This is a genomic window from Phycisphaerae bacterium (assembly GCA_035275405.1).
GTDB lineage: Bacteria > Planctomycetota > Phycisphaerae > UBA1845 > UTPLA1 > DATEMU01.
Map to the genome: position 1 here is coordinate 403701 of DATEMU010000012.1, position 55401 is coordinate 459101.

60 protein-coding genes and 1 pseudogene (2 of these 61 running past the window's edge) are annotated in these 55401 nt (G+C 62.5%); 49 read left to right on the forward strand and 12 right to left on the reverse strand.

The genetic code is table 11. From position 1 onward, the window contains the following. Positions 1-462, reverse strand: the beginning of a protein-coding gene (locus VJZ71_14500; GenBank protein ID HKQ49278.1) for an FtsX-like permease family protein. Its footprint begins 2112 nt before the window's first position; the window shows 462 of its 2574 coding nt (coding positions 1-462); the start codon lies at positions 460-462; its stop codon lies beyond the left edge, outside the window. After that, positions 459-1196 carry an ABC transporter ATP-binding protein gene (locus VJZ71_14505; GenBank protein ID HKQ49279.1) on the reverse strand — a complete coding sequence of 246 codons (738 nt, stop codon included), beginning with the start codon at positions 1194-1196 and terminating at the stop codon, positions 459-461. Before VJZ71_14505 ends, VJZ71_14500 begins: the two co-directional genes overlap by 4 nt. 100 nt (positions 1197-1296) lie before the next feature. Between VJZ71_14505 and aroF the strand changes: the two genes are divergently transcribed. The 12 genes from aroF (at position 1297) to VJZ71_14565 (ending at position 14663) form a co-directional block, all read left to right on the forward strand. After that, on the forward strand, positions 1297-2313 hold the full coding sequence (gene aroF / locus VJZ71_14510) for a 3-deoxy-7-phosphoheptulonate synthase (protein HKQ49280.1): 1017 nt from the start codon (positions 1297-1299) through the stop codon (positions 2311-2313). A gap of 548 nt (positions 2314-2861) precedes the next feature. Then, positions 2862-3728, forward strand: a complete 867-nt coding sequence (locus VJZ71_14515; protein ID HKQ49281.1) for a prepilin-type N-terminal cleavage/methylation domain-containing protein — start codon at positions 2862-2864, stop codon at positions 3726-3728. 91 nt (positions 3729-3819) lie between these two features. Further along, positions 3820-4203 (forward strand): hypothetical protein, encoded by a 384-nt coding sequence (locus tag VJZ71_14520; protein HKQ49282.1) that lies wholly within the window; start codon positions 3820-3822, stop codon positions 4201-4203. A 180-nt stretch (positions 4204-4383) separates the two neighbouring features. Further along, positions 4384-7311 carry a carbohydrate binding domain-containing protein gene (locus VJZ71_14525; GenBank protein HKQ49283.1) on the forward strand — a complete coding sequence of 976 codons (2928 nt, stop codon included), beginning with the start codon at positions 4384-4386 and terminating at the stop codon, positions 7309-7311. Positions 7312-7476: 165 nt separating this feature from the next. Beyond that, positions 7477-8388, forward strand: a complete 912-nt coding sequence (locus tag VJZ71_14530; protein ID HKQ49284.1) for an SPFH domain-containing protein — start codon at positions 7477-7479, stop codon at positions 8386-8388. 43 nt (positions 8389-8431) lie between these two features. Then, positions 8432-8626, forward strand: coding sequence for an Arc family DNA-binding protein (locus VJZ71_14535; protein ID HKQ49285.1), 195 nt, complete (start codon positions 8432-8434; stop codon positions 8624-8626). Between the two features lie 170 nt (positions 8627-8796). Further along, a complete protein-coding gene (locus VJZ71_14540) occupies positions 8797-9984 on the forward strand; it encodes a PEP-CTERM sorting domain-containing protein (GenBank protein HKQ49286.1) in 1188 nt (395 codons plus the stop codon). Positions 9985-10050: 66 nt separating this feature from the next. Further along, complete coding sequence (locus VJZ71_14545; GenBank protein HKQ49287.1) at positions 10051-10185, forward strand: hypothetical protein; 135 nt, start codon at positions 10051-10053, stop codon at positions 10183-10185. A gap of 125 nt (positions 10186-10310) precedes the next feature. Then, positions 10311-11675, forward strand: coding sequence for an L-lysine 6-transaminase (gene lat / locus VJZ71_14550; protein HKQ49288.1), 1365 nt, complete (start codon positions 10311-10313; stop codon positions 11673-11675). 56 nt (positions 11676-11731) lie between these two features. Continuing rightward, a complete protein-coding gene (locus VJZ71_14555; GenBank protein ID HKQ49289.1) occupies positions 11732-12103 on the forward strand; it encodes a hypothetical protein in 372 nt (123 codons plus the stop codon). A gap of 54 nt (positions 12104-12157) precedes the next feature. Beyond that, positions 12158-13033, forward strand: coding sequence for a YceI family protein (locus tag VJZ71_14560; GenBank protein ID HKQ49290.1), 876 nt, complete (start codon positions 12158-12160; stop codon positions 13031-13033). 106 nt (positions 13034-13139) lie between these two features. Beyond that, on the forward strand, positions 13140-14663 hold the full coding sequence (locus VJZ71_14565) for an aldehyde dehydrogenase family protein (GenBank protein ID HKQ49291.1): 1524 nt from the start codon (positions 13140-13142) through the stop codon (positions 14661-14663). A gap of 207 nt (positions 14664-14870) precedes the next feature. Here VJZ71_14565 and VJZ71_14570 read toward each other — a convergent pair whose 3' ends face one another. Next, complete coding sequence (locus VJZ71_14570) at positions 14871-15104, reverse strand: hypothetical protein (protein HKQ49292.1); 234 nt, start codon at positions 15102-15104, stop codon at positions 14871-14873. Between the two features lie 94 nt (positions 15105-15198). Between VJZ71_14570 and VJZ71_14575 the strand changes: the two genes are divergently transcribed. Next, positions 15199-16620 carry a PQQ-binding-like beta-propeller repeat protein gene (locus VJZ71_14575; protein ID HKQ49293.1) on the forward strand — a complete coding sequence of 474 codons (1422 nt, stop codon included), beginning with the start codon at positions 15199-15201 and terminating at the stop codon, positions 16618-16620. A gap of 7 nt (positions 16621-16627) precedes the next feature. On the opposite strand, the gene VJZ71_14580 is transcribed toward VJZ71_14575, so the two are convergent. The 4 genes from VJZ71_14580 to VJZ71_14595 form a co-directional block, all read right to left on the reverse strand. Next, positions 16628-16867: a zf-HC2 domain-containing protein gene (locus tag VJZ71_14580; protein HKQ49294.1), complete on the reverse strand. Its 240-nt coding sequence runs from the start codon at positions 16865-16867 to the stop codon at positions 16628-16630. After that, on the reverse strand, positions 16864-17496 hold the full coding sequence (locus VJZ71_14585) for a sigma-70 family RNA polymerase sigma factor (protein ID HKQ49295.1): 633 nt from the start codon (positions 17494-17496) through the stop codon (positions 16864-16866). The genes VJZ71_14580 and VJZ71_14585 overlap by 4 nt, the downstream gene beginning before the upstream one ends. A gap of 88 nt (positions 17497-17584) precedes the next feature. Next, positions 17585-19006, reverse strand: a complete 1422-nt coding sequence (locus tag VJZ71_14590) for a hypothetical protein (protein HKQ49296.1) — start codon at positions 19004-19006, stop codon at positions 17585-17587. Between the two features lie 49 nt (positions 19007-19055). Next, on the reverse strand, positions 19056-19787 hold the full coding sequence (locus VJZ71_14595) for a hypothetical protein (GenBank protein ID HKQ49297.1): 732 nt from the start codon (positions 19785-19787) through the stop codon (positions 19056-19058). A gap of 457 nt (positions 19788-20244) precedes the next feature. Here VJZ71_14595 and VJZ71_14600 point away from each other — a divergent pair, with 457 nt between their 5' ends. After that, a complete protein-coding gene (locus tag VJZ71_14600; GenBank protein ID HKQ49298.1) occupies positions 20245-20820 on the forward strand; it encodes a PEP-CTERM sorting domain-containing protein in 576 nt (191 codons plus the stop codon). Positions 20821-20985: 165 nt separating this feature from the next. Continuing rightward, positions 20986-23103: an elongation factor G gene (fusA, locus tag VJZ71_14605; protein ID HKQ49299.1), complete on the forward strand. Its 2118-nt coding sequence runs from the start codon at positions 20986-20988 to the stop codon at positions 23101-23103. Positions 23104-23219: 116 nt separating this feature from the next. Here fusA and VJZ71_14610 read toward each other — a convergent pair whose 3' ends face one another. Beyond that, complete coding sequence (locus VJZ71_14610; protein ID HKQ49300.1) at positions 23220-24023, reverse strand: hypothetical protein; 804 nt, start codon at positions 24021-24023, stop codon at positions 23220-23222. Between the two features lie 471 nt (positions 24024-24494). Here VJZ71_14610 and rpsJ point away from each other — a divergent pair, with 471 nt between their 5' ends. The 31 genes and pseudogenes from rpsJ (at position 24495) to VJZ71_14765 (ending at position 44540) form a co-directional block, all read left to right on the forward strand. Continuing rightward, positions 24495-24803, forward strand: a complete 309-nt coding sequence (rpsJ, locus tag VJZ71_14615; GenBank protein HKQ49301.1) for a 30S ribosomal protein S10 — start codon at positions 24495-24497, stop codon at positions 24801-24803. Positions 24804-24939: 136 nt separating this feature from the next. Beyond that, positions 24940-25611 carry a 50S ribosomal protein L3 gene (rplC, locus tag VJZ71_14620; GenBank protein ID HKQ49302.1) on the forward strand — a complete coding sequence of 224 codons (672 nt, stop codon included), beginning with the start codon at positions 24940-24942 and terminating at the stop codon, positions 25609-25611. 54 nt (positions 25612-25665) lie between these two features. Beyond that, positions 25666-26313: a 50S ribosomal protein L4 gene (gene rplD / locus VJZ71_14625; GenBank protein ID HKQ49303.1), complete on the forward strand. Its 648-nt coding sequence runs from the start codon at positions 25666-25668 to the stop codon at positions 26311-26313. Positions 26314-26321: 8 nt separating this feature from the next. Then, positions 26322-26633 carry a 50S ribosomal protein L23 gene (rplW, locus tag VJZ71_14630; GenBank protein ID HKQ49304.1) on the forward strand — a complete coding sequence of 104 codons (312 nt, stop codon included), beginning with the start codon at positions 26322-26324 and terminating at the stop codon, positions 26631-26633. A 55-nt stretch (positions 26634-26688) separates the two neighbouring features. Further along, complete coding sequence (rplB, locus tag VJZ71_14635) at positions 26689-27558, forward strand: 50S ribosomal protein L2 (protein ID HKQ49305.1); 870 nt, start codon at positions 26689-26691, stop codon at positions 27556-27558. A 46-nt stretch (positions 27559-27604) separates the two neighbouring features. Next, positions 27605-27919, forward strand: a complete 315-nt coding sequence (gene rpsS, locus VJZ71_14640; protein ID HKQ49306.1) for a 30S ribosomal protein S19 — start codon at positions 27605-27607, stop codon at positions 27917-27919. Between the two features lie 46 nt (positions 27920-27965). Beyond that, positions 27966-28307, forward strand: coding sequence for a 50S ribosomal protein L22 (rplV, locus tag VJZ71_14645; protein ID HKQ49307.1), 342 nt, complete (start codon positions 27966-27968; stop codon positions 28305-28307). A gap of 12 nt (positions 28308-28319) precedes the next feature. After that, positions 28320-29039, forward strand: a complete 720-nt coding sequence (gene rpsC / locus VJZ71_14650; GenBank protein ID HKQ49308.1) for a 30S ribosomal protein S3 — start codon at positions 28320-28322, stop codon at positions 29037-29039. 24 nt (positions 29040-29063) lie between these two features. After that, positions 29064-29483: a 50S ribosomal protein L16 gene (gene rplP / locus VJZ71_14655; protein HKQ49309.1), complete on the forward strand. Its 420-nt coding sequence runs from the start codon at positions 29064-29066 to the stop codon at positions 29481-29483. Between the two features lie 24 nt (positions 29484-29507). Then, positions 29508-29753 (forward strand): 50S ribosomal protein L29, encoded by a 246-nt coding sequence (rpmC, locus tag VJZ71_14660; GenBank protein HKQ49310.1) that lies wholly within the window; start codon positions 29508-29510, stop codon positions 29751-29753. Positions 29754-29853: 100 nt separating this feature from the next. Further along, entirely contained in the window at positions 29854-30078 is a 225-nt protein-coding gene (gene rpsQ / locus VJZ71_14665) for a 30S ribosomal protein S17 (GenBank protein HKQ49311.1), read from the forward strand. Positions 30079-30128: 50 nt separating this feature from the next. Continuing rightward, positions 30129-30542, forward strand: a complete 414-nt coding sequence (gene rplN, locus VJZ71_14670; GenBank protein HKQ49312.1) for a 50S ribosomal protein L14 — start codon at positions 30129-30131, stop codon at positions 30540-30542. A 25-nt stretch (positions 30543-30567) separates the two neighbouring features. Then, positions 30568-30918, forward strand: coding sequence for a 50S ribosomal protein L24 (gene rplX / locus VJZ71_14675; protein ID HKQ49313.1), 351 nt, complete (start codon positions 30568-30570; stop codon positions 30916-30918). Positions 30919-30963: 45 nt separating this feature from the next. Continuing rightward, on the forward strand, positions 30964-31518 hold the full coding sequence (gene rplE, locus VJZ71_14680; protein HKQ49314.1) for a 50S ribosomal protein L5: 555 nt from the start codon (positions 30964-30966) through the stop codon (positions 31516-31518). 59 nt (positions 31519-31577) lie between these two features. Then, positions 31578-31763, forward strand: coding sequence for a type Z 30S ribosomal protein S14 (locus VJZ71_14685; protein HKQ49315.1), 186 nt, complete (start codon positions 31578-31580; stop codon positions 31761-31763). 18 nt (positions 31764-31781) lie between these two features. Next, on the forward strand, positions 31782-32180 hold the full coding sequence (gene rpsH / locus VJZ71_14690) for a 30S ribosomal protein S8 (GenBank protein HKQ49316.1): 399 nt from the start codon (positions 31782-31784) through the stop codon (positions 32178-32180). A 38-nt stretch (positions 32181-32218) separates the two neighbouring features. Continuing rightward, on the forward strand, positions 32219-32809 hold the full coding sequence (gene rplF, locus VJZ71_14695; GenBank protein ID HKQ49317.1) for a 50S ribosomal protein L6: 591 nt from the start codon (positions 32219-32221) through the stop codon (positions 32807-32809). Positions 32810-32826: 17 nt separating this feature from the next. Continuing rightward, positions 32827-33195, forward strand: coding sequence for a 50S ribosomal protein L18 (gene rplR, locus VJZ71_14700; protein HKQ49318.1), 369 nt, complete (start codon positions 32827-32829; stop codon positions 33193-33195). A 75-nt stretch (positions 33196-33270) separates the two neighbouring features. After that, entirely contained in the window at positions 33271-33783 is a 513-nt protein-coding gene (rpsE, locus tag VJZ71_14705; GenBank protein HKQ49319.1) for a 30S ribosomal protein S5, read from the forward strand. A gap of 70 nt (positions 33784-33853) precedes the next feature. Continuing rightward, positions 33854-34303: pseudogene (gene rplO, locus VJZ71_14710) on the forward strand (50S ribosomal protein L15). 254 nt (positions 34304-34557) lie between these two features. Next, positions 34558-35964, forward strand: a complete 1407-nt coding sequence (secY, locus tag VJZ71_14715) for a preprotein translocase subunit SecY (GenBank protein HKQ49320.1) — start codon at positions 34558-34560, stop codon at positions 35962-35964. Further along, the gene (locus VJZ71_14720; GenBank protein ID HKQ49321.1) at positions 35961-36608 is read left to right on the forward strand and encodes an adenylate kinase; all 648 of its coding nucleotides are present in this window, start codon (positions 35961-35963) and stop codon (positions 36606-36608) included. Before secY ends, VJZ71_14720 begins: the two co-directional genes overlap by 4 nt. 53 nt (positions 36609-36661) lie before the next feature. Continuing rightward, positions 36662-37441 (forward strand): type I methionyl aminopeptidase, encoded by a 780-nt coding sequence (gene map / locus VJZ71_14725; protein HKQ49322.1) that lies wholly within the window; start codon positions 36662-36664, stop codon positions 37439-37441. Between the two features lie 29 nt (positions 37442-37470). Then, on the forward strand, positions 37471-37587 hold the full coding sequence (gene rpmJ / locus VJZ71_14730; protein ID HKQ49323.1) for a 50S ribosomal protein L36: 117 nt from the start codon (positions 37471-37473) through the stop codon (positions 37585-37587). Between the two features lie 29 nt (positions 37588-37616). Continuing rightward, complete coding sequence (gene rpsM, locus VJZ71_14735; protein HKQ49324.1) at positions 37617-38003, forward strand: 30S ribosomal protein S13; 387 nt, start codon at positions 37617-37619, stop codon at positions 38001-38003. A 33-nt stretch (positions 38004-38036) separates the two neighbouring features. Next, positions 38037-38429 (forward strand): 30S ribosomal protein S11, encoded by a 393-nt coding sequence (gene rpsK, locus VJZ71_14740; protein HKQ49325.1) that lies wholly within the window; start codon positions 38037-38039, stop codon positions 38427-38429. A gap of 24 nt (positions 38430-38453) precedes the next feature. Continuing rightward, a complete protein-coding gene (rpsD, locus tag VJZ71_14745; protein ID HKQ49326.1) occupies positions 38454-39089 on the forward strand; it encodes a 30S ribosomal protein S4 in 636 nt (211 codons plus the stop codon). A gap of 122 nt (positions 39090-39211) precedes the next feature. Beyond that, a complete protein-coding gene (locus VJZ71_14750; GenBank protein ID HKQ49327.1) occupies positions 39212-40384 on the forward strand; it encodes a DNA-directed RNA polymerase subunit alpha in 1173 nt (390 codons plus the stop codon). Between the two features lie 30 nt (positions 40385-40414). Next, a complete protein-coding gene (gene rplQ / locus VJZ71_14755) occupies positions 40415-41116 on the forward strand; it encodes a 50S ribosomal protein L17 (GenBank protein ID HKQ49328.1) in 702 nt (233 codons plus the stop codon). A 12-nt stretch (positions 41117-41128) separates the two neighbouring features. Then, positions 41129-41557, forward strand: coding sequence for an HIT family protein (locus VJZ71_14760; protein ID HKQ49329.1), 429 nt, complete (start codon positions 41129-41131; stop codon positions 41555-41557). A 55-nt stretch (positions 41558-41612) separates the two neighbouring features. Then, positions 41613-44540, forward strand: coding sequence for a CARDB domain-containing protein (locus VJZ71_14765; protein ID HKQ49330.1), 2928 nt, complete (start codon positions 41613-41615; stop codon positions 44538-44540). Positions 44541-44684: 144 nt separating this feature from the next. Here the strand turns inward: VJZ71_14765 and VJZ71_14770 are convergent, their stop codons facing one another. The 4 genes from VJZ71_14770 to VJZ71_14785 all read right to left on the reverse strand — a co-directional run bounded on the left by VJZ71_14770 (position 44685) and on the right by VJZ71_14785 (position 50038). Further along, a complete protein-coding gene (locus VJZ71_14770) occupies positions 44685-46082 on the reverse strand; it encodes a hypothetical protein (GenBank protein HKQ49331.1) in 1398 nt (465 codons plus the stop codon). Next, positions 46079-46648: a hypothetical protein gene (locus tag VJZ71_14775; protein ID HKQ49332.1), complete on the reverse strand. Its 570-nt coding sequence runs from the start codon at positions 46646-46648 to the stop codon at positions 46079-46081. Before VJZ71_14775 ends, VJZ71_14770 begins: the two co-directional genes overlap by 4 nt. A gap of 28 nt (positions 46649-46676) precedes the next feature. After that, entirely contained in the window at positions 46677-47204 is a 528-nt protein-coding gene (locus tag VJZ71_14780) for a sigma-70 family RNA polymerase sigma factor (GenBank protein ID HKQ49333.1), read from the reverse strand. A gap of 185 nt (positions 47205-47389) precedes the next feature. Beyond that, positions 47390-50038 (reverse strand): protein kinase, encoded by a 2649-nt coding sequence (locus tag VJZ71_14785; protein HKQ49334.1) that lies wholly within the window; start codon positions 50036-50038, stop codon positions 47390-47392. 170 nt (positions 50039-50208) lie between these two features. Between VJZ71_14785 and VJZ71_14790 the strand changes: the two genes are divergently transcribed. The 3 genes in view from VJZ71_14790 to VJZ71_14800 are tightly spaced (at most 10 nt apart) and all read left to right on the forward strand, a layout consistent with a single transcriptional unit that may run on beyond the window. Then, on the forward strand, positions 50209-51438 hold the full coding sequence (locus VJZ71_14790; protein HKQ49335.1) for an efflux RND transporter periplasmic adaptor subunit: 1230 nt from the start codon (positions 50209-50211) through the stop codon (positions 51436-51438). Positions 51439-51448: 10 nt separating this feature from the next. Next, positions 51449-54982, forward strand: a complete 3534-nt coding sequence (locus tag VJZ71_14795; protein HKQ49336.1) for an efflux RND transporter permease subunit — start codon at positions 51449-51451, stop codon at positions 54980-54982. Beyond that, positions 54983-55401 carry the 5' portion of a fumarylacetoacetate hydrolase family protein gene (locus VJZ71_14800; protein HKQ49337.1) on the forward strand. The gene runs 376 nt beyond the window's last position, so the window shows 419 of its 795 coding nt (coding positions 1-419); it begins with the start codon at positions 54983-54985; its stop codon lies beyond the right edge, outside the window. It abuts the gene before it with no gap.

Consider the following 55401-nt stretch of genomic DNA (forward strand, 5'->3'; position numbering starts at 1 on the left):
GCTGAAGCGATCGGCCAGGCGGCGGGGGATGACCACGGCATCGGGGTTGAGCAGCAGCGTGGGCAAGTCCAGTTGAACGCTCTGTTCGAGTTGATAACCGCGAAGTTTGGCCTCGCGCAGCGGGCTGATGCCGAACAGCATGACTGTCTGTCGTTCCTGCGCAAGGACCGCGGCGGCTTGCACAACCGGCGCGGCAGTCACGCCGGGGAGATTTTCGATCGCGGCGAGGACGGCTTCATCGACGCCGGCGGGTGCGACGACGCGATACTGCGCTTTACCGGCGAGCGCTTCAAGATTGCCGTGAAATGCATGAACGATGCTCTCTTGCGTGATCCGCATCGAGACAAAGAGCATGACTGCCACGGAAATGGAAAACAGGCTGAGGAGATACCGCAGCGGATGCCGACGCACATGCTGCGGCATGGTCGCGAGGAGTTGCTGCAGCACGGAAGCCAGTGTCACGGAGACTCGACCTCCGCCAGCGACGCCGAAGCGCTTGCCTCGACGCGGCCGTCGCGAATGCGAATCACCCGATCCGCCAATGCAGCGACCTGGGCGTCGTGCGTGACAAGCACGGTGGTTCGTCGCGTGTCGTGGGCGGTCTGGCGGATCATGTTCATGATTTCCGAACTGGTGGCGGAGTCGAGATTACCTGTCGGCTCGTCTGCCAGCAGAAGCGCCGGATCGGTGATCAGCGCCCGGGCGATCGCAACGCGCTGCATCTCTCCGCCGGACAATTCGTCGGGATAGGCGCTGGCCCGGTCGGCGAGCCCGATGCGTTCAATCAACGCATCGACCATTGGGCGGACGGCCCCGAAGCGCCGGCCGTCGAGAAGCAGGGGGATGGCGATGTTGCGATCCAGCGGAAGGTTCGGGAGCAGATTGAAGAACTGAAAGACCAGGCCAATGCGATAGCGGCGCAATTCGGTACGCTGTTCTTCAGACAGGACCGTGGTATCACGGCCTTCGATGAAGACCCGGCCGGTCGTCGGCAGGTCGAGCGCCGCGGCCAGGTGAAGAAAGGTGCTCTTTCCCGAACCGCTGGGACCGACGACGGCGACGAATTCGCCGCGCTGAATATCCAGGGAGAGGCCATCCAGGGCCCGCGTCGGCCTCCCGCGCCGCTCATACACCTTGGCAACATTCTCAAAACGGAGCATATCGGGGAGTGAAAAGTCAAAGGGTTGAAAAGTCAAAAACAGAAGTTCCGTCGCGGGGACGCCCGGCCGGCGCGCAGGGGCGCGCCCTTAACTTCATACGGCGGCTGAGCGATAATGATCGGCGCGAGGCAATATTATGATCGTTGTCATGAAGTCCGGTTGCACACCGCAGGACGTTCAACACGTCGTCCAGCTTTTGCGCGAACGGGGGTTGAAGGACCACGTGATCGTCGGAACCGATCGCACCGTTGTAGCGGCGATCGGCGACAAACGGCAGATCGACATGAGCGCGATCGAAAACGCTCCGATGGTCGATCGGCTGGTGCCGATCCTGTCGCCGTACAAAGTGGCGAGCAAGGAGGTTAAGGGCGAGCCTTCGGTGATTTCGATCGGCCAGGGCGCGACGATCGGGGGGAAGAAGCTCTGCGTGATCGCCGGACCGTGCAGCGTGGAAGATGAAATACAGATCATGGCGTCGGCGCACGCCGTGAAGGCGGCAGGCGCGGTGGGTCTGCGCGGCGGGGCCTTTAAGCCGCGGACAAATCCATACGAGTTTCAGGGACTGGGCGAAGAGGGCCTCAAGCTGCTGCGCAAGGCCGGCGAAGAAACGGGCCTGGCTGTCGTGACCGAAGTGATGAGCATCGATCAGGTAGAGTTGGTGGCCGAGTACGCCGACGTGCTCCAGATCGGGACGCGAAACATGCACAATTTCAATCTGCTCGTCGCCGCGGGACGCACGAAAAAGCCGGTCATGCTAAAGCGCGGCTGGAGTGCGACGCTGAACGAATTCCTTCTGGCCGCCGAGTACGTCATGAATGAAGGCAACACGAGCGTCATCCTCTGCGAGCGCGGGATTCGCACCCACGAGACCTATGTTCGCAACACGCTGGCGCTGGGGATCATCCCGGCGATAAAGCGCGAGTCACACCTGCCGATCGTGATTGATCCCTCGCAAGGGACGGGCCACGCCTACATGGTTCCGGCCATGAGCCGCGCGGCAATCGCGGCCGGGGCGGATGGCCTCCTCATCGAAGTTCATCCCGATCCCGAGCACGCGCTCACCGATGGCGCGCAGTCCATCACGCCCCAGGTCTTCGCCGACCTCATGAAGCAGATCGCGGCGATCGCTCCGGCCATTGAGCGGACCGTCTAGACGCTGACGCGTGGGAGATTCGCGTGGCGCCTACGTCGCGTCAGTAGCGGTCCGACTCGGTCTGATTCTTGGTAGCCCGAGCAGGAGGTCGTCAAGCCCGACGTGGTTTGGATTGGCTGACCAGTCTGGTCTAGCGATCGACCTGACCCACGAAGTGTGTGCGGTAGGTATCGCAACTATATTGCCTTTAGATAGTTATGTGATACAGCGTGCCGCCTTGGATTCGGCTGGGGCCGAAGGAGCCGCGCCGCCAGCAGCGAAGAACTTCCGCCAAGGCTTGGATTAGGCTCTTTTCAGACATGTCAGGAGTAGCTATAATAAGGCTCAGAAGGCAAGCCTCTTGGGAATAAATTCCCGCCACCGCGCGTTTGTTCTTGCGGGTGATCGGGACGGTGGGCTTGTGTCCAGATCGATCGGCTCGGCGCGTGTTGCCGCGAAAGATCGGCAGCGGCATCGGATCTTGTCGGCTTGGATTTCAGGCAAGCGGACTCAAGTTGGAGATCACGCCCTTTTTTGCCACGGATTGGCAGGTACAAGGAGTTGTTATCATGTTATCCCGCAATCGCAAGTCGACGGGTTTCACGCTAATCGAGCTGTTGGTGGTGATATCCATCATCGCGGTGTTGATCAGCATACTTCTCCCCGCGCTCTCCAGCGCATTACTGCAAGCCCGCAAAATCCGCGACCAGGCGAACCTCAAGTCGATGGGTACGCTTGCTCAGACCTATGCCAGCGAGGACCCTAAAGGCATCATCGGTCCGGTCCACCCCGAGTACAACAACTTCTGGTACGAGGGCTACGCCGAATACGGCGGCGGGGCGGGGACCATGAACTTCGTCAATTGGGGCGAGGAATTCGATCCACGTACGCGACCGTTCAATCGACTGATTTACGGCCCGCGGGGCATTGTGGCCAACACGGCGCCGGGGGATCGCGGCGTGTTTCAGGAGTTTCAGTGCCCTGGGAATGAACTGGGCTGGCAGGAATGGCCGGGATTCGGGACCGATCCTCGCGAGACGGAATCGTCTTATTATAAGGCCAATGGCACCGCCTATCGCATGAACAACGTCACATTTGACGACGGAAATGTCTTAGGGACTTACGGCCGGTCGGTGACCCAGATCCCGGACGCATCTGTCACCATCGGATTCATGGAGTCGAGAGTCTTTCAGACGCTCTGGACGAACGAAGTCTGGGGTATCGTCGAACCCGGAGAGTTGACCGGCTATCACGGAAAGCTCGGCTTTTTCAACATCGTCTACACGGACGGGCACGCCGATTTCAAGGATTTTGGAAACGGCACCTATTACCAGCACATCATCTGGGAAAACCACTCCGAGTGGAACGAGTACGATATGCGCGGAAGCTGGGGACGATTCGATTGTCTCCCGAACCCGCCCATCGGAGAACTCTAAGCGTGACGACGGGTATCGCCCGTGCGGAGTGTTCGTTCAGAAACAAAAAAGTAGGGCGGGCGACTTTTTACGTCCGCAGGGACGCAATTAGATGAGCAAGAAGAACATTATTGCTGGCGTGGTGCTCGTCGTCGGCTTGGCCGTCAGCATCTATCTCTGGAGCACGGTCGGAATGGGCGAGGATCCAGGCGACCAAACCGTTGCACAGAAGATGATGGATTTCACCTGCCCGGCATGCAAACAGACCTTTCAATTAAGCGTGGCCGACGCCGGAGCGATGCGTCGGGCCAACAACGGGGAAATCGTCTGTCCGGGTTGCGGGGCAACCGGCGCGCAGAAGGAAGATCTTGAAGTCGTACTCGGTGGCGGTGGCTTCAAGGACGATTCGGAAGAAAAGCCTGCCGAAGAAGCCGTGGCCGCCGAGCCTGCCAAGCCCAAGCCGGCTCAGGGCGGTCGGAAGAAAATTAACGAATAAGAACCGCTACTCAATGGAATTGGCTTGACCTTGAACGGGACCCGCAGTGGTCCCGTTTTTTTTCGTATCGAAAGCCGTCCGAGACTCCCGGATTTTGGGCCCCCAAACCCCTATGAACTAATCCGCTCACTTGGTAAAATGTTTTAGCACGCTCGTAACTGGGTACTGAAAAGTGCCACAATGACCAATAGCGCATTAGCACGTCGTCGGTGGATCATCGCCCTCAGCGGCGTGATCTGCAATTCAATGTGCCGCGTTTCGGATGCCGAGCCCCTCCGCTTCGGCTTCCTATGGCACATGCACCAGCCGGTTTATTACCCCTACGAGTCCATCACGCAGACGCAGGCCAACGGGCGGTACACCTTCAACGTCATCGACATCCACAACCAGCGGTTTGGGCCGTACTCGACGTGGCCGCGCGACGCCGTCCAAGCCGGCGCCGGTTTGCCTCACCTCGGCGCATCGGTGAGCTTCAGCGGCTCGCTCATCGAGAATCTCAACGCCCTGGCCGCGGCAGGCGTCAACGGCGGGATGTGGACGAACTGGTTCAACGGCTATCGCCAGGGCATTGCGCTGGCGACCACGCTGGGCAACCCGCGGCTGGATTTGGTCGCGTTCGGCTATCACCACCCGCTCCTTTCTCTGCTCGACGTGCAGGACATGCGGATGCAGATCAAGCTGCACAAGCACGTGTATGGACAGGCGTGGGCGGGGGGACCGGCGTACAGTGCAGGCATGTTCCCTCCGGAGACGGCGTTCTCCACGCGGATCATCCCGGCGCTCGTCGCCGAGGGTGTCGAGTGGGTGCTCGTCGACAACATCCATTTCGATCGGGCGTGCGCCGGATACCCGCACACCAACGCGTCATGTATTTACGCGCCGAACGCGGCGGATCAGATCAACCCGGATCCGGCGACGACCGGTGGGGCGTGGGTGCAGCTCAACAACCTCTGGGCGCCCAGCCAGGTCAGCGCGCCGTTCGGCTATCAGCCGCATCTCGCGGAGTATGTCGATCCCTCGACGGGAGAGATCGCGCAGATCATTGCCGTGCCGGCGGCGCGCTACGAGGGCAACGAGGACGGCCGCGGCGGCTACGGGGCGTTTCTCTACGATCAGGTGATGGATGCGTATCTCGCGTACAACAACGACCCGGCCCACCCGATGTTTGTCGTGCTGCACCACGATGGTGACAACTACGGCGGCGGGACGGACGCATATTATCACAGCAATTTTCAGAACATGATCTCGTGGGTGACCAGCGATCCGGACTACGAGGCCACAACGGTGCAGGACTATCTCGATCGCTTCCCGGTCGCGGCGGGCGACGTGATCCACATTGAAAACGGCGCCTGGGCAGGGGCGGATTGCGGCGACCCGGAGTTCAAAAAGTGGCTGGGCGATCCGAACGGGAGCGGCTGGAGCCCGGATCGCAACAGTTGGGCCGTTTTGACCGCGGCGAAGAACCGCGTGTTCATGGCGGAGGCGATCGCGCCGGCGGTGAGCATGCAAAACGTCATGACCGGCGGCGGGACGAATACGGAGAAGGCCTGGCACTATCTGCTTTGCTCCGAAGCGAGCGACTATTGGTACTGGGATAGCAGCGGCGAACCGTGGGACAGCAACGTGACGCGCGGATGCAATCAGGCTGTGTCTTTTGCGGATTCGGTGATCGCCGGGCAGACGGACACGACGCCGCCGACGGTCTTCGTTCCGCAGCGCGAGCCCTACAACCCCGGCGGTATCGAATGGGGTCCGTCGGTGGAGCCTTCGGATTTCGAGGTATGGACCTACGCCGACGACGTGAGCGGTTTGACGAGTGTTACGTTGAAATGGCGAGTCGATGGCGACGGCCTCAATCCGATCGCCTCGATTCAGAACGAAACCTATGCGGGCGGGCCGGAGGTCGGGGTGTGGAATAGCGCGGCCATGAGCGTGACACCGCCGCCGACGGTGCCGGCGAATATTCTTGCCGCCACGTATCGAGCGTCGCGTTACGCGGCGATGATCACGGGGCAGCAGGACGTGCTGATCGATTATTACGTCGAGACGCTGGACGGCGCGGGGAACCTGGCGCGGACCGACATTCAGCATGTTTATGTCGGAACGACGGCGACCGGCGGCGGCGACGTGGTCGAGGTCGCCCCCGATCCGCCACTGGCGGGGCAGAATGTCACGGTGCGTTACGACCCCGCGGGACGGCCGCTCGCCGGGGCCGGGACGGTCAAGATGCATTATGGGTTCAATACCTGGAACCCCGTCATCTCACCGGATCCGACCATGACATGGAATGCGGGGATTTCGCGCTGGGAGATGACCGTTGCCGTGCTGGGCAGTGCGACGCAGCTCGATGTGGTCTTCAACAACGGCGCGGGGACCTGGGACAACAATGGCGGGCAGGATTGGCACTTTGCCGTGCAGGGCGGCGCGCCGGAACTCGGGTGGACGATGGACGGGCAGCGCGATGCCGACGCCAGTCTCGTCGCACAGAACGGCGCGATGTCGCTTTACGCCGGCGTGCGCGGCACGAAGTTGTATGTCGCCGCGCCGGATGCGGGCGAGGGCAACGATCATTTCATCCTCGTCGCGGCCGTGCCGGGCGCACTGCGGGCGGCGCCGTGGGCCAAGGCTGGTCAGGTCGCGGATTGGAGCGCGTTCCTGGCGGACGAGAACAACAACGACTACGAAGGCTGGTTCGATCAGGGCGCGGGTGTGCCGGTGCAAGCCATGACCGGGGCGAACGGAGGCTATCTCGAAGGGACGATCGATCTGGCGGCCGAGTTGGGCGCGATGCCGGATCAGGTGTACCTCGCATTCTTGCCATATACGAACAACGACGGCGGTACGCTCGTGTCGGGGAGCCAGGTACCGGCCTCGATCAACGCCAATGGAACCGTCGAGGCCGGTGAGTACGTCTTGTTTCAGACGTACTTGCGCGGCGACCTCAACGCCGACTGGAGCGTCGATCTGCTTGACGTGTCGGGCTTCGTTGAGGTCTTGCTGGGCAACGACATTGATACGGCACATTTCCGGGCGGCGGACATGGACGGCGGGGGAGAAGCTAACGGCGCGGACATCGCGGCGTTCGCGGCGACTATCATGGCCCCGTAGGGGCCCCGAAGGGCCTGCCAGCGGTCGCAACTTATTCTCTTAACTTGTTATATATTAAATATTTACTGAATATGCGTTAGGTCGTCGTTGCAGTTGCGTATATCTTTATGATATCATTGTGCTAGACAGGCTGGGGGCTGTCTCACTAGAAAGGAAGGTTGGGTCATGGCATCGGAATTTGAGCGCGTCCCACGGAATGGTTGGGCTTTACTGGTCGTGATGCTCGTCCTTTCCATCGGCGTGATCGCCGGACAGATCTGGTCGATCTACGACTGCGTCCAGCAAGTCAAGCAGCATACGCTGACGTCGGGGTTCTGGCTGGGAATGCACATCACCGGCTGGGCGCTGGCGATTCTGATCGTCTTCATCCTATGGTTCGGATTCTTCACGCTCGAGCCGAATACCGCCGCCGTACTTCTGCTCTTCGGCGAGTACAAAGGCACGGCCCACCGGCAGGGGTTTCACTGGGCCAACCCCTTCTACCACCGGATCAAGGTCTCGCTGCGGGCGCGGAACCTGAACAGCGAAAAGCTCAAGGTCAACGACCAGCGCGGCAATCCGATCGAGATCGCGGCGGTCGTCGTGTGGCGGGTGAAGGATACAGCGCGGGCCGTGTTCGACGTGGATGACTACACGCATTACGTCTCCATCCAGAGCGAGTCGGCAGTGCGGCACCTGGCCAGCAGCTATCCCTACGACAGCCACCAGGAAGAGCTGTCGCTGCGCGGGAGCATGGACGAGGTCTCGCGGGCCCTGCAGGCAGAATTGGAAGAGCGCTTGTCCAAGGCCGGCGTGATCGTCGATGAGGCGCGGCTGGCCCACCTGGCCTACGCCCCGGAGATTGCGGGAGCGATGCTGCGGCGGCAGCAGGCCGAGGCGATCGTCGCCGCGCGGACGCGAATCGTCGAAGGCGCGTGCGGCATGGTGCAGATGGCCCTGGCGCACATCGAGAAGGACAAGATCGCCGACCTCGATCCCGAGCGCAAGGCGGCGATGATCAGCAACCTGCTGGTGGTGCTCTGCAGCGAGCAGGCGGCCCAGCCGGTCGTGAACGCGGGGACGCTGTATACGGGTTGATGATCCCACGGGCAGAGACGCCCGTGCCACTGGGGCGTTTTTCATGGCGGACAAGAAGGCCATCCTGCTGCGAATCCCGCAGGACTTGTGGGATCAGTTGAACCGCTGGGCGCGGGCGGACCTGCGGAGCCTTAATGCGCAGATTGAGTTCTTGCTGCGCGATGCTGTGAGGAAGAGATCTGGCCGACCGCCGGAGAACGCAAACGCACCAAAGGAGAGCGGCTCCGAGGCGCCCTAGAACTTTGTCGGAGTGCATAAGTCAAGACTGGGACAACCTTTGCTGTTGTCGCCGTCTTGATCATCCTCGATTGGCAGGACCTTTGGCACGCGAATTGCTGAGAGGATTCGCAACCAGACATGGCGCGGGGAGTTCATCACTCGCGCTCTGCCCTCGTCGGAGGAAAAACGATGTCCACGACAATACACCAACTCAGTATTGATGCCGGGTCGCGTTTTGTCTCAAAGAAGGGGCTAACGCTTTATTTGTTCGAGCCGCAGCGAATGGAAGGGTTATCCACATTCCTGTTTGCCGCGATGACGCTCGCCATAGGCGTACCGTCGTCCATAGCGAGCGCTGATGTGTGGTCTGTGAGCAATCTCCACCCTGCCATCGCAACATTTTCCGAGGCCTACAGTGCGAGCGATGGCATGCAGGTGGGTCAAGCATCTATAGGAGGCCAGTACCACGCCAGCTTGTGGAGCGGCAGCGCCGACTCATGGGTTGACCTCGACCCCGCAGGATCAACGGAGTCGTATGCCAATGGAGTGAGCGGAAGTCAGCAGGTGGGCTATGCCTTGGTGGGCGGACATTATCGCGCTAGTTTGTGGAGCGGGTCCGCCATTTCATGGGTGGATCTTTCCCCTTCCGGGTCGACGGATTCTTCAGCCAACGGAATATTCGGCGGCCACCAAGTCGGAGAAGTCTTGGTGGGCAATCAGTATCACGCTAGCCTTTGGAACGGCACGGCCGCTTCTTGGGTTGATCTCAACCCTGTAGGGTCGGTAGATTCACGTGCCATCGGCGTGGGCGACGGCCAGCAGGTGGGCTACGCCTCCGTGGGCGGCCAGTTTCGTGCCAGTCTGTGGAGCGGTTCCGCTGATTCGTGGGTAGACCTTTCTCCAGTGGGGTCAAACGAGTCCTACGCTTATGGTGTGAGCAGCGGACAACAGGTAGGTCGAGTGGTCGTGGGTGGACAATATCGCGCAGGCCTTTGGAGCAACTCTGCCGCGTCGTGGGTGGACCTCAACCCCGCCGGCTCGCTCTGGTCGATCGCCTTTGGTGTGTGGGGCAAGCAGCAAGTAGGCGAAGCTGCAGTGGGTGGCTATGGTCGCGCCAGTCTATGGAGTGGGAGTGCCGCGTCGTGGTTTGACCTAGGCGCATTGCTTCCTGCAGACTTCACCATTTCAAGTGCTCGAGGCATCTGGAGCGATGCCAATTTCACCTACGTGGTTGGGTACGGCTTCAACACGGTGAGCGGCCGTAATGAAGCTTTGCTGTGGACGCAGGCGATCCCCGAGCCGGGCGCGGTGGCGTTGTTTGGGTTGGGGTACTTGCTCGTCGCGATGAGGCGGCGGAGGGCCCGTCGGTTTGTTTGACCGTCGCCGACGCCATTTCTATGATGAAGCATCTGTAGGCAATTTGCCGATCGAATGGATACCGCCATGGCCGAGATGCCCCATTTACTTCTGAGCTTCATCGAAAGCACCGGCTTTCGGCGCTGGTGGTCGCATGGGCCAGTGTGCCACAAGGGCTCCATCGGCGCATCCGATTTCATGTCCACCGTCTTCAACGAATGACCGATTAGATTCCTGTGAACTTCGTCCTGCACGGGTGCTTCAGGCGTCCGCGCGGGCCGCTCGTTGGAATCTCCGAAATCGTGTCAATCCTGTGCATCTTGTCCAAATGCTCCTGAGGTCTTCCCATGAAGACGGATACGCTTACTCGAAGAAATGAATCAACGCCGATGCCGACGGTCGCGCCGGGCGAGGTCGTGCCGGAACTAAAAAAACACATCCTGGTGGATGGGTTCGAACTGGTCGTCGATGTCGCAAACAGCCAAGGCAGTTACTTTCGTGACGCGGCGACCGGACGGACGCTGATCGATCTGTACAGCTTCTATGCCTCGATGCCGCTGGGTTTCAATCATCCCTATTTCGAGCACCCGGAGGTCCGCGAGGACCTCTTGGACGCCGCGCTGGTGAAGGTCGCCAACTCCGACGTGTACACGCCGCAGTTCGCGCGATTCGTGCAGACCTTCGAGCGCGTGGTCGGCGTGCCGGGGCTGGACCGGTACTTTTTCATCGAAGGCGGGGCGTTGGCGGTGGAGAACGCCCTCAAGGCCGCGATGGACTGGAAGGTCCAGAAGAACATGGCCGCCGGTCGTGGGGAGATCGGCACCGAAATCCTGCACTTCCGCAAGGCCTTCCACGGTCGCAGCGGCTACACGATGTCGCTTACCAACACGGACCCGACCAAGACGAAGTGGTATGCGAAGTTCGACTGGCCGCGGGTGACGAATCCGCACCTCGACTTTTCGATGGCCGAGCCGGCGCGGACAGCGAAAGTCGTGGCCGATGAGAAGGCCGCCGAGGCGGAGATTCTCGCGGCGATCAAGGTTCGACCGCACCGGATCTGCGCGATCATCCTCGAGCCGATTCAGTGCGAGGGCGGGGACAATCACTTCCGCCGGGAATGGTTCCAAACTCTGCGGCGGCTGTGCAACGAGAACGACATGCTGCTGATCTTCGATGAGGTGCAGACAGGGATGTGCATGAGCGGCCGGACGTGGTGCTGGCAGCATTACGACGTCATGCCCGACCTCATGGCCTTCGGCAAGAAAGCCCAGGTCTGCGGGATCATGGCCGGCAAACGGCTGGACGAAGTGCCGACCAACGTCTTCCGCGTCTCCAGCCGGATCAACTCGACATGGGGCGGAAACCTGACGGACATGGTCCGCTCGACGCATTACCTGAACATCATCGAGCGGGAGAATCTGGCGGAGAACGCCAGGGTCATCGGCGAAAAGTTCCTCGCACAGCTTCAGAACCTCGCGGCGGAGGAGCCGATCATCTCGGCGGTCCGCGGTCGCGGGCTCCTGATGGCGTTTGACCTGCCGGATACCGAGACGCGCAATCGATTTTGGAAGGGCTGCTTCGAGGCGGGGCTGCTCGTGCTGCGCTGCGGCGAGCGATCGGTGCGCCTGCGGCCGGCCCTCGATGTAAAGGCGAACATCGTTGGCGAGTCGATCGCGGTGATGCGCGACGTGCTGCGGCGGATGCGGGCCTAGCGGCCGGCCGCCGTGCCGGCCGTAGAGCGCGGCGCACGGTGGGAACGGGCTCATTCATGAAGGTGATGTGGTCGCTGTACTTCGGCTTGTTGCTCGCGATGATCGCGACGTCGTTGGTGACCGGCCGGCGGGCGACGGTCTTGACCGGGGAGCCGCATTATCTCTTGACGCGGACGAGCATCCTTGTGGAACGACACGTCGCACCCAAGAATGCCACCGATGCGGCGCTGGACGCGGTCTTTGAGGAGGCCGGGGAATCGACGGACATGACCGTCGAGGAGCCGATGTTCGTCTTGGGCCTGGCCGATGCGACAGGACCGGTGGTCCTGGGGGGCGGGCTCGTTGTCCTGGTACTTGGGTGGCGGCAGCGGCGTCGGCGGCGACGACCGGGGGGTGGCGCTGGCGGGGGCGCGGGCCCGGAACTATGATGCGCGAAACGGCGAGGACGATCGGGGGATCTAACGCCTCCGCGGGATCGGCCCATGCGGGTTCGGCCTGACGATCGAAACCTCGCGCGACCGGTCGAGCCAATGGAGGTTCATCCCATGAAATGCCAGATTCGCTTGTTTTGTCTGACGGCCGCGGTTCTATCCGGGATTGCCTTCTTGGCACCGGACGCACTCTTCGCCGGCCCGGCGGGACCTGGTCGGAGAAAGGCCCCCAAGCCAGCGTCGCCGGCGGCAACGCCATCCACAACGGGCTTCGAGGTCGGCCCGGACGAGATGGCGAATTATCAGGTCGACCCGAAGTCGTCCATCAACGAGGTGGTGTTCACCTCGACGGCGCCGAAGGAAACGATCAAGGGCAAGACGACGAAGGCGACGGGGCACCTGGACCTGAATCCACGTAAGCTCGACTCGGTCGCCGGAAGCTTCGCGGTTGCGTGGGCCGATGTCGATACCGGGAACAAGACGCGCAACGAACACATGATGGATGCCCCGTGGGTCAACGCGAAGTCGCACCCCAAGATCGAATTCACCGTCACGTCGCTGGAGCTGTCGAAAACGAAGCCGAAGCCGGGCAAGGAAGGCCAGGCCCTGAAGGGCAAGTTGATCGGCACGATGTCGATAAACGGCAAGGACAAGGAGATGAAGATCCCGGTCACGCTGGCGTATGTCCCGGCCGGCAAGGACAAGGACGGAAAGGACGTGACCGAGGGCATCGGCGTGAAGGCGCGGTTCTCGATCGCCCTGGCGGATTTCGACATCAAGGGCAAGGGCGTTGGCCAGGCCGTGGCCAAGTCGCAGAAGGTCAAGGTGTCGCTGTTTCTGGCCAAGTCGGACGGGAAATCGGAAGACAAACCGAGCGGGGACGAAAAGAAGGACGAGAAAAAGGACGGGGAAACAAAAGAGAGCTGATCCTCCCGCCTGCAGGGGCGATTAGGATTGAATGATTCACGTGGCGGGCGAGTCGGCCCGCCACTTTCATATGAACGGTGGGGTGAGTTCGCTACGGGATGAAGTTATGCATGAAGTATTGAAGAGACTGGGGCTGGAGCAGGTGAACGCCGGGGCCTTCTGCGGCAAATGGATGGGCTCGGACGTGAAACTCGATTCGATCTCGCCGATCGATGGAAAGGTCATTGCATCGGTCGCGCAGGCTACGCCGGGCGAATACGAACAGGTGGTGCAGGCCGCGGCGAAGGCGTTTGAATCGTGGCGGCTCGTGCCCGCCCCGCAGCGCGGCGAAGTGATCCGTCAGCTCGGCAATGCCCTCCGCGCGGCCAAGCGCGACCTCGGTGAACTCGTCACGCTGGAGATGGGCAAGATCCGCGCCGAGGGCGAAGGCGAAGTGCAGGAGATGATTGATATTTGCGACTTCGCCGTCGGGCTTTCGCGGCAACTTTACGGGCTGACGATGCACTCGGAGCGACCGGGGCACCGGATGTACGAGCAGTGGCATCCGCTGGGCGTCGTCGGCGTCATCAGCGCGTTCAACTTCCCCGTCGCTGTATGGTCGTGGAATTCGGCGCTCTCGGCGGTCTGCGGCAATGCGACGCTGTGGAAGCCGTCGAGCAAGACGCCGCTCACGGCGGTGGCGGTCACGATGATCGCCGAGCGCGTGTGCCGGGACAACAAGGTCGATCCGGCGATCTTCAGCCTGGTGATCGGCCGCGGGTCGACGGTCGGCGAGTTGCTGATCAATGATCGGCGCATTCCGCTCGTTTCGGCGACGGGTTCGTGCAGGATGGGCTATCGCATCGGCGAGGTGGTGGGCAAGCGGCTGGGCCGGACGATCCTGGAACTCGGAGGAAACAACGGCATCATCATCACCCCGGAGGCCGATCTCGACCTGGCGGTGCGGGCGATCGTCTTCGGCTCGGTCGGAACGGCCGGGCAGCGCTGTACGAGCACGCGGCGGATCATTGTCCACGAGTCCATCCGCAAGACGCTGACCGACCGGCTGGTGGCGGCGTACAAGCAGGTGAAGATCGGGAATCCCTTGAGCGAGGCAACGTTGATGGGCCCGCTGATCGACAAGGCCGCCGTCGAGGAGATGAAGAAGGCGCTGGCGCAGCTTCGGGCGGAGGGCGGGGAGATACTCTGCGGGGGCGAAACGCTCTCGGGTGACGGCTACGCCGGCGGTTGCTACGTCACGCCGGCCATCGCCCTGGCGAAGAACGAATACAAGATCGTCCAGGCAGAGACATTTGCGCCGATTCTCTATGTGATTGACTACAAGACGATGGACGAGGCGATCCGGCTGCATAACGGCGTGCCACAGGGGCTGTCGAGCGCGATCTTCACACGAAACCTGCTGGAGGCCGAGCGGTTCCTGTCCAGCGTCGGCAGCGATTGCGGCATCGCCAACGTGAACATCGGCACGAGCGGCGCGGAGATTGGCGGGGCCTTCGGCGGCGAGAAGGAGACCGGCGGCGGTCGCGAGAGCGGAAGCGACAGCTGGAAGGCGTACATGCGCCGGCAGACCAACACGATCAACTACACGAAGGAGTTGCCGCTGGCGCAGGGGATCAGGTTTGGGGAATGAAGCGCACTGGATAACCGTCGCGCGCGGTTTCGCTGAGCATTGCCCACAATGAAGTGTTTCGTTCACCCTGAGGCGGACGCCGTCGCCGTTTGCACGGTTTGCGGGAAGGCTTGCTGCTCGGCTTGCGCGGCCGATTTGGGGCGCGTCGTGTGCTGCAAGGGCCGGTGCGAAGTTGAGGCACGGAGGATGACGGACCTGCGCGATTTTTCATTCACTCAACCCAGTCTGGCCGAGAGCCGTATTAAATGGGCGGCCGGTGCCCAGGTCCGCGGCGCGTTGTTTAACCTTTTGATTGGCGCTGGGTTTATTGCCTTCAGCATCTTTGATCCGCGATTTCGGATGATCCTCTGGATGGGCGGACTCTTCGTTGCGTTCGGTCTCTTCAATTTGATTCGGTCGCGACTTCCAAAAGAATCGAAGCAGTTTCGCTTGTGCGCTCATTGCGGGTACAACATTACCGGGAATACGACCGGGAAGTGCCCGGAGTGCGGGAAGTTCTTCTAGTTTGCACGAATTATCAACACGGGGATGACCAATGATTCAATCGCGTACGGTGCTGATCGCGGCGTTGATGGCAATGGGACTGTTTGTGGAGGCGTTCGGGGAGGGCGCGCCGCGCGGGGCGGACAGGAATTGGCATGCCTGGCGGGGACCGCTGGCGACCGGGGAGGCCCCCAAGGCCGATCCGGCGGTCGAGTGGGGCGAGAAGAAGAACGTCCGTTGGAAAGTCGAGATTCCCGGTCGCGGACATGCCGCGCCGATCGTCTGGGGCGATCGCGTCTACATTCAGACGGCGGTGGAGACATCAAAGGAAGCGGAGGCGGCGGCGGATGTTGCCGGCGACGTGCCGGTCTTTGCGACGTTGCAGCCGGGCGGCAGTCCGCCGGAAGGTGAGCGGCGCCGCGGGGGCGGGCGAGGCGGGCGCGGGCGCAATCGGCCGCCGGCGCCGAAGAACTTGTACGACTTCAAGGTGCTGGCGCTGGATCGTAAGACCGGCAAGACTGTCTGGTCCAAGACGGTGCGTGAGGAAAAGCCGCACGAGGCGGGTCATTCGGACGCGTCGCAGGCGTCGAATTCGCCGGTCACGGACGGCGAGCATCTCTACGCGTACTTCGGATCGCGCGGGCTCTATGGCCTGACGTTGGATGGGAAGGTGGAGTGGGAGGTTGACCTGGGGGACATGCGGACGCGGAACGAGTTCGGCGAGGGCAGTTCGCCGGTACTGCATGGCGACACACTGATCATCAACTGGGATCACGAGGGAAACGATTTCATCGTCGCCTTCGACAAGAAGACCGGCAAGGAACGCTGGCGGGTGGAGCGCGACGAGCCGACGTCGTGGTCCACGCCGATCGTGGTGGAGGTGGAGGGCAAGCCGCAGGTGGTAGTGACGGCAACGAACCGCGTTGTCGCCTATGACGTGGAGACGGGAAAGGAGATCTGGTCGTGCGGCGGCATGACGGCCAACACGATCCCGTCGCCGATGGCGGCCGACGGTCTGCTCTACGCCATCAGCGGGTTCCGGGGCGCGGCGCTTCTGGCGATCGACTATGCGAAGGCCAAGGGCGACATTACGGAAACGCCGGCGATTGCGTGGACGTACGATCGCGATACGCCCTATGTTCCCTCCGCCACGCTTTACAACGGGCGGCTCTACTTCGTGGACAACAACCGGCCGCTCCTGTCATGCCTGGATGCGAAGACCGGCAAGCCGCACTACGAAAAGGAGCGGCTGGCGGGGATCGATGGCGTGTACGCCTCGCTGGTGGCGGCGAAGGGACGGATCTATGTGGTCGGTCGCGATGGGACGACGCTGGTGATCAAGGATGGACCAAAGTTCGAGGTGCTGGCGACGAACGAACTCGAGGACGGATTCGATGCGTCGCCGGCCATCGCGGGGGACGAGCTGTTCCTGCGGGGAACAAAGCACTTGTACTGTATTGCCGACACGGATTAATTGCGGCCTACGAGTCCATTTTGGACCGCGCAGCAAGGATTGCCTTGATCAACTCTTCCGGGGGATTCTCGTCGGCGTCGGAGCACGCGCATTTGCCGAGTTTGATTGTCTGCTCGTACGACTTGAGATAGGCGACGCATGGGGGGCACATCGCCAGATGGCGCTCGAATTCCGCGCGTTGGGCGGCGGGGAGTTCGCCGGAGAGGTAGTCACCAAGGAAGTCGATCAGCTCGCGGCAGGTGTTCATCTCGTGGTCCCCCGCATATACGGATCGAGAAGCGTGCGCAGCGCCTGGCGGGCGCGGTGCAGGCGCGTCTTGACCGCGTTGATGTTGATGCCTAATAGCCGGGCAGTTTCTTCGGTGTCCAGTTCCTCGATATCCCGTAGTACCAGGACCGTTCGATAGGTCTCCGGCAGCCGATCGATGGATTGGCGGACGACGTCGCGCGTTTCCCGCGAGGCGATGAGGTCCTCGGTCGATCGCTGCCAGGAGACGGCGGGTTCGGATTGGTGACCGTCGGCGAGGAACTTGGGGAGCTGGTCGTCGATGGATCGTTCAGGATTGCGGCGGCGCGCCCGCAGTTTCATGAGCGCGGCGTTGACGACGATCCGGTGCAGCCACGTGGAAAGGCGTGACTGACCGGCGAAGGAGCCGAGAGCCTTAAACGCAGAGAGGAAGGCCTCCTGTACGGCGTCGTCGGCGTCTTCGTCGTTGGCGAGGATACGGCGGGCGACGGCGCGCATGGGGCCGGTGTACTCGTGGACGAAGCGAGCGAAGGCGTCGTCGTCGTCGGCCTGAAGTCCCGCCAGAAGGGCTGACTCGTCCTGGCGCAAGGTGGAATCGTCAATCCCATCCATGAACATCAGAATACCCATGACTCGGATGCCATGGCAAGGTCCGTGCTTGCACAAGGACGGAGTACCGACGACGGCGATCAGCGGGATTCGCCCGATACGAATCGAATCAACCGCGGTCTTCGAGGAGCGTGAATAGCACATTGTCACTGAAAATCGGGTCCTTGGTCATACCGAGGTGGTTCGCTAAGAGGAAAGTAACCTGGGTCCAGCGGATCGGGGAGACGAGTCCGGCCGTCCAGGTCCGGCCGACGCGCTCGTCCATGAGGGCGCTGGTCCGCAGGACGGTTCCGTCGCCCTCCGCCCAAAGGGCGTCGCGGAGTTTTCCGGATTGCGTGTCGACAGATAGGGCGGCGAGAGTGGGTACGGCGTCTCCGGCGTATAGGAGAAGCGACAAGCCGGAAGGCGGCTTGGCGGGTGCGTCAAGCGCCGCGTGAAAGGCGGCAGCGCGGCGAAGGCACTTGGTCTGATGGTCGAGGGCGATGCTGCGGCGTGCGTCGGCGTCGGCGATTTCAGGGAGGAGATTCTCTAAGACGCGGGCTTGTTTGCGGGAGGCGAGGCCCCAACCCATTTTCTCCCAGAGGGCCGGGTCGAACATATCGTAGGTCTTGCTGGAATCGGCGGCGTCGACGAGTGCGCCATGGCGCGAGCGCGGGAGCAATTGATAAACCGAGGGCATCGTGCCGAGGACGGCGGGTTCATAGGTCGGGAGCGTCGGGCCGAAGTGCGCGCCGTCGACGAGTTCCTTGAGGGCCTCGGCGGAGCCGGCGTTGGGGGTGCCGATGATGATGGCGCGACGGACGTACTTCGCGCCAGCCCAGGTAATGAGTGGCGCCGCGCCGTCGGCAGGCAAGTCAGCGTTGCCATATTGAAGGAAGTAGCGGGCGATGAGCCCGCCCATGGAGTGGGCGACGATGTCGAATTTTACTTCGCGGGGCTTGCGACCGTAGCGGCGATTGAGGGCTTCTTCGACGTAGCCGCGGCGCTCACGGATGAAATCGTGCAGGCGGCGGGCGTTCTCGACGTTGTCGCGCCGCCAGTCGTAGTCGAACTGGAAGCAGGTGTAGTGATCCTGACCGTAGTCGATGGCGCCGGCCTTGCCGAGCAATTCATCGCGATAGCCGCCTACGCCGAGGGTGGCGAGGATGTTGACGTAGGCGTTGAGTTCCAGAGGAAGACCGAGGAGGTTGAGCCGGACTCGGTCGAGGACGCCGTTCGGGACCACGTCGTCGCGCAGGTTCGAAAGGTCGTAATCTTTTTGCATCGGGAGGGCGAAGAGGCGAGCGCCGTCGGGAGTGCGCGGGTCGGCGTAACCGCCGGCGAACGCGCCCCAGACGATTCGGTCGGTACCGCCCTGGGTGAGTTTGGAGCCGAGGATGCCGGGGATGACGATGACGGGATGGCGTTCCTCGTCGTGTTCGCGGGCGGCGCGGCGGTAGAGTTCACCGAGGTCGGGCGATTGGATGGGGGCCGCGCAGCCGCTTAAGGAACTAATCAAGACGATGATCGAAAAGACGCGGCGCAGCGGCATGATCGAGGACTCTCTGGACTCTCTTGAGATGCTGCGGCAGAAGGGGTGGTTACTTCGATTCGCTGAGATCGACGACGGGGACGCCGGGAGGGGGCTTGAAGACAAACCGTTCGGGCTTGAGTGGAGGGTCGAGCTTGATGTCGGTCAATTCGGTTAGTTGGATTCGTTTGCCCGTGGCATCGTGTCCGGTGCTACGAATGCGGATGCCGGACTCCTTGGTCAGATAGTAGATCGTTTTGGCCGGTCTACCGGGGGCACGGGTCTTGGGAACGGTTTCGAGGACCCAAACCTCGTGTGATTCGATGTTCGCATCGGGAAGAATCCGGAAGTTAAAATCGCGCTCAAGGCTCGCAAAGAAGGCCTCGTCCGCGAGCACCGTCTGACTGGGCATGGGCTGGGCACGGGTGGCGGAGGGAGGCTGGCCGGCGGTGGTGCTGATCGTGTAGGCGTACTTGCCGTCGGAAACCGTCTGAATGGTCTGGTCGACCACGGCGGTCCTGCCGGCGGCGGTCTGCGTGACAGCGTTCTTCAGATCGACCCGAAACAGGAGTCGTCCTTTGCTGCGGAGGTGTTCGTAGGTTCCGGTGGCGTGGGACCGAATTTGGGCATTGCTTGCGAACAAGTCCGTGGAAATGGTGATATTGGCGGCGAGTGACTTGTGCGCCGCAGCCTGTTGCCGGCAGGTGTTCTTGATTTGTTCGATTGTGGAAGGTGGAGTTGCTTCCTGTGGCGGTTGCGCGGTTGATAAGACGGTCATCACGAAAAAGGCAAGGGCGGACATGAGATCGGATTCTATGAGTGATCTGCCGAATGGGCATGTGCGAGACACCGCCTTTTTGGTGTTTTTATCACATGGAGGGGTGTGCAGAAGCACCCGCGGCTGATAACGGTACAACCAGTCTCGAAGGTCAGGTTTCGGGTCCGAATCGGTCGGCTTAATTCGATCCGAAGGGGTTGGCGGGGATGCCGGCGTGAGGCGCGCCGGGCAAAACGGAGCATATCGGACAGCGCGTAAGTTGTTTATATTTAGTATGTTACTTAACCTTTGAATCGTTGGCAAAGAGGTTAAATGGTCCCGGAAAAATGCTCAAAAAAAAGAGAAATCGTTATCAAGAAGGGTTGACTTGGGGGGCAGGTTCTGGTAACGTACCAGTTGAGTTCGAGGCAGTGCACAGGCACTGGAAAAGAAGCTATCTACGCCCCACGGAAAAGGCGTAACCAGTAACGGAGGAGATGAAATGCGAATCACAGCACTTATTACGGGATTGGTTTTGTTGGCGGTTAGCCCCGCTAACGCGGTTTTCATTGGTTTCGATTCGGAGCCGAATGACACCACTGGAACGGCGGATCCGTTGATCAGCGATGATGGTGATTTCAACACCCCGACCTGTACCCTCAGCGCGGACGTTGGATTCGGCACATTGGCTGCCGGCAACGTCGACTTCTACAGCGTCTTCATCCCGGCGGGATGCATCCTGACCGCGACCACGACTCCGCTGAGCCCGTTCGGCAGCGTTCCTGACACGCTTCTCGCTATGTTTAATCCCGCCCTGATCCCGGGTTCCACCAACGACGATGCCGGGAATCACGTCAATGGTACGGGTTCAAACCGCGGATCGACGATCCGGTTTTTGAGCCTGGTATCGCAGACGTACCAAGTCGGCGTTACGGGTTTTCTCGATTCTGATTTTAACGGCACCGGTCACACTCAAAACGGCGATTATCTTTTGACGGTCAGCATCACCCCTGAGCCGGCGACGATTGGTTTGCTGGTCGGCGGCCTGTTGATCGGCCTGCGACGCCGCGTTCGCTAAGTTCGGTTTACTACACTTTCGCATTTCAAACGCCGCGAGGGTTGTCCTCGCGGCGTTTTTTTTGCGCGCTTTTTTCGCAGGCCGGCGCGATATACTTTGCAGCCCTTGCCGCCGATTGACGGGACGGTAAGGCGGGTGGGTCGATGTCAGGCGGGTAGGTTGTTCATGTCGGAAACCTCGGACGGGAGCGATAGCGGCAGACCCTCGGCCCTGGCCAGGGTACGCAACATCGGGATTGCGGCACATATCGACGCGGGGAAGACGACCACGACCGAACGCATCCTGTTCTATACGGGCCGGACGCATCGGATGGGGGAGGTCGATGACGGGACGACCACCACGGATTTCGACGAGCAGGAGCAGAACCGCGGGATCACGATCTTCAGCGCGGCGGTGACCTGTCCGTGGAAGGACCATCGGATCAATCTGATTGACACGCCGGGGCACGTCGATTTTACGGCGGAGGTCGAGCGGAGCCTGCGCGTACTCGATGGGGCGGTCGTCGTGTTCGACGCGAAGGAGGGCGTGGAGGCGCAGTCGGAGACGGTGTGGCGGCAGGCGCGGAAGTACCACGTTCCCTGTCTTTTCTTCGTCAACAAGATGGACAAGATCGGGGCGGATTTTTTCATGTCCGTGGCGTCGACCGAGAAGCGCCTGGAGGCGCATCCGGTGCCGGTGCAGATTCCGATCGGGGCCGAGTCGACGTTTTCGGGGGTGATCGATCTGCTGACGATGAAGGCGCTGCGCTTCACGGGTCCGCAGGGAACCATTGTCACGGAGGAGGAGATTCCCGAGTCGCTCTCGGAAGAAGTGCGACATTGGCGACATCATCTGGAAGAGAAAGTGTCCGAGACGGACGACGGATTGATGCACAAGTACCTCGAGGAGGAGGCGCTGGGCGAGGCGGAGATCAAGGCGGCGCTGCGGCGGGCGACGATCGCGGGGAAGCTGCACCCGGTCTTCTGCGGATCGGCGCTGAAGAACACCGGCGTCCAACCGCTGCTGGACGGCGTCGTGGACTATCTCCCGTCGCCGGTCGAGCGACCGCCGGTGGATGGGGTGGTGTCGCCGGATGATCCGACGAAGGTTGCAAGGAAGCCGTCGCGGGATGAGCCGTTTGCGGCGATGGTGTTCAAAATCGTGGCGGAGAAGCCGCTGGATTTGTATTACCTGCGGATTTACAGCGGATTTCTCAAGAGTGGCTCGCGGGTGTTCAACGCGAATACGGGTAACAAGGAAAACCTCAGCCGGATGTTCCGCATGTTCGCGAAGCGGCGCGAGCAGATCGACGAGGCGTCGGCGGGCGATATCGTCGCGGGCGTCGGGCTGAAGGAGGCGCTGACGGGGCACACGCTCTGCGACGCGCGGGCGCCGATCGTCCTGGAGCGGATCGAGTTCCCCACGCCGGTCATCAGCGTGTCGGTCGAGCCAAAGAACACGAAGGACAAGGAGGCGATGGGGGAGGTGCTGGCCAAGATGGCCCGGCAGGATCCGACGTTTCGCTATGGGATCGACGCGGAGACGGGGCAGACGATTATCAGCGGGATGGGCGAGCTGCACCTGGAGGTGCTGACCTACCGGCTGGAGCACGATTATCGCGTGCCGGTGAGCGTAGGGCGACCGCTGGTGGCGTATCGGGAGGCGATCACGCACGCCGCGGAGGCGGAGGCACGGTTCATTCGGCAGACCGGCGGGCGTGGGCAGTACGCGGTGGTGACGCTGCGGGTCGAGCCGATCGCGGTGGAAAAGGGACACGACGCGTTTGAGTTTGTGGATGCGACGACCGGGGGGGCGGTGCGGCGGGAGTTCGTGAACGCCGTGGAGCGCGGGGCGCGAGAGGGGATGCAGATGGGGGTGCTGGCGGGGTACGAGGTGCTGAACGTGCGGGCGACGCTGCTGGACGGGAAGGAACACGACGTGGACAGTTCGGAGCTGGCGTTTGAGAACGCGGGGCGGCTGGCGATAGAAGAGGCGATGAAGAAAGCGGGGCCAGTGCTGCTCGAACCGATCATGAAGCTGCAGGTGACGGTGCCGGACGAGTACTTCGGGGCTGTCAGCGGGGACATCAGCGCGCGGCGGGGGCTGATTCAGGATACGGAGATGCGGGGCAGGCAACGCGTGATCCATGCGCAGGCGCCGCTTTCGGAATTGTTTCAGTACGCGACGAAACTGCGGACGCTGTCGCAGGGACGGGCGGGACATTCGATGGAGCCGCTGGCGTATGAGCCGATGCCGCCGGGATTGCAGCAGGAGCTTTTGCGCAAACATGGGTACATCGAATGAGCGATTGGCCATGAGGCGATGGGATTCATGGGAAGAATGGGAAGTATGGGGCGGCGGGGGGCGACAAGTGTTCGCCCTTCGGCGGCGAGAACCTTTTTCCGTCTTCGGCGAGATTCCTAACTTGAGTTGAGGAAGGCGCCGGGATCGAAGTCGGCCAAGATTCGCCGGCGAAGGGCTTCGCGGCGGGGGTCGGGGTCGGGGAGATCGGCGAGATCGAGGCGCGGGGCGAGGGGGTCGGGGAGGGAATGCGGAAGTGGGAATGCGGAATGCGGAATGGGCGAAGGGGAAGCGACCGAAGCGACAGGATTACGATGGACTGGATTTGGGACGGTCGGGGCCGGGGGATTTGAGATATCAGGAAGCGGCTCGGCGGGAGCCTCGCCCTCCCGGAGTTTTTCGGATTCGGCGCGGAGGTCTTTGCGCTGGAGGTGCGCGGCGATCTTGCAGAGGCGCGACAGGTCGTTGTTTTCGCTGCGCGTCTTGGCGGCATCGGCTTTTTGCGAGGCGTTCTCCATTCGGCGGCGGGCGATTTCGACGTTGCTGGCGGCCTGGTAAATTCGAGTGAGGCGGTTGAGGGCGGTGAGACCGGCGTCGTCGTCGAGGCTGGCGTCGAGGAGGCGGAAGGCGAGGACGCGGGGGACGAGTTCGACGGGGTCCTGTTCGGCATCGCAGGAGCGGGCCATTTCGATGAGGGCAGCAGAACGGCGGACGCGGCGGGCCCAGTAATAAAAGGCGGTGAAGCTGATTCCGAGGCGATCCAGTTCGAAGTGCTGGAAACAGTCGTGGTAGGTCCAGGGGTTTTTGCGGATGAGGGCTTCGACCAATTTGGCGCGGAGTTCGGCGTCGGCCTTTTTGAAGAGTGAGGATTTGCTGTCGGACTTTTCGACGGCTTCGCAGAGTTCGGCAATGGTATCGGGCATGGAAATTCAACCTCGCGAGAAATGGCGCTTGAAAACTCCTGAAGTTCCTGAAATTGGGCGCGTCGGCGCGGAATCTCCGGGGCCAGTGATCAGAGGTCAGTGAGGCGAGGGTGGCTGGTTTCTCCCGGCGCGCCGGGATCGACTTGGCGTACCTTTGCCCAGCCGGGCCGCTTCGTCACCCACAGCGGGTAACGCTACGGTGGCCTCCTCTTTTTTCCTGACTACACTCTCTATCCCTGCTCAGCGCTCCCTCTAAAACGGGAGTGGGCTGAGGTAGCCTGGGAATGTCGCAAGATATTGTGGCGACGATGGTTAGGATGGCATCGCCTTCCAGGGCTCCTCTCCCTCTCGGGGGCCAGTGCTTTAAGAGCGGGGGCACCTTGACATCGGCAGCGGGCGTGGTACGCTGTCTGGTCTTGCCTTGCCCGGCGTCGGGCAGCAGGAACTGGCGCTGGCGGACAGGTTTAAGCCGTGGCACTCGATCGAATTCGCATTCGAATGGAAGCCTACGATCATCGCGCGCTGGATGGCTCAGCGCGGGAGATTGTGGAGCACGCGAAGCGCACGAATGCGCGGGTGCGGGGACCGATCCCGCTGCCGACGCGGATCGAGCGGTACACGGTCTTGCGCAGCCCGCACGTCGATAAGAAGTCCCGCGAGCAGTTCGAGATGCGAACGCACAAGCGGGTGATTGATATTTTCGAGCCGACGGCTCGGACGGTGGAAGCCCTCAACCGGCTGGTGGTGCCGGCGGGCGTTTTTGTAAAGATCAGGGCGTAGACCGGACGCGCATCGGTCAGCGGACACTCGAACCGAGTATCGAGTTCGTCGAACCCCTCTTTTAAGACAACCCAGCGCGTGAGACGTATCGCGCGCACGACGGAACAACCGGAATGGTAAGGGATATCCTGCCATCATGAATGCAGCGATTTTAGGCAGAAAAGTCGGCATGACCCGCGTGTTCGCGGAGGACGGCGCTTCCGTGCCCGTGACGGTGGTGGAGGCAGGTCCCTGTCCGGTCCTTCAAGTGAAGACGAAGGAGACGGACGGCTACGAGGCGGTGCAACTCGGGTTCCTGGACGCCAAGGCCAGCCGAAGCACACGACCGCAGATCGGCCATACGCGGAAGGCACAGTCGAAGCCGCAGAAGTTCGTGCGGGAGATTCGGCTGCACGAACCGACGGAGCGCAAGGTCGGGGAAAAGATCAGCGTCGAGGTGTTTTCCGAACAAGAGATCAAGTACGTCGACGTGGTGGGGACGAGCATCGGCAAGGGATTTCAGGGGGTCATGAAGCGGCATCATTTCGGCGGGCAACCGGCCACGCACGGGACCGAGCGCAAGCACCGGTCGGCGGGCGGCATCGGGGCCTCCGGTAATCGCGGTTTCGGCCGATGCATCAAGAAGGGCAAGAAGATGCCGGGGCATATGGGCCATGAGCGAATTACGGTTCGAAACCAGAAGCTGATCTCGGTGGACAAGGATCGAAATCTGCTGCTCATCGAGGGGGCGATTCCTGGTCCGGACGGCGGTTACGTGGTGGTGTACCAGGCGAAGACGAAGGGCGCCCCGAGTAAGAAGGGCAAGTAGACAATGGTCGCGGGCGTGGAAACGCCGCGGCCTTTTTTGTTGGCTGCGAATGTCATGATTGAGATACCGGTGCTGAACATCAAGGGCGAGAAGGTGGGGAGCGAGAAGCTCGACCCGGCGTCGCTCGGCGGGAAGGTGCGACTGGACCTGCTCAAGCAGGCGGTAGTGACGTACCGCGCCAATCAACGGCAGGGGACAGTGACGACGAAGAGTCGGGGGATGGTCCACGGTTCTTCGAAAAAGCTGTACCGGCAGAAGGGGACGGGCCGGGCGCGAGCGGGCAATCTACGGACGCCGGTTCGCGTGGGCGGCGGTCATGCGTTTGCGAAGGTGAACCGGGATTTTTCGAAGAAGCTGTCGCGAAAGATGCGGCGTGCGGCGCGAGACTCGGCGATTCTGGCGAAGGCGATATCGGGGACGGCGATGATCGTCGATGGACTCAAGTTTGACGCGCCGAAGACGGCGACGATGTCCAAGATGCTGAAGGCGACGAAGGCGGATCGCGGGGCGCTGCTGGCGTACGCGACGGACGACGCCAATATGCTGCTCTCGGGGCGGAACATCCCGAATTTCGACATCAAGCGCGTCGGCGACATCAACGCGTATGAAGTGATGAAGGCCCGGCGGCTGATCTTTACGCCGGAGGCCTTCGCGGCGTTTCGGAAGGAACCGAGCGGGGCGGCCCGTTCGGCGAAGGTTTAGGTGCGACGATGGATATCTACCATGTGATCCGGCGGCCGCTCGTGACCGAGAAAGGCACGCACCAAAGCAAGCAGTCGTTCGGGGCGACGCGGACGCGCGCCGGCCGCGGCGGGGCGTACAGTTTCGAGGTCCACCCCGGGGCGAACAAGATCGAGATTCGGGACGCGATTGAGAAGATTTACAGCGTGAAGGTCGCCAATGTGCGGACGAGCGTCCACGCTGGGAAACGGCGGCGGTATCGTTTCAAGACGGGATTGACTCGCGGCTGGAAGAAGGCCGTGGTGGTATTGGAACCGAATTTTCATATAGACCTGTTTTAGGAAACAGCACCGTCCGCCACAGAGGGCGGATGCTATAAGAAGCGACGGATAAGCCATGGGTATCAAGATCTACAAGAAGACGACCGCGGGACGACGGCAGTCCAGCGTGAACGACTTCGCGGAGTTGACGGATCGCAAGCGGCGGCCGTTCAAGTCGCTGTGTCGGCCGATGGTTTCGACCGGGGGGCGCAACAATCAGGGATTCACGACGTCGCGGTTTCGCGGCGGCGGGCACAAGAAGCTGTATCGGGTGATCGACTTCAAGCGGAACAAGGACGGGGTGACGGCGGCGGTGGAAGCGATCGAGTATGACCCGAACCGGAACTGCTTTATCGCGCTGGTGCGCTACGCGGATGGGGAGCATCGTTACATCCTGGCGCCGAACGGCCTGAAGGCGGGCGACAAGGTGATGAGCGGCTCGGGGGTGGAGCCCAAGCTGGGTTACACGATGCCGCTGGCGGAAGTGCCGGTGGGGATGGACGTACACAATATCGAGATGATCGCCGGGCAGGGTGGAAAGCTCGTTCGATCGGCGGGGGGCGCGGCGAAGCTGGCGGCCCGCGAGGCGTTGTGGGCGACGATCATTCTGCCATCCGGGGAAATGCGGCAAGTTCGCGTGGAGTGCCGGGCGACGATCGGCCAGCTCGGCAACGTGGACTACAAGAATATCAGTTGGGGCAAGGCCGGCCGCAGTCGGTTTCGGGGTCGCCGACCACACGTGCGAGGGACGGCGCAGAACCCGGTGGCGCACCCCCTGGGCGGCGGCGAGGGTCGAAGCGGCGGCGGTCGTCATCCGTGCAGCCCGACGGGCGTGTTAGCCAAGGGCGGGCGGACGCGGAATCCGCGGTTGAATTCGAATCGACGGATTTTGCGGCGGCGGAAGAGCCGGCGGTATGGACAGGTGTCGCTGCCGCGGAAGAAGTAAACAGAATTCACCGGCGGAGCGTCGCCGGATTGATGAGAGAGCGAACATGGGACGCAGCTTAAAGAAGGGACCGTTTGTGGACCCGCGGCTTTTTGAGAAGGTCGAGCGGGCGGTGCGCGACGGGAGCCACGAGGCGATCAAGACGTGGGCGCGGCGGTGCACGATTCCGCCGGAGTTCGTGGGCAAGTCGTTCGACGTTCACAACGGCAAGATTTTCAAGCGGGTGTTCGTGACGGAAGACATGGTCGGGCACAAGCTCGGCGAGTTCAGCCTGACCCGGATTTGGAAGGGTCATGGCAGCGGCAGGAAGACCGAGGAAGCGGCGGCCGGCGGAGCGCCTGCGGGCCCGGCGAAGAAGTAGGGATTGGATTTGCACCGGCTATTAGCCGGCGCCACAAAGGTTGGTCATGGCAGCGTGGACATCGACACATCGATATGCACGAATCAGCCCGCGGAAGGCGCGGTTGGTGACACAGCTCATCGCCGGTCGGCACGTGGACGAGGCGCTGGAGCTTTTGAAGTACACGAAGAAGCGGGCGTGCACGCTGGTGGACAAGGTTCTGCGAACGGCAATGGCCGACGCGGATGAGCAGGAAGGGAACGTCAAGAAGTTGTACGTCCACGAGGCGCGGGTCGATTGCGGCCCGACGATCAAGCGCTTTCAGCCGAAGGACCGCGGCCGGGCGCATTCGATCCTGAAACGAACGAGCCACATCGTGGTGACGGTGGGCGAAGGCCCGAGAAAGTAAAGAAAACGGCGTATGGGACAAAAGGTTCATCCAATCGGTTTTCGCGTCGGAGTCACTGAGGACTGGCGGTCGCGCTGGTACGCGCCAAAGGCGGCGTACGCCGAGTTTCTCATTGAAGATGAGAAGATCCGGAAGCTGATCGACGTGCAACTCAATCGGACGTCGCCGTTCGCGGGATGCGCCGGGGTGGAGATCGAGCGGACGCGAAACGAAGTGAAGGTGGTTCTGGCGACGGCGCGACCGGGCATGGTGATCGGCCCGAAGGGGGCGGAGGTCGACAAGCTGCGGGAGAAGCTGGAGGAGCTGATCGACCGCAAGGTGGCCGTCAATATCAAGGAGATCAAGAACCCGGATCTGAACGCGCAGCTCATCTCCCTGGATATCTGCGAGCAGCTGAAGAAGCGGGCGAGCTTCCGGCGGGTGATGAAGATGCACTGCGAGTCGTCGATGCAGGCGGGTGCGCTGGGGGTCAAGATCATCTGCAAAGGGCGACTGGGCGGGGCGGAGATGTCGCGGCAGGAGACGCAGAAGCTGGGCTCGATTCCGTTGCAGACTCTGCGGGCGAACGTGGACTACGGTTTTGCCCAGGCGTTTACGACGTATGGGGCGATCGGCGTTCGGGTGTGGTTGTACAAGGGGGAATATCGGGATTTGAAGGAAGCGGAGCAGGCGGTGGAGCCGGCGGGCGGCGAAGGCGGCGACGGTCGGCGTCGGCGCGGCGGGGCGGAATAGTCAAGCGAAGCGGGAGCGCATGAGATGGCATTGATGCCGGCACGAGTGAAGTTTCGCAAGCACCATCGAGGGAAGGTGCGCGGGAATGCCACGCGCGGCAACAAGGTGTCGTACGGGGAGTACGGGTTGCAGACGCTGGAGGCGGGCTGGATATCGGGGCGGCAGATCGAGGCGGGGCGGATGTGCGCGTCGCATTATCTGCAGCGGCAGGGGCGTGTGATCATCCGGATATTTCCGCACAAGAGCGTGTCGAGCAAGCCGCTGGAGACGCGCATGGGCAAGGGCAAGGGCGAGCCGGATTACTGGGTCGCCGTGGTCAAGCCTGGGACGGTGCTTTTTGAGATCGGCGGAGTCGAGGAAGACGTGGCGCGGCAGGCGCTTTCGCGGGTGGCGCGGAAGATGCCGCAGCGTTGCCGGTTCGTCCGGCGGCGACACGGGTTGTAGGTTTTCAGGCGACGGTGATTCGAGATGAAGATCGGCGATTTGCGAGAACTGAAGACCGACGAGCTGCACAATGAGCTGGACCGGCTGCGCCGGCACCTGTTCGATCTGCGCAGCCAGCGGGTGACGGAAAAGCTGGAAGACCCGTCGCAGCTTCGCAAGACGCAGACGAATATCGCCCGGATCTTTACGGTCCTTCAGGAGCGCGGCGAAAAAGACGTGGAGCAAAAGCAGTACCACCTGGAATCGGTGGGCACGGCGAGGAAGTCGTAACGGCACCAGACAGGGAATCGAGCGGACGATGACGAGCATTCAAGACACCCAATCAACGTCGACGGCAGCAGACGCCCAGCGGCGCGGGCGGCGCAGCCGGATGGCGATCGTGGAGTCGGATCATCAGGACAAGACGATCAAAGTGCGGATCGACCGGTCGATGAAGCACCCGAAGTACGGAAAGTACATGAAGCGGCGGGGCATGCTGCACGTGCACGATGAGAAAAACGAGGCGAAGGCGGGCGACTGGGTAGAGATCGTGGAGTGCCGGCCGATTTCGAAGCTGAAGTCATGGCGTCTGGCGCGGGTGATACGGAAGGCGTAGGAATACGGTGAGGAGCACCGGCTAAAAGCCGGTGCCACAAGGCTGGCACGATGATTCAAGCCGAGAGCGTAGTGGATATCGCGGACAACACCGGGGCCAAGCAGGCCATGGTGATTCGCGTGTTGGGGGGCTCGACGGGCCGGCAGCGGTTCACGCGGCGGACGGCGAGCGTCGGGGACATTGTGGTGTGTACGGTGAAGAAGGCGTTGCCGAACAGCGACTACCTGGTGGGCAACAACCGCAAAGAGCGGAGCAGCCGGCGAAAAGTCAAGTGCGTGGTCGTGCGGACTCGATCGCCGGTGCGGCGGCCGGACGGCAGCTACGTTCGGTTCGACACCAACGCGGCGGTGATTATCGACGAGGAAAAGAATCCCAAAGGGACGCGCATTTTCGGGGCGGTCGCCCGGGAGCTGCGGGACAAGGGGTTCATGAAGATCGTTTCGTTGGCCACCGAGGTCGTTTAGGGCCTCGGGCGGCGATAGGTGAATGATGGCGGCGAAGGTCAGAAAGAACGATCGAGTTGAAGTGCTCTCCGGCGATCACAAGGGAGAGCAGGGGCGCGTCCTGCGCGTAGATCCGGTGAAGAACCGAGTGTTCATCGAGGGAGTGAACCTGGTTTACCGGCACCTGCGGCCGAGCCGGACGAACCCGCAGGGCGGGCGTATCCGCAAGGAGGCGCCGGTGCATATCTCCAACGTCATGCCGGTTGATCCGAAGACCGGGCGGGGGAGCCGGGTGCACTTCGAGGTTGACCGGGACAAGAGCGGGAAGGTGACGGGGAAGCGACGGGTGAGCAAGGGCGGTACGGCATTGGAAGAAGCGAAGGCGGCGGCGAAGTAAGGACGACGAGGCGCGCGGCGCGAACAGCCGCGGCGGGTAACGAACATGGCTCGGCTACTTGAGAAATACAAGACGCAGGTTCTTCCGGAGCTGCAGAAGGAATTCGGACGGACGAACCGGCTTTCGATACCGAAACTGGAAAAGATCGTGGTGTCGATGGGTGTCGGCAAGGCGGTCGCGGAAAAGAAGCGGATTGACTCGGCCCAGAAAGAGCTTTCGCAGATCACCGGCCAGAAGCCGGTTGTCTGCCGGGCCCGCAAGGCGGTGTCGAATTTCAAGCTGCGCGAGGACATGCCGATCGGCGTGATGGTGACGCTTCGCGGGCAGCGGATGTACGAATTTCTGGACCGGGTGATCAGCATCGCGATCCCGCGTATTCGCGACTTTCGGGGGTTGAACCCGAACAGCTTCGACGGTCGCGGGAACTACAACATGGGCCTGACGGAACAGACGGTGTTTCCGGAAGTGGACGCGGACAAGGTGGAGTTTCAGCAGGGGATGAACATCACCCTGGTGACGAGCGCGCGGAACGACGCGGAGAGCCGGCGGCTGTTGATGCTGATGGGCATGCCGTTCCGGCGGGATGAGAAGGAATCGTAGGTTTATCCTGTAAGAGGATTTGCACCGGCTATTAGCCGGTGCCACACGCGAGGTCGTTGATGGCGAGAAAGTGCTGGAGGATCAAGGCCGCGGCGAAGCCGAAATTCGCGGTGCGCGGCTATACGCGATGCCTGGTGTGCGGGCGGTCGCGCGCGGTTTACAAGAAGTTCAAGTTGTGCCGGTTGTGTTTCCGGTCCCTGGCGCTGGAAGGGAAGATCCCCGGCGTACGGAAGGCGAGCTGGTAAGCGAGGTAGAGAACGAGCATGTGGAGTGACCCGATCGCCGATTTATTGACCCAGCTTCGGAACGGCCTGCGCAATCATGCGAAGCAGGTGACGCTGCCGTACAGCCGCGTGAAGATCGCCATCTGCAACGTGTTCAAGGAGGAGGGGTACGTTTCGGAGGTTGAAAAGATTCCGGGCACGGCCGGCCGGGACCTGCTGCGCGTGACGCTTAAGTATGGGCCGCGCGGCGAGCAGGTGTGGACGCACGTTCGGCGGGAGAGCAAGGTCGGATGCCGCAAGTACGTGGGCGCGAACGAGATTCCGCGGGTGCTCAACGGGATGGGCATCTCGGTGTTGTCTACGAGCCACGGCGTCATGAGCGATCGGAAGTGCCGGGAGAAGAAGATCGGCGGCGAGTTGATTTGCACGGCGTATTAGTCACCGGCGATTAGCCGGTACCAGACAGGGTAGCGACGATGTCACGTGTTGGAAAAAAACCGATTGCCTTGCCGACCGGGGTCAAGGTGGACGTCAAGGGCAGCGCCGTCAGCGTGACGGGCCCGAAGGGGACGCTGTCGTGGTCTCATGCGGCCGGGGTCAGCGTATCGCAGGCAGGCGGGTCGAGTTCGATCCAGGTGACGCGGGCGTCGGACAGCTCCAAGCATCGTGCCCTGCACGGGACGACGCGGGCGTTGATTCAAAACATGATCGTCGGCGTGTCGCAGGGCTACGAAGAGAAGATGGAGATTTACGGGACCGGTTACGGCTGCTCCGTGTCGGGTCAGACGCTGAATTTGACGGTGGGTTACTCGCACCCGATCGCGCTGCAGATCCCGGCGGGGGTCAAGGTGTCGATTGATGTGCCGGCGACGAAAGGCGATGAGACGCCGGCGAAGCTGACGGTCACGGGGATCGACAAGCAGGTGGTGGGTCAGTTCGCGCGTTCGATCAAGGACGCTCGGCACCCCGAGCCGTACAAGGGCAAGGGCGTTCGTTATGCGGGTGAGCAGATCAAGCGGAAGGCGGGCAAGGCCTTCGCCGGCGCAGGCGGCGGGGCGGGCGGCTGATCGCCCAAGGTGAGATTGTGAACGCAAGAGCATTGAAAAAGACGAGATTGCAGCGGCGCAAGCGACACGTTCGCCATCGGATCTTCGGGACGCCGGAGCGGCCGCGACTGTCCGTGAGCCGGAGTCTGCGGCACATCAGCGCGCAGCTGGTGGACGATACGACCGGACGAACGCTTTGCGCGGCGGGGACGAACACGAAGTCGCTGTCTGGGCAGGTGACGAACGGGGCGAATTGCAAGGCGGCGGCGCTGGTGGGGCAGGTCCTGGCGGAACAGGCGGTGATGCACGGGATCAAGCAGGTGGCGTTCGACCGGAATGGGCGGCGGTATCACGGGCGGATCAAGGCGCTGGCGGACGCGGCTCGCAAGACGGGATTGGTATTTTAGGCGGATGCCTAAAGGGTAAAGCAATGCACCGGCAATTAGCCGGTGCCACACAAGGCCGGGTGATTGATGGCGAAAATGGGTAGAGGCCGGCAGCAGCAAAGCGGGGAAGCGCAAGAAGGCCCGTCGTACGACGACAACGTGGTCAAGGTTTATCGCTGCGCGAAAGTGGTCAAGGGCGGCCGACGGTTCAGCTTTGCGGCGCTGGTGGTGGTGGGGGATCGGAACGGCCGCGTAGGGTACGGCTACGGCAAGGCCAACGAAGTGCCCTCGGCGGTCGAAAAGGGCCGCAAACAGGCGACGCGGTCTATGCGACCGGTGCGTCTGAGCGGGTCGACGATTCCGCATACGGTGATGGGGCGGTTCGGATCGAGCAAGGTGCGGCTCCTGCCGGCGAGCGAGGGAACGGGCGTGATCGCGGGGACGAGCGTTCGGGCGGTGTTGGAGCTGGCGGGCGTCCATGATTGCCTGACGAAGGTGTACGGATCGACGAGCCCCAAGAACCTGGTTAAGGCGACGTTTGACGCGCTGGAGACGTTGCGGGATCGATCGATGATTGAGCAGTTGCGGGGCGTGAGCATAGCGGGTTAGTGACATCGGCAGGTCTCGAAGGCTCGACCTGCCGCACCGGCTATAAGCCGGTGCCACACAAGAGGACGCGATGAACATCACAGAAGTGACAACCCAGGTCGGCGCCCATCGGAAGCGTCGGCGCGTCGGGCGCGGCGAGGGGAGCGGCTGGGGCAAGACGTCGGGCCGCGGCCACAAGGGTCAGGGCGCGCGGAGCGGCGGGACCCAGGGCGGCCGGTTGATTGGCGAGGGCGGCGTGTTTCCGCTGTTTCGGCGATTGCCGAAGGTGGGGTTCAACAACAAGAACTTCCGGACGGAATATCAGATTGTCAACCTGGCGGACCTGGAGTCGCGGTTTGAGAGCGGCGGTCACGTGACGGCGGCGGCGCTTGCGGAGATTGGCCTGATTCGGGACGCGAAGGGGCCGGTGAAAGTGCTCGGCGACGGCGAGATCAAGAAGAAGCTGGTCGTGGAGGCGGAACGTTTCAGCGCGCAAGCGGCGGCGAAGATCGAGGCGTGCGGCGGGACCCTGAAGCGGCTCGGCCCGCAGCCGAAGAAGAAGTTCATCAAGCGGCCGAAGCCGGCGCCGGTCAAGACGGAAGGCAAGGCCGAGGGTGGGGCGAAAGACGCCGGCGCCAAGGATGAGACCGAGGCGCCCAAGAAGGCGAAGGCGAAAAAGAAGCCGGAGGCCGAGGGTCAGGCGGGCGGCGGCAAGGAAAAGAAAAAGGAAAAGAAACCAGACTAGGCCGGCCGGTCTGCGGGAGTCGCAGCCGCCGAGCGGGATGATCGATCGACGTGTTTAAGGCGTTTCTGAACATCTTCAAGGTGAAGGACCTGCGGAACAAGATCCTGTTCACGCTGGGGCTGCTGTGCGTCTATCGAATCGGATTTTACATTCCGCTGCCCGGTGTGGATCAGGATCAGTTGACGCAACACTTCGCCGGCCTGGGCGGCGGGGCGGGGGGAGCGGGCATCCAGCAGCTCACCGAAGCGTTCGCGATGTTCACGGGCGGCAACCTGCAACAGAGCACGATCTTCGGACTGGGAATCATGCCGTATATCTCGGCGTCGATTATTTTCCAGCTCCTGGGAACGGTGATTCCGTCGCTGGAAAAGCTGAAGCAGGAGGGCGAGGCGGGCCGCAAGAAGATTCAGGAATATACCCGTTATGCCACAGTCGGCATCTGCGTGATACAGGGGGCGTTCTGGCTGAAGTACATTCAGGGGAACCAACTCGTGTACAGCGATTACACGAGCTTCTCGGCGAGCTTCGGGCCGACGCTTTCGTTCTGGCTGATCGGCCTGACGGGGATGACGGCAGGCACGGTGTTCTTGATGTGGCTCGGCGAGCAGATCGACGAGTACGGGATCGGCAACGGTGTGAGCCTGATCATCATGGCGGGCATCGTAGCGCGGATTCCCAATGCCGTGTTCTGGGTGATTGACAACGCTTCGATGGACGTGGGCGGCGAGGCGCAGATGGGGCCCGCCAAGATCGTGTTCCTGATGGTGGCATTCGTCGGCGTCGTCGCGGGGTCGATCCTGATTACGCAAGGTCAGCGACGGATCCCCATTCAACAGGCCAAACAGATGCGCGGCCGACGGGTGTTGGGCGGTCAGCGGCATTACCTGCCACTTCGGGTCAATCACGGCGGCGTCATGCCGATTATCTTTGCCAGCAGCCTTTTGATCTTTCCGGGGCTGGTCTTCGACTGGCTCGCCCGGTTGTTTGAGTCGACCGGGTTTTTGCAGATGCTGGCATCAGAATTCAACCGGACGAGCTTCCTGTACTCCATCAGCTACATCGGCCTGGTGTTTTTCTTCGCGTACTTCTGGACGACGGTGCAGTTCCAGCCGAAGGAGATGGCCAACCAGCTTCGGGACTACGGGAGCTTCATTCCCGGGCTTCGTCCGGGCAAGCGGACGGCGGACTATCTTGAGACGGTCATGACGCGGATCACGTACGTCGGGGCGGGCTTCCTGGCGGCGATCGCGATCATTCCGCAGATCATGGCGTCGGCAATGGACATTCCCATGGCCGTTTCGTCGTTTTTGGGCGGGACGGGCCTCCTGATTGTCGTGAGCGTCGGGTTGGACCTGGTGCAGCGGATCGAGGCGAACCTGGTGATGCGGAATTACGGCGGATTCCTGGATCCTGACGGGGGCGGCGGCGGCCCCCGTATTAAGGGAGCTTACGCGTGAATGTGGTGCTCCTCGGCCCGCCGGGCGCCGGCAAGGGAACGCAGGCGGTGGGAATCGCGCAGGCTTTCAGCCTGGTGCATCTGTCGAGCGGCGACATTCTCCGGGCGGAGCGCAAGGCGAAGACGCCGCTCGGCCAGAAGGCGCAGGACTATATGGATCGCGGCGTCCTGGTGCCCGACGACTTGATCCTGGCGATGATGTCGGAGCACATCGGCCGGATCCCCGCAGGCGGCGGGTTTTTGTTGGACGGGTTTCCGCGGACGGTGGCGCAGGCGGAGGGCCTGGATGAGCGCCTTGCGGCGAAGGATCGGCGGATCGACGTGGTGGTGAACATGGAGATCGCGGATGAAGAAGTGACGCGGCGCCTGACAGGCCGCTGGTCCTGCCCGCAGGATGGCCGGATCTATCATGAGGAATTTTCCCCGCCGGCGTCGGCGGGTCGGTGTGACGATTGCGGAACGGCGCTGACGCGTCGCAAGGATGACGAGCCGGAGGTGGTTTCGCAAAGGCTGCGGACGTACCACGCGGAAACGAAGCCGCTGGTGGACTATTATCAAGATCGCGGCGTGCTACGCTCGGTGGATGCGAGCGGGGCCGTTTCGGCCGTGACCGCCGCCATCCAAAAGGTCTGTCAGGGCAGATGAGAGAAACGGCAGCGTATGCCACGCGGAGGTCTTCTGACGAGGGCAGGCAGGTCATGCCGGTCCTGAAAAGCGCGCGCGAGATCGGACTGATCCGCGATGCCGGCCGGGTGGTGTACCGGGTCTTGCAGGCGATGCGTGAGTTGACGCGGCCGGGCGTGACGACCGGCGAACTGGGCCGCGTGGCGGACGAGATGATCACGGCGGCGGGCGGCGAGGCGCTCTTCAAGGGCGTCCAGACGAACGCGACGAAGTTTCCGTTTCCGGCGGCGATTTGCGCGAGCGTGAATGAACAGGTGGTGCACGGGATTCCCGGCGATCGCGTGCTCAAGCCGGGCGATGTGATCAGTATCGACTGCGGCGTCCGACTGCGAGGGTATTGCGGCGACTCGGCGACGACGATTCCTGTGGGACGGGTATCGGCGGAGACGCAGCGGCTGTTGGATACGACGGCGTATTCGCTGGACATGGCGCTGTCGGAGATGCGGCCCGGGCGGATGTGGAGCGAGATTGCCGGACAGGTGCAGTCGTATGTGGAGTCGCACGGTTTTTCGGTGGTGCGAGAGTTCGTCGGCCACGGGATCGGGCAGCAGATGCACGAGGAGCCGAAGGTCCCGAACTACACGGACCGGAAGCAGCGAAAGCAAGACTTCCGGCTGGTGCCGGGCCTGGTGATCGCGGTGGAGCCGATGGTGACGATGGGCACGGCGCAGGTGAAGAACGGCGACTGGACGGGCTGGCCGCAGGTGACGAAGGATGGGCGCTGGGCGGCGCATTTTGAGCATACGGTGGCGATCACGGAGACGGGGATCGACATCCTGACGGACGGCAATTAGCGGCGCGATGAGCGTCGGGAGCGACGGCGATGAAAGTACGAAGCAGCGTGAAGCGGATATGCGAGAATTGCAAGGTGATCAAGCGTCGAGGCGTGGTGCGCGTGATTTGTTCGTCGAATCCGCGGCACAAGCAGCGGCAGAGTTAGTCGGGGTTTTGCGACGGGAGTAACGGCAGATGCCACGTATCGCAGGCGTTGATATTCCGAATGAGAAGCGCGTGTTGATCGCGCTGCAGTACATTTACGGCATCGGGCCGCACCACAGCCAGGCCATCCTCAAAGAGGCGGGGATCGGTCACGACGTGCGGGCGAAGAATCTGACGGAAGATGAGATCAGCCGCGTGGCGGGCATCATCGACCGCAATTACGTGGTGGAGGGTCAGCTTCGCCGGCAGACGACGCAGAATATTTCGCGGCTCAAGGACATTCAGTGCTACCGGGGAACCCGGCATCGGCGCGGGTTGCCCGTGCGCGGGCAGCGGACGCGGACGAATGCGCGGACGCGGAAAGGCCCGAAGAAGACGGTGGCCGGGAAGAAGGGCGTGAAGGAATTGCGGAGTTAACCGGGACAGCGGCCCCTGAGGAGACGAGACGACGTGGCAAAGACAGAAGAGAAAAAAGCGAAGCGCAAGACGCGGCGAAACGTGGCGAAGGGGATCGCGCACGTCAAGGCGACGTTTAACAACACGATGATCACCATCACCGATCTCAACGGCGAGACGCTGTGCTGGCAATCCGCCGGGACGGCGGGGTTCAAGGGGACGCGGAAGAGCACGCCGTTCGCGGCGCAGCGCGCCGGGGAGTCGGCGGCGAACGCGGCGCGGAAATTCGGCGTGACGGAGATCGAGGTTCGGGTGATGGGGCCGGGCAGCGGCCGGGAATCGGCGGTATCGGGATTGCAGTCGGGCGGGTTGCGGATTCAGTCCATTGAGGACGTGACGCCGCTGCCGCACAACGGCTGCCGTCCGGCGCGAAAACGAAGAGTTTAACGGGAAGATAGTGCAGGAAACGATATGGGAAGAGATTTAGGTCCATCTTGTCGAAAATGTCGCCGCGAGGGCATCAAGCTGATGCTCAAGGGTTCGCGGTGCGAAACCGCCAAGTGCCCGATGGAAAAGCCGTCGCGAAACATGCCACCGGGGCAGTCGCGGGCGTTTCGGCGGGGACAGGCGAGCGAATACGGCAAGCGGCTGCGCGAGACACAGAAGGTCAAGCGGTACTACGGTCTGTGGGACAAACAGTTTCGGCGGTATTTTGAGCGTGCGCAGCACTCGACGGAGAACACGGGGCGGGCCCTGATGGGGCTGTTGGAACGGCGGTTGGACAACGTGCTGGTGAAGCTCGGGTTTTCGCCGTCGCGGAAGGCGGCGCGGATTGCGCTGGCGCACAAGCACTTCACGGTCAACGGGGAGTGCGTGAACAAGCCCGGTCTTCTGGTGAAGGTCGGCGATCGGATCAGCGTTCGTCGCAAGGAAGCGAGCCAGAAGATGGTGCGGGCATGCATGGATGTGGACCCCAACCGATCGGTGCAACCGTGGTTGAAGCTGGATCCGGCGAATCTGGAGGGGAGCGTGATGGCGCTGCCCAGCCGGGACGATGTGCAGATCCCGGTGGAAGAGCAGTTAATCGTGGAGTTTTGCAGCCGATGATGATCGCGGAGCCCGTCAATCTGGAGTTCCGCCCGTCGGTAGTGATGGACGAAATGCGGCGGCCGATTCCGGCCGGACGCTCTACGCGTGGATGCGGCGCGCATCCCCGGGAGGTAAGTGCGATGCGAATTCGGTGGCGAGGATTGGAATTGCCCACTCGTGTGTTGCGGGATGAGTCTGCCTCTACGCCCACGTATGGACGGTTCATTATCGAGCCCTTCGAGCGGGGCTTCGGCACGACGATCGGCAATAGTCTGCGCCGGATTCTCCTGTCGAGCCTGGAAGGGGCCGCCGTCACACACGTCAAGATCAAGAACGCCGAGCACGAGTTCACGACGCTGACCGGCGTGGTGGAGGACGTGACGGTCATTATCTTGAACATCAAGGCGTTGATCGTGAGACTCACGTCGGAGACGCCGAAGACGATGCGGCTGGCGGTGCGGGGTCAGGCGGGCAAGACGGTCGAGGTCCGCGCGGCGCAGATTGAATGCGATCCAGCGATCGAGATCATCAACAGGGACCAGCTCATCGCCACACTGACGGACAGCGTGGATTTCGAGGTGGAGATGACGGTGGGTCACGGCCGGAGTTATGCGACGGCAGACGACCACAAGCCGCAGGATCAGGACCAGATCATCGGGGTGATTCCGGTGGACTCGGTGTATTCGCCGGTGACGCGGGTGCGGTATCGCGTCGAGGATACGCGCGTCGGCCAGCGGACGAACTACGACCGGCTGGTGCTGGAAGTGTGGACGAACGGGACGATCCTTCCGGAGATGGCGTTGGTCGAGGCGGGCAAGATTCTACGGAAGCACCTGAACCCGATCGTGCAGTATTTCGAACTGGGGAGCGGACTGGCGGTGACGCCGAGCGATGCGGGCGGGGGCATGGTGGGCGGCATGGGGGGTATGGACGCGGCCAAGCTGGCGCGGCCGATTTCGGACCTGGATTTGTCGGTTCGGGCGAGCAACTGCCTGACTTCGGCGAATATGTCGACTATCGGTGATCTCGTGCAATGCGACGAGGCGGCGCTGCTGCGGCTGCGGAGCTTCGGGAAGACTTCGCTGCGGGAAGTGAAGCGGAAGCTGGCGGATCATGGATTGTCGCTGCGGGTCGATCCGAACGCCGTTCCGGTGGACATGGAAGGCGAAGAGGCCGCGGAGGACGAGGGGCTGGACGGCGCCGGGGCGGAGGAGTTTGGGAACGCGTCGATGGGGACGAACCCTTTCGGCACGGTAACGCCGCCGCCCTTTGCGACGCCACCGCCTTCACAGACTGCGCATCATCCGAGTTAACCGCGAGAGATAATCGAGGGTTGAGATTCCATGAGACATCGAAACGCAGGACGGCACCTGGCGCGGACGAGCGCCCATCGGATGGCGATGCGGCGCAACATGGCGCAGAGTCTGTTTCAATACGGGCAGATCACGACGACACTGATCAAGGCGAAGGAGGTCCGCCCGTTCGTGGAGCGAATCATTACTCTAGCGCGGGAGGGCACGCTGCGCAGCCGGCAGCGGGTGGTCGCTCTCCTGGGTGACCGGGCGGCGCTGTCGAAGGAGGAGCAGGAGCAGTACGATCCGATGAGCTACGCGCAGCGGCACCGCGTGCTGGTTTCGCGATCGGGGCGACATCATCGCACCGGCAAGGTCCCCGCGAGTTACAACAAGAAGGAGTATCCTTTCGTGGCCCGGTCGGTGGTGAACCGGTTGTTCGAGGACATCGCGCCGAAGTTCAAGGACCGTCCCGGCGGTTATACGCGGATCATTCGCCTGGCGGACCGGCGGATCGGCGATGCAGGGGATCTGGCGATGCTGCAACTGGTCGGCAATGAAACCGCGCCGGCGGAGAGTTCCAAGAAGAGTTCCATTCGGCGGCGGCAGAAGACCGGCGATCGCATTCGCTATCTGGAAGGCAAGGAGTCGAAAAAGAAGTCCCGGCCTTCCGGCAAGAAAGCTGCCGAATCGAAAGCCGCCGCACCGAGCGATGAGGCCGCCGATTCGGGAACCGCTACGACCAAAGATTAGGGGCGCGCGATCATGCAGGCGGGGTCGTGCATTTTTTGTAAGATCGCCGCGGGGGAGATTCCAGCGCTGCGCGTGCTGGAGGCGAAGGACGCGGTCGCGTTTCTGGATATCGGGCCCCTCGCGCCCGGCCATCTGCTACTTATACCCAAGGCCCATTACACCAGCATTCTCGATGTACCTCCGCCCGCCCTCAGCGAGCTGGTCTCGCATTTGCCGGGCCTGGCGCGGGCCGTGCTGCAAGTGACCGGCGCCAGCGGGCTGAATATCCTTCAGAACACGGGGGAGTCGAGCGGTCAGGCGGTGTTTCATTTGCACTTCCATCTGATTCCGCGGACGGCTGGCGATCGATTGGGCTATCGGTGGAACGCGGGGAGCTATTCGGCGGGGCAGGGCGAAGCGCTGCAAGGGCGGATCGTCGAGACACTGAAGAGCCGCGTGTGATAGACTTCTGGGTAGAGCGCCCGGTGAATCCGGGCGGCGCACCCCGGAGCGTATCATGAAGCGAAGCATCCTTTTGTTAAGTTTCATCGCCGTCATCGGCATTCTTACAACGGAGTGGTCGGCCGCCGCGCCTGACACTCCGGCGACGCTGCCGACTGCGCCCGCGCCCAGCGTTTCCGCCGAGGGCCTGTTTGCCTATCACTTCGAGAAGGCGGGGATGCGGTACGTGGATTTGCTGACGCTGCGGGACGGCTCCAAGCGCCTGGGGAAGGTGATGGAGTGGGCCGATCAGGTGCTGGTCTATGACGCCCAGGGGCGGAGGCGTGCGTATGGGGTGGAGGACGTACGGCAGATTGAGTTTCGGCGATTTCGTCGGCATCGCGCGCTGCCGGGCCAGCCAGATCTGACGGTCTCGTATGTCGAGCGGCTGCCACGCGATCCGAGCTGGCATGGGCGCGTGGCGGTGGAGGGGGGCACGGCGCTGGTGGAGATTGACCGGGCCAAGACGGCGTGGCGTCCCGATGAGGGCGCGACGGTCACGTTCAAGGTCCACGTGCTTAATAGCGGCCAGGCGGAATCGCAGGCGGGTCCGTGCAAGATCTCGGTGGACGGGGCGGAGATTGCCGCGCCGAGCGTGCCGGTTCTGAAGGCCGGAGAGGAGCACGTCGTGGAGGCGACGTGGAAGTGGAAATCGGGCGATCACACGCTACGCGTGGAAGTGCTACCGGACGGGCAGATTCCCGAGGTCGTGCGCTGGAACAACGAGTTTGAGGAGCCGGTGCAGGGGCTGGGCGTGGCGGTGGTGGTGGCGCGGGACCGGTATGGGGCGTTCGCCCGCGTGGCGAACATGGGGGATTCGTACGGATTCGCGGATTGGGTGCAGTATCAGCTTCGCGTGTTGAACGCGCTATTGGCGGCGTCGGTGTACCCGACGAGTCCCGGAGGCATTCTCGAGCGGGTGCGGTGCGATCGGATTATCGTAGTTGATGATCCATACGATGCGGACGACCGCGAGGTGTGGGAGGCGGCGCTGCGGCGCGGCGGGGCGGCGGACGGGCTCGCGGAGTATGCCGCGCTGATGGTGTTTGGACGTCTCGGGGAGGATGAAGATCCGCTGCACGATGCGTTGAAGGTCGATTGGCCGAGGCTCAAACAAATCGGAATCGATCTGGGTCTGGTCGATCTTCTGCAGCTCGATACGGAGCCGTGGCAGTGCCTCGCGGTGGATCCGCATGGCCGCTACGTGGAGCGCGGTCATGTCTTTCCGTGGCAGAAGACCATGATGTATGCGCCGGGCCCGTTTCCATTCAGCGAGACCGAGGCGGCGTTTCTCAATCAGGTGCGGGGGCAGCCGCGCGGATCGCAGGGCGATTATCTCCTGCAATTGCCGGCGAAGGTCATCGTCGAGGTTCGCTCGACGACCGGACGGCCGCTGCCGAACGTGCAGGTGGATGCGTATCAGCTTCAGGGATTTGGGGAGTATGCGGGATATATTGCCGGTGCGGGGGGTGGAGAACCGATCTACTCCGCGACGACCGATGAATCCGGGCGGCTGGCGCTGATCGACCAGGAAGCGCCGACGCAAACTTCGCCACTGGGGTACGAGGTGCGGCCGAATCCGTTCGGCGCGATCGCCCCGGACGGTTCGAATGCGCTGCTGCTACTGGCGATTCGCGACGGAGCGTCGGCGGAGTATCACTTTTTGCGGCTGAATGACTGCAACCTGGCCTACCTTCACGGGCAGAAAAAGGAGTACGTCCGGGAGATCGCGACGAGGCTGGGCGACGGGCAATCGCTGGTGCCGCCGGCGACGGCAGCGGTGATCGTAGAGGAGCGCAAGGAGGCCCAGCCGCCGATGTACATCAGTTGGACCGCCCCGCCGACCGTTCCGATCGGACTGGTGGAGGAGTTTCGGGTTTACAAGAAGACGAGCTTTGCGGGGGAAGATGAGCGGCCGTGGAATCTGGTTGCGGCGCTGAAGAAGGGACCGATGCGCTGGGCGATGCGGTACGACGGCGAGTATTTTGACGAGCCGGCGCCAGAGGCGGGCTTTTCGCGAGATACATTTTATGCGGTGTCGTCCGTGGATTACGAGGGGCGGGAAAGCGGTTTGTCGGGACCGGGGTATCTCGCGTACGGGAAGGAGGCGCTGAAGTTCGCCATCGACCGGGACGCGGGGTACATCACGCTGGCGGGAGTGGGTCCGGGTCGCCATGGCGACTCTTCGACGCGGATCCTTCGTTGGGACGGGCAATTCGGGACGCAGCCGTTCGGCGTACGGAGCGTGCGGTTTCCGGAGTATCGGCCGGGATTCGGCGGGATTGCGATCAGCGCGGATCATCGGCTCGTGATTGCGGATCCGGTGAACCATGTCCTGGCGTATTACGACGAGCAGGGGAACCTCGACGCGACGCTGCCGGAGCGGACGATGTGGCCCGGCTTCGCGAGCGACGAGCCGGGAGAATTCAATGTGCCGTTTGACGTCGCGGTCGATACGGGCGGCCAATATTACGTCGCGGATTTCGGGAATAACCGCGTGCAAATCCTCGATTCAACGGGGCAGTTTGTGGGGCTGGTGGATGAGGAGTTTCGCTTTGTCGGCCCTCACGCGGTCGCGATTGCCAACGGGCATTTGTGCGTGACAGATTCGGCGGGGACGCGGTGCCGCGTGTATGACTTGCGCGGCGAGCGGGTGAAGTTCGTTTGCGAGCTGCCGCCGTTAATTGACGCGGACCGGGGGCTGGTGAGCCGGACAGGGAAGGTGTACATCACCGGTCGGGCGACGAAGGCGACGGATCCGGGGCTCCTGGTTTATACGCCGACCATGGATCGCGCGTTGTACGATCGCGCGATTTACGACATGGAGATGGGGAAGGTCTATTCTCCGCGGGGGATGTATCTGTACATCAACGCGCTGGATGAAGATTACGGGTATTGCGTGAATAAGTTTCCGTTTGATATGCGAAGGTGCAGGTTGGAATGAGAATGTGGAATTAAGAACGTTAACTACAGAGGCACAGAGACACAGAGACGACGAATTTGTGAGTATAGATTGGAATCTGTCCTGCCTTTTTCGATTTCGTTGTTTCTCTGAGTCTCTGTGTCTCTGTGGTGAACCCTCCAGCGGTCATTCCTTGATGAGCCAGCCGTCTTTCATTTCTTTGGGCCAGGCGTCGCTGATCGGGCGGGATTGACCGGCTTTCCAGAGCATGATTTGGGCGGGGCCCTTGGGGTCGTTTTCGGGGTTGGGGAAAACTGCCGTGATTTCGGAATTATTCCGCCAGCTTGGAAGGGCGCGGGTTTCGCCTTTGGCATCGTCTTTGGCGACGATGGGGGTCTCCTCGCCGGAGGCGAATTCGTAGAGGCTGACGCGTCCTTTCTGGCCGGGCAGAAGGACTTTGGACTCGTCCGGGCTGAGTTCGAAGAGGGGCAGGGCCATGTCGCGAGGCTGTCCGAGGTCGCGGGCCAGGACGCGCGTGACGCTTGCGGGCATGCGCGGGTCGAGGACGAAGAGCGACCACTGCTGGGGCATGTCGCGCGGGGTGGCGGGCAGCGTGACTTCGACGGAGGAGAAGATCAGGCGACCGTCGCGAAGCCAACGAACGCCGAGGACGTCGTTGAAGAGGAGACCGACGCGATCCTGGCGTTGGGTCCATTCCTTGAGGAGCGCGCCGCTTTCGTCGGCAATATTGACGGTCGTCAGGGAACCTAACTGGATCATCCCTTTTTCATCGCCGCGCGGCGAGGGGCAATGGATGTAGGCGAGGTTGCGGCTGTCGGGGCTCCAGGAGTAGTCGATGGCGACGCGGTCGGCGACGATGCGCGAGGGGCCGCCGACGGCGGAGACGACATGGAGCGAGACGGTGTCCACGGGGAAATCCGCCGGACTCATGATGAAGGCGATGTTCTTGGCGTCGGGGGCGACGCGGGGTTGGCGGATTTCGTCGAGCGAGCGGATGATCACCGCTCCCGGGGCGAGGGCGTCGGCGCTTATCGTAAAGAATTGCAGCATCCAGATGGTAGCGTCGAGTTCGCGCAATTCCACCCATTTGTCGCCGAGTTTCTCCGCCACGCCCTCGGCGTGTTCGTCGCGCATGCAGAGGAGGGTGGCTAACTGCATGCCGGAGGAGTATTGGTCGTGCGCATCGAGCTTGAAATCGAGCTTGAAGTCGTCCCACGCGCCGTCGTGGGCGAGAAGCTGGGTGCGGGCCCCTTTGGCGAGTTTGGTCAGCGTCTCGATTTGCTGGGGTGTAAATAGACCCTTGATTTCGTTCCAACCCTTCGCTTTCTGGGTGTGGACGACGGCCAGTTGCTTCCCGTCAGGGAACCAGTCGCAGCGCGCGGGGGTATTGGGGAGCTTGGGCGGCAGGACTTTTCCGTCGGCATCAATGAAGTAGAGTCCCTGGGGCGTGGCGACGGCGGCGCGCCGACCGTCGGGCGACCAGACGATGCGCTTTTCCGGCAGGCAGCCGGCCAGAAACGAGACGGTCAGGCAGAGTGACGCAGTGGTGGCCAACGATTTCATAATTTTTCTCCAGATTGAGGCCAAACAAGGGGGGACGTCCATTCGATGCGGGTCTGGTCCGCCCCGACCGATTGACGATCGGCAGATTGAGGTCGCGCGCGATTCGCGGCGTATCTTGCGACGGACCAAAACTCGGCGTCGACGAGGCTTGGGGCTTGAGGCTTGAGGCTTGAGGAAGATAAAGCATCGGCGATCTGGATTTTGCGGTCCATCGGCGCGTCCGGCTGTTGCACCCATCGAGTTCCGAGGAGGAATGCGAGGACTATGGACGCGGCGAGGGCGAGCGGGCGGGCCCGGGAGGCTTGAGGCTTGAGGCTCGCCGCGTCGAGTCTTCGACTTGAGGCTTGAGGAGCGGAAAGAGAAAGTGGCGGCAATTCCTCCGGCGTCGGCGGCGGTTCAGCGCGCAGGGCCTGGGAGGCGACATCGATGACCGCGTGGATTTCTTCCGATGTGCCGGCGTCGGCGGGCGAGAGCTGCATGTAGGCTTCGAGGAGGCGTTGCGTGTCGGGAGGGAGTTCGCCGAGTTGTCGGTCGATGAGGAGTCGTTCCAGAGTTTCGTGGTCCATGGGCAAATCTCCGATTCAACGGTCCTCACTATCCACGGCCGGCTCGCCTCGGCGGGTCTTCGACACGGGCGCCGGCCGCTACGGTTGGTGCGCCAGACGAAATAAGTGCGGTGCGGAGCGCGGCGATGGCGTGGTGCAGGCGCGAGCGGACTGTGCCAATCGGGATGGCGAGGGCCTCGGCGATTTCCGCGTAGCTCAGGTCATCCGCGAGGCGGATTTCGAGGACTTCGCGCTGTGCGATCGGCAGACCGCGGATCGCGGAGCGCATGGCATCGAGACGGTCGTCGGTCTCGATTGCCGCCGCGGCGGGATCGCCGTCGAGCGAGGCCATGTCGCGGTAGGCCCGCCGTCGCAGATTTTGGCGGGCGAGGTTGCGAGCGATTCCGAAGAGCCAGGCCCGCGGCGAGTCCGCGGCGACCAGGGCGTCGGGTTGACGGGCGGCGATCACGAACGTCTCCTGCAAGAGTTCCTCGGCATCGCCGCGTCCGACGTGACGGCGGAGATATGCGAGCAGTACGGGGCCGACGCGGCGGTAGAGTTCTTCGAGGCGATCCATGGGGCTTTTCCGCGTCCCATGGTACTAGTGGGTTGAGGAGGGGGGAAAGTTCATGCGAATCGGGAATATTTTTTTGGAGGAGTGGATCTGCACCCACACGGGATAACGTCGGGCAGTCGGCGAGCGAATTGGGTAGGCGAAGAGGCTCGGCAGGAGCCTCGCCCTCCCGGGGAGCCTCGGCTTCTCTATTCGCCGTTGGGTCGCGAGGAGGTTGGGTAGGGTGATTTGGCGTTTTCGATGCGGGCCTGGATTTCCGAATCGTCGCGGAGGTCCTGGGCGGCGTCGTAAGCTTTGAGGGCTTTCTGGCGATCTCCGCGCTTGAGCGCCACGTCGCCTTCCTTGATGAGGCGGGCGCGCTGGACTTCGACAATCTTCTGTTTGGCCCCGGCGTCGGCGGGGGCGGGGAGTTTGGGGATGGCCTCGTTGTAGAGTCGGACGGCCTCGTCGAAGTCCTCGCGTTCGAGGGCCTGGTCGCCGCGGCGCACGATGCGGGCGGCGTCGAAGTCGCCGGACATGCCGTCGAGCATTGACTTGGCTTCGGAGGTGTAGGCGTTCCAGATCGAACTCTTGAGCTTCTGCTCGGCGAGGAGCAGTTCGCCCTCTTTGACCGCCTGGCGGGCTTCCTGGATGAGGATATAGGAGCGGGCCGCCCGGCTTCTCTGTTCAATGTCGGGGGAGGCGAGGATCTGGTTGGCCTGTACAAAGGCGGCCTCGGCGGCGGCGAAGTCGCGGTCCACCATGGCCTGGTCGCCGCGGGTCACCAGATCCTTGCGCTGCCGAAGATCGATGATTCGTTTGCGCAATTCACGGGTCGCGGTCGTGATGCGGATGGCCTCCGCCTCCCCGCAAGAGGCCAGCGCGCCGTTGAAGTCTTCCTTCCGCAGGGCGGCGAAGGCGAGCTTCATGGACTGTTCGTACTTCTGGTCCTTCTTGGTCTGGTCGACGCTGTCCTGGAGCTGCTTCGGGTCCATCCCGGCTTCGATGGCCTTTTTCTCGTACTCCTCGAGATTGGCTTCGACGATGGGGACATTCCCCGCTGAGAGTTCCTGCATCCCGATCGCGGCCAACCGTGCAGCGTCCTGCTTGCTCCAGGCCAACTGTTGGAGCACCTCGACGCGAGCCGGATTGATTCCGCGGCGCTCGGCCTTGGTCAGGAGGCGCTGGACTTCTTCGTATTGATCCAGGGAGAGGGCTTTCTGGGCGGCGATCATCTCCAGCCAGAAATCGGCCTTGTTCTGCAAAGCCTGGAGGCTCTGGTCGCCGTCGGAGAGATCTTTCACGGTGAAGAACTTGGACTTGGCGGATTCCAACTGGCCGGCATCGTAGGCGGCGACGGCTTCAAAGAGGAGTTTCTCCGTGGCGTTCGGTCCGATCCAACGATCGGAATAGAGCCAGGCGAGGACGCCGGCGCCGATGACTGCCAGGACGAGGACGAAGCTGAAGCTCCACGTGACGGCGCGCGGCGTGTGCTTTTTGAACGTCTCGACGGCGGGCGGAAGCAGGGGAATGGCGGCGAGCTGCGCCGGGCGCGGCGGCACATGGCCCATCGTCCGGCGGCGACGGCGACTGGAAAACCGTCGGGACTCCGGTGAGAACCGGCCGGATGCGTAACCGGCGTCTTCGGCTTCGCGAGGCGGTTTCCATTCCCAGCGATCCGATTCGATGGGGCTGCGGCCGGGCATTTCGACGGGTTGGGTGCGGGTGAGGCGCTGATTCCAAGGCGAGGATGGCGCGGCCCCGGGCGCGGCGGCGGCGGGCCGACCGGGGTCAAAAGCCGCCGCTGGGGGCGCGGGCAACAAATGATCAGATTTCCAACTGGGCGGCGTGACATCCGGGAGGCGGATGGGGCTGTGCAGCGCATCCCGCGAGGATTCGATCGATGGCGTGAAGTATCGACCGACGGCGTCGAGGACCTGATCGATGGAGGTGTAGCGTTCGTCCAGGTTTTTCGCGGTCATCTGGCGGAGGATGGCGGCGAGCGGGGCAGGGACGAAGGGGTTGAGTTCGGTGGCGTCGGGCAGCCGGGCGTCGAAGTTGGTGTGCCAGTCGATCCATCCGGCGACCGCCGCGATCCCCTCGCCGATGAAGTTGGCGAAGTAGCGATCCATGGCCTGGCGACCGACGCAGACTTCGTAGAGGGAAAAGCCGAGTCCGTAGATGTCGATGCGGTCGTCGTATTTTTTTTCCAGGAGCAGTTCCGGGGCAGCGTACTTGGGGGTGATGACGGGCGGGGCGCTGAGTTCGCCTTCGTGCGAGGCGGAGGCGAGGTTGGCGATCTTGGCCGCGCCGTTCTTGGTGACCATGATGTTGCCGGGCTGGATATCGCGGTGGACGATCGTGTGCGAATGAAGAGTCTTGAGCCCCCAGGCGGCGGTTTTGAGGAGCTTGAACGCGTTGCGGTGGTCGATCTGTCGTTTGAAGATCAGAGATTCGAGCCAGTGGCCGACGACGAATTCCTCGACGATGAAGAGGCCGATTTCGTCCTCGATGAGTTCGTGGATGTTGATGATGTTGCGGGCATCCTTGGGGATGCGGGCGAGGAGCTGAGCTTCGCGCTTGAAATTGCCGCATGCGATGGGATTGTCAATCAAGTCCGGGGACATCTGCTTGACGGCCACGAGGCGATCGAGCATGGCATCGCGGGCCTTGTAGACGACGGCGTTGTGGTAGGTGCGGATGCGTTCGAGGATGCGGTATTTGCCGAGACCCGTTCCGCTGGGCAGACCCGGGTAGAGCGGCTTGGCCCGTTCGGTGGAGTCCGCCGCGACGGGATCGGCCAGATGCTGCGCCGAGACCGGGCCTGGGGTTGGTGATTCCTCTTGTGACTCAGGCATGGACAATTCCACCGGCATGAGGGTTGGGGGAGTATCCAACCCGTTGAACAAGTATATGCAGGCATGTCAATGAAATGGGTGCTCAAATTGGCGAAAAAAGCCTGCATTTTGGGGTGTTGTGGGTGGGCCCAAAAATTGCCGTATCCGCCGATAACCACTAATATTATCTAATGAAACCGCTTCCAAATCGGCAGGGGTCGCCACGGCGACCGTTTTTTTGGCGGTCGGCCAGCCGGCTGGGTGCCTCCGCGTCCGTGGTGCCGTTGCTGATGATGGCGGCTCGGTCGTCCGGGCAGATGCCGCCGACGCAGGTGGAGGTGGCGGAGGTGGTCCGCCGCGAGGTCGCGCCGACGCTGCGGCTGGTGGGGACGGTTCGACCGCGGCTAAGGACGATTGTGGCGGCGGAGGTGGCGGGGCAGGTCGCGGAGATGCCGATTGACGACGGGGATGCGGTGGAGCAGGGACAGGTCTTGTGCAAGCTGAGGGCTGAACCGCGGCGATTGGCGCGGGATGAGGCAGTGGCGCGGTTGGCGCAGCTGGAGAGCGTGAAGGCGGAGCGGCAGGCGGAGTTGAGCAAGACGGAATTTGAGAGCCGGCGGATGTCGGCGTTATGGGAAGGCCAGCGGTGCTCGGAGAAGGAATATCGCGATGCGCTGGCGGATCATCAGGCGGCGCAGGGGCGGGCGAAGCAGGCGGAGCACGCGGTGGTTTCGCAGAAGGCGGTGTGCGACAAGCTGGCGGACGATCTGGCGCGGACGGAGATTCGGGCGCCATGCGCGGGATTCATTACGATGCGGCGGACGCAGATCGGATCGTGGGTGGAACTCGGCGGACCGATCGTGGAGATGGTGGATTTGTCGGTGGCGCGGGTGCGGGTGTCCGTGCCGGAAGGGATCATCGGGTTTTGTGCGGTGGGTGAGCCGGGGCAGGTGACGGTGGAGGCGATTGGAAAGACGTATGCCGGAAAGATCGCGCGATTGATTCCGGACGCCGACGAGCGGGCGCGGACGTTTCCGGTGGATATTGACGTGAAGAATCCTAACGGCGAGCTTCGGGCGGGCATGTTCGTGCGGGCGGAGGTGCCGGCGGGTCCGAAGGGGGCGCGGCTGGTGGTGCCGAAGGACGCCGTGTTGTTACGGGGTAATGAGCGAACCGCGTATGTCGTGCGCGAAGGAGCGGCGGGTGCGCAGGCGGAAGTGGTGACGGTCGAGGTGTTGGCGGAGTTGGCGGATGAAGTGGCGGTCGCGGCGGAGGGGCTGACCGCGGGCGACAAGGTCGTGGTCCGGGGGAATGAGAACATGTTTGGCCCGAGTCCGGTCGTGGTGACGAAGGTGCATTCCCGCGCGGTGGAACCGATGACACCCGACCCTGCCACTACGCAGCCCGCAACGAGCGGATGAGCACGATTCCATGCGTTTAGTCGATGCGTTCATCGAGAATCCCGTCAAGGTCGCGGTCTGCGTGATCCTGCTGGTGCTGTTCGGACTGCTGACGATCACGCCGCCGTCGATCGCGCCGTCGCCGATCCGACTGCCGGTGCAACTCACGCCCAACCTGGACGAGCCGATCGTCTCGGTCTCGACGACGTGGGAGGGGGCGAGCCCGGAGGAGATTGAGCGCGAGATCGTCGATCCACAGGAGGATGTGCTGAAGAGCATTACCAACCTGCGGAAGATGACGAGCAGTTCCGATCACAGCAGCGCGACGATCACGCTGGAATTTCTGGTGGGGACGGACCAGGACGTCGCGAAGCAGGACGTTTCCGATGCACTTCGCCGGGTCAAGTACCAGATCCCGCTGAATGAGTTTGACAACCCGACGGTAAAGTCGGGATTGCCGTGGGGCGAAGAGGCGATCGCGTGGATGATCCTCAAGAGCGATCGGCCGGAGGTGAAGACGCCGGAGTTGTTCACGTTCGTAGACGAGCACGTCAAGCCGATGCTGGAGCGGGTGGACGGGGTGTCGTCGATCATGATTTTCGGCGGGCGGGAGCGGGAGATTCAGGTGGTCGTCGATGCGCTCAAGCTGGCGCAGGCAGGTATTACCTTTACCGAGCTTCAAACGGCGTTGCAATCGCAGAACACCAACGTCTCGGCGGGGAACTTGGCGCAGGGGAAGCGCGACGTCGTGATTCGCACGATGGGGCAGTTCACGTCGCTGGAAGACGTTCGCAAGACGGTGATCAAGACGGGGCCCGGGGGACCGATCCGCGTCGAGGCCGTGGCCGAGGTCAAGGACGGGTTCAAGAAGCAGTATGAGTTCGTGCGGAGCGAGGGGCAGGAAGTCATCGCGGCGGCGGCGTTTCGCGAGACGGGCAGCAATGTGATCGAGGTCATGGAGGGGCTGCGCGAGGCGATCGGGCGGGTGAATCGGGAGGTGCTGTCGCATCGGAACATGAAGCTGGAGCTGACGCAGGTCTACGACGAGACGTATTACGTTTCGGCGGCCATCGACCTGGTGCGGAGCAATATCTGGTACGGCGGGGCACTGGCGATCGCCGTACTGCTCTTGTTCCTGCGGAGCATCAGCGGGACGGCGGTGGTGGCGATATCCATCCCGATCTGCGTGATCGGCACGTTTCTGGTGATTCCGCTGGCGGGGCGGAACATCAACGTGGTGATGCTGGCCGGACTGGCGTTCGCGGTCGGGATGGTGGTGGATAACGCCATCGTCGTGCTGGAGAACATTTTCCGGCATCGGGAGATGGGCAAGTCGAAGCGGCAGGCGGCGGCGGACGGAGCGTCGGAGGTGTGGGGGGCGGTCTTCGCCAACACGCTGACGACGATGATCGTGTTCATCCCCATCATTTTTGTGAAGGAGGAGGCGGGGCAGCTTTTTCGGGACATTGCCATCGCCATCAGCGGGGCGGTCGGGCTGTCCATGATCGTGTCTATTACCGTAGTGCCGGCACTGGCATCGCGGATTCTCGGCGAGCCGAAGGTGAAGGAGGCGGAGGGCGGCGGGCGGTTCGCGGAGCTGGTTTCGCGGCTGGTCGGGCTGATCAATCGGAAGGTGTGGCGGCGCCTCGTACTGGTCGTGGGGATGACGGGCCTGTCGGTCCTGCTGAGCGTGAAATTAGCGCCGGAGCCGAGCTATCTGCCGTCAGGTAATCAGAATCTGATTTTCGGGTTCTTGCTCACGCCGCCGGGGTACAACGTTCATGAGTTTCGCCAGATCGGGGAACGCCTGGAGCGCGGTGATCCGGCGAAGGGGCAGGTAGGGATTCAACCCTTCTGGGAGGCGGAGGCCGGTACGCCGCAATACGAGAAGTTGATGAAGGACTGGTCGGCGTTCGTGGAGCGAGTGGTTGTGCCGATGAAGCAGGCGCAGATCGCGGCAGAGGAGAAATCGGCCGCGGACCCGGAATCGACGCGGTCGCATCGAAAAAAAGCCAAGAAGCGAGTGCGCGAACTGGAGCGGGAGATCGCGCAATGGCGGGTGCCGCCGCCGCCCATCGATAATTTCTTTTACGTGGCGTTCGGCGGCGGCGTTTTCATGGGCTGTTCGAGCAAGGACCCGGAGGTGGTCAAACCGCTGGAGAACGTGCTCAATTCGACGGGATTCTCCGTGCCCGACGCCTTTGCCATTTTCTTTCAGTCGTCGATCTTCCGGCTGGGGTCTACCAACACGCTGGACGTGGAGATTCGCGGGGACAATCTCGACGAGGTCGTCGATGCCGCGAACAAGATCAAGAACGCGTGCATCGCACGGTTCGGGGCGCGGCCCGAATCGAATCCCCGAAACTTCGACATGGAGCGGCGCGAGGACCGGCTGGTGCCCGATCGGGTGAAGGCGGGGGACTTGGGGCTGAATGTCGCGGACATCGGCTCGATCGTTCGGGCCTGCGGCGATGGGCGAATTGTCGGAAAGTACCGGGAATCCGGGCGAAGCATCGATCTGGCGCTCAAGTTCGCGGGGACGCAGGATGAGACGTCGGTGGGCAACATGACGGAACAGATCGCGCAGACGCCGGTGTACACTCCGGCGGGGCAAGTCGTGCCGCAGGGGGGGGTCTATACCGCGGCGGGTCAGATCGTGCCGCTGGGGGCGGTGTGCCGGTTGGAGCATACAACGTCTCCGCAGCAGATCAGCCACATCGAGACGCAGCGGGCGGTGAAGCTGACGTTGCGACCGCCGGAGTCGATTGCGCTGCCGGAGGTCATCAACATTGTGCAGGACGAGATCGTGGGGGAGATGCGCGGGGCGGGATACGGCCCGGGCAAGGCGAAGATTTCGCCAAACGTGATCGTCGGGATGGCGGGGAACGCGGACAAGCTGAAGAGCACGTGGGATGCGCTGAAGTGGCTGCTCGCGTTGTCGTTATTGATCTGCTATCTGTTAATGGCTGGGTTGTTTGAGTCTTTTGCGTATCCGTTTGTGATTATCTTCACCGTGCCGTTCGCGGTGGTCGGGGGGTTCATTGGCCTGTGGATGATCCACGAGTGGACGTGGCTTGATCCGACGACGGCCATTCAGCAGATGGATATTCTGACGATCCTGGGGTTCGTGATTCTTTTGGGGATCGTCGTGAACAACGGTATTTTGATCGTCCATCAGTCGTTGAACTTCATGAGCTATGGAATGCCGTCGGGTCCGGCCATCGTGGAGTCGGTGCGGACGCGGATGCGGCCGATCATGATGACGGTGTTGACGACACTGGTGGGATTGATTCCTCTCGTCGTGCGACCGGGTTCGGGAGCGGAGATGTATCGCGGGCTGGGGGCGGTCGTGCTCGGGGGGTTGGCGGTTTCGACGGTGTTTTCGCTGATTGTGGTTCCGGCCGTGTTTTCTCTCTTTGTGAGTTCGCGGGCGCGGCTGAGCCGGCTCCTTTTCAAGACGGGCGGATCGGTGTATTGCCCACCGCTTCCGGAGGAGTTGGCGTTGCCGGCGACGGCGCGTACGGCGGAGGCGGTGGAAGTGGCGGCATCGTCCGGGGTGAATTGAATGCGGATCGTCCGCTATGTGAATGAGGCGGGGGCGGCGCAGTGGGGGGAGGCCGTCGATAAGGGTCACGCGCGGCCGATCCCGGGGGATGTATTCGGTGCGCGGGACGTCGGCGGTGCGCCGGAGCAGGTTATTCGGCGACTTGCGCCGGTTGAGCCGCCCAATATCATCGCCATCGGACGCAATTACGCCGAACATGCCAAAGAGATGAAGTCGGAGTCGCGGACGTCCGAACCGCTCGTTTTCTTGAAGGCCACGACCACGGTGATCGGTCCGGAGGAGCCGATTGTCCTGCCGAACTCGGCGCCTCGGGAAGTGGATTTCGAGGCGGAGTTGGCGATCGTCATCGGGTGTCGGGCCAAAGAGATTTCCGAGCAGGATGCGCTGGCTTATGTTTTAGGGTTTACGTGCGCGAACGA

What these genes read in the sequence shown, in the direction of transcription:
- aroF (HKQ49280.1), top strand. Translation starts at nt 1,297, where the DNA reads ATGATCGTTGTCATGAAGTCCGGTTGCACACCGCAGGACGTTCAACAC.
- VJZ71_14515 (HKQ49281.1), top strand. Translation starts at nt 2,862, where the DNA reads ATGTTATCCCGCAATCGCAAGTCGACGGGTTTCACGCTAATCGAGCTG.
- VJZ71_14520 (HKQ49282.1), top strand. Translation starts at nt 3,820, where the DNA reads ATGAGCAAGAAGAACATTATTGCTGGCGTGGTGCTCGTCGTCGGCTTG.
- VJZ71_14525 (HKQ49283.1), top strand. Translation starts at nt 4,384, where the DNA reads ATGACCAATAGCGCATTAGCACGTCGTCGGTGGATCATCGCCCTCAGC.
- VJZ71_14530 (HKQ49284.1), top strand. Translation starts at nt 7,477, where the DNA reads ATGGCATCGGAATTTGAGCGCGTCCCACGGAATGGTTGGGCTTTACTG.
- VJZ71_14535 (HKQ49285.1), top strand. Translation starts at nt 8,432, where the DNA reads ATGGCGGACAAGAAGGCCATCCTGCTGCGAATCCCGCAGGACTTGTGG.
- VJZ71_14540 (HKQ49286.1), top strand. Translation starts at nt 8,797, where the DNA reads ATGTCCACGACAATACACCAACTCAGTATTGATGCCGGGTCGCGTTTT.
- VJZ71_14545 (HKQ49287.1), top strand. Translation starts at nt 10,051, where the DNA reads ATGGCCGAGATGCCCCATTTACTTCTGAGCTTCATCGAAAGCACCGGC.
- lat (HKQ49288.1), top strand. Translation starts at nt 10,311, where the DNA reads ATGAAGACGGATACGCTTACTCGAAGAAATGAATCAACGCCGATGCCG.
- VJZ71_14555 (HKQ49289.1), top strand. Translation starts at nt 11,732, where the DNA reads ATGAAGGTGATGTGGTCGCTGTACTTCGGCTTGTTGCTCGCGATGATC.
- VJZ71_14560 (HKQ49290.1), top strand. Translation starts at nt 12,158, where the DNA reads ATGCGGGTTCGGCCTGACGATCGAAACCTCGCGCGACCGGTCGAGCCA.
- VJZ71_14565 (HKQ49291.1), top strand. Translation starts at nt 13,140, where the DNA reads ATGCATGAAGTATTGAAGAGACTGGGGCTGGAGCAGGTGAACGCCGGG.
- VJZ71_14570 (HKQ49292.1), bottom strand. Translation starts at nt 15,104, where the DNA reads ATGAGCGCACAAGCGAAACTGCTTCGATTCTTTTGGAAGTCGCGACCG.
- VJZ71_14575 (HKQ49293.1), top strand. Translation starts at nt 15,199, where the DNA reads ATGATTCAATCGCGTACGGTGCTGATCGCGGCGTTGATGGCAATGGGA.
- VJZ71_14580 (HKQ49294.1), bottom strand. Translation starts at nt 16,867, where the DNA reads ATGAACACCTGCCGCGAGCTGATCGACTTCCTTGGTGACTACCTCTCC.
- VJZ71_14585 (HKQ49295.1), bottom strand. Translation starts at nt 17,496, where the DNA reads ATGGGTATTCTGATGTTCATGGATGGGATTGACGATTCCACCTTGCGC.
- VJZ71_14590 (HKQ49296.1), bottom strand. Translation starts at nt 19,006, where the DNA reads ATGCCGCTGCGCCGCGTCTTTTCGATCATCGTCTTGATTAGTTCCTTA.
- VJZ71_14595 (HKQ49297.1), bottom strand. Translation starts at nt 19,787, where the DNA reads ATGTCCGCCCTTGCCTTTTTCGTGATGACCGTCTTATCAACCGCGCAA.
- VJZ71_14600 (HKQ49298.1), top strand. Translation starts at nt 20,245, where the DNA reads ATGCGAATCACAGCACTTATTACGGGATTGGTTTTGTTGGCGGTTAGC.
- fusA (HKQ49299.1), top strand. Translation starts at nt 20,986, where the DNA reads ATGTCGGAAACCTCGGACGGGAGCGATAGCGGCAGACCCTCGGCCCTG.
- VJZ71_14610 (HKQ49300.1), bottom strand. Translation starts at nt 24,023, where the DNA reads ATGCCCGATACCATTGCCGAACTCTGCGAAGCCGTCGAAAAGTCCGAC.
- rplC (HKQ49302.1), top strand. Translation starts at nt 24,940, where the DNA reads ATGAATGCAGCGATTTTAGGCAGAAAAGTCGGCATGACCCGCGTGTTC.
- rplD (HKQ49303.1), top strand. Translation starts at nt 25,666, where the DNA reads ATGATTGAGATACCGGTGCTGAACATCAAGGGCGAGAAGGTGGGGAGC.
- rplW (HKQ49304.1), top strand. Translation starts at nt 26,322, where the DNA reads ATGGATATCTACCATGTGATCCGGCGGCCGCTCGTGACCGAGAAAGGC.
- rplB (HKQ49305.1), top strand. Translation starts at nt 26,689, where the DNA reads ATGGGTATCAAGATCTACAAGAAGACGACCGCGGGACGACGGCAGTCC.
- rpsS (HKQ49306.1), top strand. Translation starts at nt 27,605, where the DNA reads ATGGGACGCAGCTTAAAGAAGGGACCGTTTGTGGACCCGCGGCTTTTT.
- rplV (HKQ49307.1), top strand. Translation starts at nt 27,966, where the DNA reads ATGGCAGCGTGGACATCGACACATCGATATGCACGAATCAGCCCGCGG.
- rpsC (HKQ49308.1), top strand. Translation starts at nt 28,320, where the DNA reads ATGGGACAAAAGGTTCATCCAATCGGTTTTCGCGTCGGAGTCACTGAG.
- rplP (HKQ49309.1), top strand. Translation starts at nt 29,064, where the DNA reads ATGGCATTGATGCCGGCACGAGTGAAGTTTCGCAAGCACCATCGAGGG.
- rpmC (HKQ49310.1), top strand. Translation starts at nt 29,508, where the DNA reads ATGAAGATCGGCGATTTGCGAGAACTGAAGACCGACGAGCTGCACAAT.
- rpsQ (HKQ49311.1), top strand. Translation starts at nt 29,854, where the DNA reads ATGGCGATCGTGGAGTCGGATCATCAGGACAAGACGATCAAAGTGCGG.
- rplN (HKQ49312.1), top strand. Translation starts at nt 30,129, where the DNA reads ATGATTCAAGCCGAGAGCGTAGTGGATATCGCGGACAACACCGGGGCC.
- rplX (HKQ49313.1), top strand. Translation starts at nt 30,568, where the DNA reads ATGGCGGCGAAGGTCAGAAAGAACGATCGAGTTGAAGTGCTCTCCGGC.
- rplE (HKQ49314.1), top strand. Translation starts at nt 30,964, where the DNA reads ATGGCTCGGCTACTTGAGAAATACAAGACGCAGGTTCTTCCGGAGCTG.
- VJZ71_14685 (HKQ49315.1), top strand. Translation starts at nt 31,578, where the DNA reads ATGGCGAGAAAGTGCTGGAGGATCAAGGCCGCGGCGAAGCCGAAATTC.
- rpsH (HKQ49316.1), top strand. Translation starts at nt 31,782, where the DNA reads ATGTGGAGTGACCCGATCGCCGATTTATTGACCCAGCTTCGGAACGGC.
- rplF (HKQ49317.1), top strand. Translation starts at nt 32,219, where the DNA reads ATGTCACGTGTTGGAAAAAAACCGATTGCCTTGCCGACCGGGGTCAAG.
- rpsE (HKQ49319.1), top strand. Translation starts at nt 33,271, where the DNA reads ATGGGTAGAGGCCGGCAGCAGCAAAGCGGGGAAGCGCAAGAAGGCCCG.
- map (HKQ49322.1), top strand. Translation starts at nt 36,662, where the DNA reads ATGCCGGTCCTGAAAAGCGCGCGCGAGATCGGACTGATCCGCGATGCC.
- rpmJ (HKQ49323.1), top strand. Translation starts at nt 37,471, where the DNA reads ATGAAAGTACGAAGCAGCGTGAAGCGGATATGCGAGAATTGCAAGGTG.
- rpsM (HKQ49324.1), top strand. Translation starts at nt 37,617, where the DNA reads ATGCCACGTATCGCAGGCGTTGATATTCCGAATGAGAAGCGCGTGTTG.
- rpsD (HKQ49326.1), top strand. Translation starts at nt 38,454, where the DNA reads ATGGGAAGAGATTTAGGTCCATCTTGTCGAAAATGTCGCCGCGAGGGC.
- VJZ71_14750 (HKQ49327.1), top strand. Translation starts at nt 39,212, where the DNA reads ATGCGAATTCGGTGGCGAGGATTGGAATTGCCCACTCGTGTGTTGCGG.
- rplQ (HKQ49328.1), top strand. Translation starts at nt 40,415, where the DNA reads ATGAGACATCGAAACGCAGGACGGCACCTGGCGCGGACGAGCGCCCAT.
- VJZ71_14760 (HKQ49329.1), top strand. Translation starts at nt 41,129, where the DNA reads ATGCAGGCGGGGTCGTGCATTTTTTGTAAGATCGCCGCGGGGGAGATT.
- VJZ71_14765 (HKQ49330.1), top strand. Translation starts at nt 41,613, where the DNA reads ATGAAGCGAAGCATCCTTTTGTTAAGTTTCATCGCCGTCATCGGCATT.
- VJZ71_14770 (HKQ49331.1), bottom strand. Translation starts at nt 46,082, where the DNA reads ATGAAATCGTTGGCCACCACTGCGTCACTCTGCCTGACCGTCTCGTTT.
- VJZ71_14775 (HKQ49332.1), bottom strand. Translation starts at nt 46,648, where the DNA reads ATGGACCACGAAACTCTGGAACGACTCCTCATCGACCGACAACTCGGC.
- VJZ71_14780 (HKQ49333.1), bottom strand. Translation starts at nt 47,204, where the DNA reads ATGGATCGCCTCGAAGAACTCTACCGCCGCGTCGGCCCCGTACTGCTC.
- VJZ71_14785 (HKQ49334.1), bottom strand. Translation starts at nt 50,038, where the DNA reads ATGCCTGAGTCACAAGAGGAATCACCAACCCCAGGCCCGGTCTCGGCG.
- VJZ71_14790 (HKQ49335.1), top strand. Translation starts at nt 50,209, where the DNA reads ATGAAACCGCTTCCAAATCGGCAGGGGTCGCCACGGCGACCGTTTTTT.
- VJZ71_14795 (HKQ49336.1), top strand. Translation starts at nt 51,449, where the DNA reads ATGCGTTTAGTCGATGCGTTCATCGAGAATCCCGTCAAGGTCGCGGTC.